The organism is Photobacterium aquae (assembly GCF_001029445.1).
Lineage (GTDB): Bacteria > Pseudomonadota > Gammaproteobacteria > Enterobacterales > Vibrionaceae > Photobacterium > Photobacterium aquae.
On sequence record NZ_LDOT01000013.1, the window covers coordinates 1 to 57,671 of the forward strand.

Genomic DNA, 57,671 nt, shown 5'->3' on the forward strand with positions numbered 1-57,671 from the left:
TCAATGAGTATCAAGGCAATTAAGTTGACCCGTTACACTCGGCATTTTTGGTTTGAAGTTCGGTGCATTTTGTTAGTTTAGTGTGGGGCAACTTATTGCGTACGTGATGTTCCTTTAATGATATGTAAGCACTCTCGAACATTAAATAGGTTACAGAAGCATAGTTGAATCGGTTATGGAAGAATAGATGATGGAATTGAAAGTTTTAGTTGATAACAACACAATAATTGACCGATATTATTTAGGTGAGCCGGGTGTCTCGTATTTGATAACTGAAGGTGACACGAAGGTATTGTTTGATGTTGGTTATTCTGACGTGTTTATTCAGAATGCTAGAAAAATGAATGAATCCTTAATGGATGTTAACTATGTTGTTATCTCTCATGGCCATAATGACCATACAGGTGGTTTAGTTCCGCTTGTTAAGCTTTACTCTGAAGCAAGAGCTGAAGGTATAAATTGTCAAAGTCCAACAGTTGTAGCTCACCCAGAAGCATTCTCGTATAAAGAGTACTCTGGTGATGAAATAGGCTCAGTTCTCGATGGCAAAAAGATTGGTAAGTACTTTGATACTAGTTTAACAAATAAGCCCTTATGGATAACAGATAAGCTTGTATTTCTAGGTGAAATTGAAAGAACTAATGATTTTGAAAACCTAGATCCAATTGGTCGATGTGAACACGTTGATACAATATTTGATGATTATGTTAAGGATGACTCAGCACTCGTATACAAATCGCCCCAAGGTTTAGTCATTATTACAGGGTGTTCTCACGCTGGTATATGCAATATCATCGAGTATGCCAAAAAAGTCTGTGGTGATGACAGAGTTTTAGATGTAATTGGTGGATTTCATCTCCTTGAACCAAGTAAGGTTCAGTCAGAAGGCACACTCAATTATTTCAAAGAACAAGACATAAACAACATCCACCCATGCCATTGTACAAGCCTAGAGTACAAAATTAAGCTATCTAATTCAGCGAATGTTATGGACGTAGGTGTTGGTTTGTCACTTAATTATCAATAAGGTTAAGTCTATCAAATGAGTCCTGGAACATAACAAACGACTATGGCGTCAATAGCTAATTTCTGGCTATGTTTTCGTTCCACATGACGCCACCTCTAATCATCGAATTTAAGATCACAACCATCTTTCTTACACTCGCAATAATGGCGACTTTTTTCGGTTTTCCTGCATCTAAAAAGTCGCTGGTAAGTAGCTTTAAAAACAGGGTTACACTGCATCGCAGACATCATAGCCATGTAGAGCTCGGTGCGTACTTGTGCTCGTCCCCCCCCCTGAATGACTAGCTTACCTTTATAGCGTCCACTGCTTCAATGCCAGTTAGTTACAGGCTCTACTCAGGTAAGCAACTTTGTTGTTCGCATGGGTGCGCAACAATAGCAGGCGGTAAGTAGGCAAAGAATGAGAGTACTTTTGCTCGAGATATTGTTTTGTGGATCAGGGTGTTGCCATTGGCATCCTCACCGGGGATACTTAAGGAATATTTTGCAAAATCAATGCTATAGATATAAAGTGACATGACGGCCTCCGAACGTTTTCTTACTCAGACTCACCAAGTGTGGCAGAGTCTGGATGAGGGGAAGTCCATGTCATTCGTTATGTTTTATTGCTCACTTAATCTTATCAATAGGTTGAACATGTCTTTTTAATGTGTTTGAAAAATCAATTTTATCACTGAATAGATTTTGAAATAGATGAGGGTATATTAATTGAAATGTGAACTAGACCGCACAATTATAGTATTGAACTACCAGTAAAACTTCAAAAATGAAATGATTCATGCAAACTTATAAATATCAGTGCATGACATTATGAAAAAAATAATTGTTGTACTATCAGTCTTTCTTTTAATCATTGGTGGTTATACATGGTGGAGTTTTTGGGAGCCAAGTGAGTTTGAGGAAGGCTCAATAATATTTGAGCTAAAAATCCCTGGTGTTATAAAAGATTTTAATGCAATTGGTGCGAAATCCTCCCCGAAGTATAAATATCGTATTGCTGATGGTGTAAAGCCATCAATAATCACAATGTCATACTGCTCTAGCTCTTCCATTAGGAAGATATCTGCATATTTTGAGAATGTTGGGTTGAAATGTGAGAACAGTGTTGACTTTCATGGCACTAAATGTACGGGCATATATGAAGGTTATTATATGTTAGCGTTATTAAGTTCAGAAGATAACTGTGTTGATGTTTATGCAAGTTTTGAGGGGGAAGGAAAATGAGCAAACGGGAAGATATTTTAGATGGGCGGCTTCGGAAGAATTGGTCTAAAAATTATGGGCTTCTCTATACATGCCGTGCAGGTTGGGTAGATTTGGGGCACCTAAATCCATATAACTCTAGACCGGAAATAGGCGCTGGTAACTTATGGAAAAATATTAATAATGAAGGCGAGGCATATAATAAAGTTCAGTTCGAAATAAGTCGAATGGATCCTCGAGGTCGCTACATCGCAGAAAAGTTTGATGAGAAAGTAACGTATCACTTCCCTGATGGTAAAACAGGTTTTTTAGTTCGTTATCGTCAGGATCATGCTGGTTATTGGGGAAAGCCCGGCGTAGAAAGAAAATATATCGTAAAGCATGGTTTGACAAAAATTCAGAAGAGACAAGTAGCTTTATCAATATTTATGGAAGTATCTGTTTCATTTGAGTCTTTTCAGCGTTTTCTTTCCATTGTAACTGATAGTGGCTTCAGTCAAGAGGACTTAGTATCTAATTTAATTGGGTTTTATATTGGTGTCGGTGATATTACACAAGAAAAAGCAATAGAACTTTGTCATCCTGTATCAAAACAAGTTGCGTTGTCTGTCTGGGATAAAGAAGGTGCAGTTGGCAAAAATAAGAATAATAACTGGCGCCCCAAATACGCCAACTCAACGGTTCATATAAATAGCAATCAATGTGCAGATGAATGCTTAGTCTCTGGTACAACTTTTCCTGATGTTTTCACAAAGATAAAACCGGTTCGAAAAGGTTTTTTGTATGTTAATGCCTAGCTGTAAATAATGGGTCTCATTTACAGCTTATTCTTTACGGTATCTAAATAATTCGTCAAACTTAGTTTCAACTTTGAAGTACGACAAACATAACAAGGCCGTCAAAACGACCATCAACGCTCGGCATTCTAGGTCTGAATTAATTTTAGTGTTTACGGTGGTCATTTTAAAGTTGCCGCAATACGTTGCTGGCGTTTTACGGCAGGCGCTGGAGGATCCCCACAAAATTCACGCATGATAACTGTTTCTTGCCATCATAATTAGCTCTTGTTGTGCCCAACGTAATGTTGAGTTTGTGATGTGATATTCAAGTCGTCGAAAGACCTCTTTTCCGAGTCTGACAAAGGATAAAACTCGCCTCTTTTTTATCGTATTAGCTTGGAAGTGGCGGTGCCAACCGGCATGTTCAGCAGCAATACCAAACCACCAATAGACCATGAAGGCGAGAAGGCCGATCAGCAGCAGGATATCGAGACGCTTTGGGTCGTTGGTTCGACTTTGTCGCAGACCAAAGCCATATTGAGCCCGGAAAGTCTCTTCAATTTGCATACGTTTTTCATAGAGGCGGACGATACAGCGGGAAGAGAAGATATCGGTAGGGATGTTTGTTGCGAGTAACCAAGGTTCTTTCGCTGATTTTCTATGGACAGCTTGTGCTGTAAAGTGCTCTCTACCTCTGGGTCTGTCTTGGCGTTTTCTGGATGTTTGTTTTTTGAAGAGATGTAGGTGGCAGAGTAATGGTTTTCGTTTTGCCAGTTGGGTCAACCCTATGTACTTGGGTTTATTATTTGCCTTTTTAAACAGTTGCTTAATGTGATGCCATTGTTTGTTATAAAAGGCATTTACATCACCGCGAACGCGTCCAGCACCACCCCATAGCCTCTATCTGTCGAAACCAGGTGTTTCTGAAACCAGCATCTGTGATAATGATGGGGATGACATGCGAGGGTAAAACGGCTTTAAAGTTATCAAGAAATATCTGGTGACTGCGAGGAGAGTTGTATTGTTTAAAGGTAAAGGATTGCTCAAAAAGGGTAACGGAACGACCATCTACAGCAACGGATGCCCTGAGTACCATGAGGCGTTTATATTCCCGGATATCTGCCCAATCAACAAGGACAATCGGCTGTGGATTTACCGAGCATATTTGGTGGCAGTGCCAGCGGTAAATATCTAGCCTGTCTCGGTGTAGATGAGAGTTTCCCAATAAACGGTCAACCCTCTTTATACAGTGCTTGGCTTTTGCTTTAGAAGGTAGTGATCTACCCAGTAATGTAAGGGTCAGCGCATCGTTATTTAGTAGTGCTTTCACCGAATCCATCAGTGAGTTGAGTCGCTTTTTGTGAATGCTAGGGCATTGTTCTCTAAGGGAGTCGTGTAGTATTTGAATATCACGCATCTTGTTTTCTTCTTTTATTTTTGTGGTGAATTCATTAGATCAGAAGGCAGGATGCGTGTTTACTTATTGAACAACAAGGGAATTTTGTGGGGATTCCTAAGCGGCAGGCGTTAGCTTTACTCGCCAAAATGCCGTTCTCGGTGGCAATTTGGGCATAGGGCAATAGAATTTTCGACAGTATCTTCACCTCCATTTGATAGAAAAACCTTATGGTGGACTTCAAGGTATGGAGTGTTGTCTGATTTGCGTCTAAAAGGTGCTTTATTTAGACACTTTTGACAACGCCCATTTGCTTGCGCTAGAACTTCAGCAACAACGTCTGGGTTACGATTGTAAGTCCATGTGGTTGTTTTTACCCGTTTGGGCTTTTTGTTGGCAGTAAGGAGTCTCGCTTGTCTTGTGGTTGTTGAATCTGATAGTGCTTTTTCGACTTCTTGGTAGAAAGACTCTGTACTTTCTTGTTGTTCAATTATTAGAAAGTCATCGATGGCTGCAAGGAGAGCATCAATACCAAGATCTACCCATAAATTTTCGTGATTTGGCTTGGGAAATATTTCCGATTGAGTGTGCAGAGGTGAAGAATCAATTGCACTAAAAGCAATAGAGCTATTGGCTGTTTCATCTATTGGTCGCAAATAGAATACCTTGGTGCGAGTGTATAAACCTTTGGCTGAAAATCGAGCTAGTAGTCTTGGATGTTGAAAAGTTAGTTCATACTTAATTTTGCTTGCTCTTGGCTTCTGAGCCTGAATAAACTCAAACCCATAACTTTCAAGTTTGCTCACAAGAGCAATAAAGCGTGGTTCTGGTATGTTGCGTGCTTTCATTGAGCTGCTCCAAATTTCTGTACGCCATATTATAACCGTTAGTCATCGTATGTGATAGGATATAAAGCTAACAAACGACTATGACGTCAATAGCTAAAATAGCTAATTTCTGGCTATGTTTTCGTTCCACATGACGCCATCTCGAAGCATCGAATTTAAGATCACAACCATCTTCCTTACACACGCAATAATGGCGACTTTTTTCGGTTTCATTGCATCGCAGACATCATAGCCATGTAGAATACAGTGCGTACTTGTGATCGTCCCCCCCCGCTCAACAAGCCCTTTGCACCAGAGGCTGAGGCGATCGGTCTTGCCAATATTGGTAATAGCCGCCCGTGAACTACAGCAAAGGGATGAGATCGAAATGCTGGTGTACTTCCACTAAGCACTAATGACTGAGCAACGAAAAGCCGGGCATGACACTGTCCGGCTTTTTATTTCGAACAAAATCAATCCCCAGCCCTACTCCACCTCTTGAAAAGCCTAGCGATAACTCGCTAAATATGACCAGCATTGACCTGCTAGTAACGAGACCCCAAATACTCGCCCCGCAACACACACAGATAAAGCATTGATATTATTGCGAATTAACACTTACAATTGGTATTAACGAGGTCTCATTAATACCGAATACTCGCTTTGCTCAAGCAAATAACAGCTATTAAGCAACAATGATTTTATGCAACCTATTGACTTAACAGGATGCTGATAAGAAAATTGTGTGCAATTAAGTGTGTATTAGGCTGGGGAAAGCGAGCATGCTGTTTAATACACTGTTATCTTTTGCTCGAAGAATTTAGTCGGAAGTTGGTTAAATGGACAAGAAAGTTTAGATTTATAATTTTGTTTCAGTTTCATGTGTGATGATATTGGAGTGATAATGGACGGTGAATCAATTGTCACTAAATTAAGATTGTTATTTTAGGTTATAAATATGAAATCATGCTTTTTTTGATGTTGGTACTTTTTAGTAGTTTCTCTTTATCTGCTGAATTAATTACAAAGAATGTGCTTAATGGAAGAGTGTCTTTACTGATTCCACAACAATTTACTCAAATGCCGGATGATATTTTAGAAATTAAATACCCTAGTTCCCGGAGGCCGACAGAAGTATTAAGTGATGATAGTGGTAGTATTTCTCTAGCATTTAATCATACAAACACAGTTATGGAATCTTCCGATATTCCTGAATTTCATCATGCGATTTCTAAAATGTTCCATAACTTATATCCATCAGCTAAATGGTTTCGAGATGAAATTATTGAACGCAATGGCAGAATATTTATTGTATTGGAGCTTATTACCCCTGCAATGGATACAGAAATTCATAATATCATGTACGGAACATCCGTTGATGGTCGATTATTATTCATTGCCTTTAATACTACCATTGAGCAGTCAAAAAAGTGGCTTCCTATTGGTAGAAAAGTTATGGAATCACTAACAATAAAATAATAACCTTAAATTTGAATGGAGTTCTGTGCATTTGGTGTGTTTAGTGGGACACATAACTTATGTTAGGCGCTAAAAGATCCCATAAAACTCACGCATAATAACTACTCCTTGCCATCGTAATTAGCTCTTGTTGTGCCCAACGTAATGTCGAGTTTGTGATGTGATATTCAAGTCGTCGAAAAACGTCTTTTCCGAGTCTGACGAAGAATAGAACCAGCCTCGCGGACTCCGAACGTTTTCGTACTCAGACTCACCAAGTGTGGCAGAGTCTGGATGAGGGGGTGTCCATGTCATTCGTTAACTTGCGAATAAAATTTATCTAAAAAGGAAACAATTATGGAAAATATACAAGATAACTCGTATCGATTGGCTTCTCGATGGTCACGAATAGGAGCTTCGGTTGTAGATGGGTTAGTACTTGGTATTGTTCTGCTACCTTTGGCTTATTTTACTGGTGGCTTTGACGGACTATCTCAAACCCCTCCAGTAGAGCCATCTTTTGGGTATAAGATTGTAATGGCAGTCTTAGGCTTTGGCTTATATTGTGCGGTTAACTGGAAAATGCTGAAGCAATCTGGTCAAACAGTAGGAAAGAAGGTCTTAAACATTAGAGTCGTTAACATCGACGGAAGTCCAGCTAAGGTTCAAGACCTCATATTTAAGCGTTATGCATTTATGTTATTTCTTGTGTATATCCCTTTTATTGGGGGACTTTTGAACTTGGTTAATCTAGCAATGATTTTTGGTAAGCAAAGAAGAGCACTGCATGACCGAGTTGCCAAAATGCGAGTAATCTCAAATTAACAATTAACACATATAAGCCATCGGGGTATCAAGGGGGGAGATCTACCCCCTATCCCCTTGGCTGCGTAGCTGCCAATATAATCGAACAACAAAGTTCTCTACTTCGCTCTGATGATAAACCCTCCCTAAGGGCTGACGAGATATTTGCAAACGTTGCAAGAACCTTCGAGCTTGATATTGTTTTTAAGATCAATGCATTGCATACAGGATATTCACCGTGGATACTAAAACTATTCTTGGCAAAATCAATGCTATAGATAGAAAGTAACATGATAGCCGCTGAACGTATTTTTACTCAAACTCGCCAAGAGTGGCTGAGTCTAGATAAGGGAATTTCATGTCATTCATTAAGTTCATGGAGGATAAATGGGACTAATACTCGGGCCAGTAATTATTTTTTGGATGGTATCTTTCTTTTACTCTTGGCGTATGGGATATATTATTTTTATAGATAAACCATTCTTTCCCTATATAGTATCAGTGATCCTCATCGCAATCATCGTGGCTTTAATATATGTTTTTATCGGTTTGTTTACGTTTAAAGATCACCGAGAGCTTGCAATGTTTGAAATACCCTGGGTTTTTCTTTTAAATAAACATTCATTCCTTATATTTGTTTCATCTATGTTAATTTACTTTTTTGGAGGAAATATCTTTAATGGCGATATACCAAAAACCATAATTTTTATTCTTGCATTTTCGATCTCTTTGGGAAGCTTAGTTGGATGTTTTAGTGCTAGTGCATTTATGCAAAAATACAATATATCTGAGACGCATTAATAAACTTAACACACATTGAGGGTCTCCTACAGTGGTCTCACTGCTGCCTGCGACTAGGCCTAACTTGGCGTCCCCTTGGCCATACATCGTAGCAAGCACGATTCAAATAGAATGGCTATATCAGCGTTAATTAGTTTCAGGCTCAGGTGTAAGCACTTTATTGTTCGCGTTGGTGCGCAACAATGGGGATGCCATGATCTTAACTATATGGCCGAGCTTGGTTAATTCTCGCGCCCAGTAATGGGAACTGCCGCAGGCTTCCATTCCGATAATGGCAGACGCAAGTTGACAAAGAATGTAAGTACTTTTGCTCGAGATATTGTTTTGTGGATCAGGGTGTTGCCATTGGCATCCTCACCGTGGATAGTGAAGAAATGTTTGGCTAAATCAATGCCATAGATAGAAGGTGACATGGTGGCCACCGAACGTTTTCTTACTCAGACTCACCAAGTGTGGCAGAGTCTTGATGAGGGGGAGCCCATGTCATTCGTTATGTGTCACCCACTAAATCATAGGATTAGATAATTCCATGGAAGAGATTGAAGAGGATATCAAAATTAGAACCTCCAAAGAGGTTGCAGAGCGGGTCCTTGGATTAATTGCCTCAGTAGGAAAGGTACACTTTCCAGAAGAAAATATTAAATGGATCAAAAATAATAATATTGAACAATATTTATCTACCTTAGAATCTGAATTCATTAACACACCAAGACCAGACCACCAAGATCTAGTCAACTTCTCTTGGAGAGTGGAGGCACTTGTTTCTTTACTCTGGTGCTTGAAAGGCTTGGATGAAATGCCCGCTTTTGATGAACAGTTTGATATTTGGGAAAATGAGCTAGTTATTAAAGCTGTTAGCAATACAAACGAATTTCTCAACTGTGCAGAATTAAGAGACAGCGAAGCCATAGACAATATGGAGTCTTTTTTGTACCACCAACATTGGCGTGTTAGAGATCGAGATCTTGGTTTTAACAACGACCGACCAGGTGAAGACGATCCCGATATAAACGAGCTTGATTCTGGTATTGTTTACGAGCGTCGTTACGGCATGAGTTGGGTGTCAGGCTTCGGCGAATCATGGGATGACGTACCAACAGACACATAACAAACGACTATGGCGTCAATAGCTAAATTTTAGCCATGTTTACCTACTCGCGATTAGCGTGGCTGATCATGAGGGCTTCGGTAATGGTGAACTGATAGATATCACAAGCACAAACTGATACGGCTGTTATATCTAAGGTAGCAATGACAAACCAAAATTCGATATTAGGCGGTTTTATCATAGTAAAGGTAAACCCAGATAGTTCTGGATTGAAACATTATGTCAGTGTTTCTGCTGATATATGCCCACAGTTTCCAGGCGTAGCCGGATTCTGGTGGAATGACTATACAAATCGTAAACAAGAAGATTATTTAATCAATACTGGTATACCCATAGCACGTTACACAGAGATTAAAGAGTGGGCTCAATGCGCTTTTGAGATCAAATTCGGCTGGGTCAGCATATTCTATGCGCTTAGCGACGCAAAAGAAGCAAAACGTCGATTTTTTAGAAATGACCCGTCTATTCGAATCATTGCCATCGGTTTTTCAGCCCAAGATTCTATTGACCTTCTCGATGGTTGGACTCCAGATAGTAACAAACCCATTATTGGAGAGCGAGCATTACTAAAGATGCTATTTTTGGGCAACAATATTCCGGAAAAATGGCCAACGTTAGGGTATGAGGTAGTCGAATGCTCATCAGGGATGCTTGGGGAGTCCTGGATGATACAAGATGGCCTTATCGAAAAATGCGCCATTGCAACCGGCCAAGTAATACCTGAAACAGGATTGTGTGAAACGTTTGAATCTGCGGAACTATGTAGAAAATACATAGAAAAAAGTGGTATAGCCGATGAGGAAGGGCCATGGTTTTCAATACAATTGGTAGATTGCACATAGGACCATGAATAGATTATATAGCAGAAAAAACAGCTTCAAACGACAACAGCGAATCGACATTTAAGGATTAAATGTGCAACAAAGTACCCATTATGTCATTTCCAATAATTTTTAGGAATATACATGTTTCGAACATTAATACTTTACAGCATAATTTTCATTAGCTGTCCTAGCTTCAGTTCATTTGAGATAAATGGCACATATAAGCAATATATAGAAGATGGTATTTATTCAACATTAACTGTTGAAAAAAATGACCAAAATAGTGTATTCATATCACTTGATTGCCAATATGGCCCACCAAATTTCAACTCTGGAATCGTAGTAAAAACGCTTTTAGCGTTAAATGACAATGCTGTTCGTTATAATAAAGTATATATTGATAATGAACCTTGCATAATTGATATAAAATTTTCTGAAAACAAAGCGGTTGTTTCTCAAACTGCTGGACATGGCGCAGTCTGTGGTTTTGGTATGAAAGTAATATGTGACGGGGTCTTTACAAAAAATCCACCATTAAAAACGAACATCTCACTCCATAGTAACAATAATCGATGATTCATTGGATTTATTGTTGACTTGATAAAACGTTAATAAGAAAATTAAATAAAAGTAATAATATACTATACGTAGAATATGAATAAATTAATTAATCACTTAAGAACGTTGTCTACTAGTGAGCTCGATGAAATATTAGATAAGAGAGACTCTGATATTTTTGATTGCGCTTGGTGCTCGGCAGATGCCGCAATACCTGAACCTGCAACGAGATTCAATACGAATAATATATTTATAACGTTATCAGAAGCTACTAATAGCCATGAGATTTGTTCTTACATTTCGGATGATCTTGAGTTAATTCATAAAGCCAAGGTTGCTTCTTATAAATCAGAATTTATTGATTATTTAGAAAAGAGTTACGAAGAAGGAGCTATTCCATGCGAATGGAAAACTAACCTTTAGCCAAAAACCAAACTCATAAAGTGAGGTAAAGCCTGGATTATATACCTAGCAAAATGCTTTCTTCGAAGAAATCTATCTCATTAATTTCAAGAGCCAGATTCTTTTGCAAATTTCACAGAAATACCAAATAAGTATGAAAAAGTAATATCTAGTAGTATAAAACAGACTATTACCTATAGTTTTAATATCTAAAAATGACTGTCACTTAGAGCTTACACTAACAAGAGTATTATCTCTGCTTGAGAGGCTATATATTCATAATCAAGAGTATGAACACAAAACTAATACCAATAGAAAATATATTCCCTGAAATTATGGTTGGTACACCAACTCCAATGATTTTTACTGATGAACATGTCGTTAAGTTGGCTTAGATCGATACTGAAGATGATGTGGCATTAGTTACCTTTGATCATTACTTCGAATTTCGTATGGGTATCCGGCAGAAAATGCTATATCTAAAAGCCCTCTTGGGGAGAACCAAATTATATTCACAATCTATCCACTTCCCATGAACGTAGATTTGACTGTATTAAAAGTGGTTACGGGATAAAAACATGCGTTAATTACCCTAAAACAAGCATTAATAGATGAAGTATGCAACAATAGCTAAAACAGTGTTGGACGATAAGGAGTAAAAATGACCAATGTGCCTATTATAAAGGATGATGAAAATCAACATCCAATTCCCAGTGCTTGGCGACCTATATTCTCAAAAGTTATAAATTCTTTTGTTAATGGTACCTATATGCCTTCTTTAGGATTTGAAAATGTTAAGCCGATTACCAAAGAGACCGCAGAATATATAAAAGAAAATATAGATGCCTATGGAGAAACATTAATTCCTCTACCCGATGAAGCATGGGAATCTTCAGTTTGTATGTGGATGGGAAATCATTGGGATGTACTTATCGATCTTTGGACGGCTGACGCAGGCGCGAGTGATCTAGTTCTTGGGGCAAAAGTTTTAGAGACAGATGGCGGTCATATCATTGAAATTATTATGGTTTATGTACCTTAAAAAATACATTCACCATGCCAATACGAGTGTGATATTAACTTGGCCAGTATAGATGCTCCTATTTATACAGTACTAGGCGAAAAAATTGCAAACTCTGCACGAATCTTAGATCTTGATATTATTTTTTGGTTCACCATCTTGCCTATATAATATTGGCCGTGGATACTTATGTTCAGCACAATCAATATCATTGATTATAAGATAAAGAGGAATTATGACTAAAATCTATTTCATCTGTGGATTTATTGGTTCAGGTAAAACGACCTATTCCAAAGCTCTTGCAGAAAAACATGGAGCCTTTAGATTTTCCATTGATGAATGGATGATCCCTCTCTATGGCGAACATATGGAACGCGAGGTCTTTGATAACCGACTGGCTACTCTTCAAGGCTTATTCAAAGAGTCTGCAATACAACTGTTTTCTTTAGGTGTTCCAGTTATTTTTGACTTTGGTTTCTGGAGTAAAGCTGACCGGGATGCTTTTACTGATTGGGCATCAAATGAAGGTGTTAGCTGTGAAGTTCATTATCTAGATGTCCCTTTTGACACTTGTAAGCAGAGAGCATTTTCTCGTAACTCAAAACGGAATGGTAAGTCTTACGAAATGACACCGGAAATGCTCGAATTATTCTGGTCTTGGTTTGAGATTCCAACCGCAAGTGAAAATATCGAGTGGGTTAAGTCAATACCTATCTGAAGTATTGAGCAAGCCTCCTCTCCTCTTACTATGTTAAGACTGTGAATTGTTAATAAAATAACTGCTATTATCATCATGATGATATCGATCTACTTAAGCTGAAAACCCTACTACCTCAGATTTTTCTACAATCCGGAAATTAGCAAAAAAAATAAACACCTTTAATCATGATATTATTGGTGCATCAAACTGTTGCCTTTGGTATCCTCGCCATTGATAATGAAGTGTTATATCAAAGAAAATCGATATCGCAGATAAAGAGTGACTTTGATAACTTATCAAGATTTTCCAAATGTAGCAAAATCTAGATATGAGCAAATCCTTGTCATTCATCATGCATTCAATAATATTGAGGATTTATGAAAAAAATAATTATAGCCGCATGTCTTTCATCGCTTTGGGGATGTGCAGATTCACATAATTTAAATATTGCTGAATCAAATGTATCAACAAAAATTAATTCAACAAATTCTATCTATATTGCACTATCAAAAGATGGATCATATGGTAATCATTATTATACTGGTTCAGGTAATATGTTAAGCAAAACCATTCAATCAAGTCTGCTTAAAAGACTAAATAACGTTGAAATTGCAAAACAACCAGAGTTATTTAATGATGCTTTAATTTCTGCGAAACAAGGTGGCTATGATTATTTATTCTATCCAACAATAATGCATTGGGAAGATCGTGCAACAGAATGGTCAGCAAAACCGGACAAGGTGACAGTAAAAATTTCAGTTATTGATGTTGATACTCAGGCAGAGATTAAATCAGCTATTGTTGATGGAAAAAGTGGTCTAGCTACCTTTGGTGGTGATCATCCACAGGATCTTCTTCCTATTCCAGTTGAAAAATTCACAACAGCACTATTTAATTAATTCATTGAATAAAAAATAATACATAACAGATAAGGATAGGTGCTCAACACCTATCCCCACAACTAACTCTGAATGTTCCCGCTTGCTTTTATTCTTCCCAGTATAGGGCGGAATACCCAAATCTAAACAGAAGGAAAAAACAAGGTAACTTTTACACCGTTATCTTGGTTAGCTATCTCAAGTTGCCCTCTATGCAACTTGACAACCTGCTCAACGAAATTTAGTCCTAACCCCGTGCTCTTCATTCCATTTTCACGGGCCAATGAATAAAAACGCTCCGTTAACCGCGACATAGCATAATCGGGGATCTGCGGGCCGGTATTACTCACAGACAGTGTCACCCCCTGTTTGGAACGTGTTGCCTGCCATTCAATGACACCACCTTGGTAGACAAAATCCAACGCGTTATCCATCAAATTAAACAGGGCCTGCTTTAACAGAAAACTGTCACCGAGCACCATAGCGCCTTCATCAACCGCCACGTTGCAGATAATTGCCTTAGCACTTAGCCGTGCATCGGATGCCTGCACCACCTCATCCACCGCATCATTAAGGGAGATCGGTACCAAGGTTTCAAGCTGCGGCCGTTTTTCTAGTCGGGCCAATTCCAATAGCTTGTCGATCAAAGACTGCATACGATCGCTCTCGCGCTCGATATTATTGGCGAAACGGGCAATTTTCTCTTGTGGCAGTGGCATCTGCAATATTTCGCTCGCCCCCTTGATTGCCGAAAGCGGGCTTTTTAGCTCATGGGTCAAGGTTTGCACGTATTCCTCGACATACTGCTTGCCATCGAGCTGGTTGCGCATGTTTTCCAACGCGTCACTCAGGGTGTCGTACTCATAAAAAATACGGAATGTCGGCTTGGCCACTTTTTCACCCTGCCCCATTTTCAGCGCGTAATTTTCAAGCTTATTCAAGGCACTGTGCGTACGCCACGCAAACAATGCACCGGCAACCAGAATGATGACACTCATCCAAACTAGCCAAAACAGAACATTACGCTTTGAAAGATCGATAAAAGGCTGGATAGAACGGTTAGATTTTGCCACCGTCACACTGCCGATAATTTCACCATTATGATAAATCGGCGCGGCAACATGCATAACAGACGACAACGGATCATTTGGATCTTCAGCCGTGCTGCGAGCACCATACTGACCTCGCAGCGTCAGGTAGACATCATTCCACTGCGAATAGTCCTTGCCCACGTCTTTCTGCCATGAATCGGCAATCACTATGCCGTTTTTATCGGTAATATAAATCCGGTGGTTGATTGTATTTTTACCCACATCCCAAATTTTGGCCTGCGGCTCACGATTGCCATAAGCGGTTAACAAGACGGCAAAACGGCTTTCAGCAATGCGCCCGCTGGCTACATCTTCCTCAGCCAGTACTGCCAGCAGGTTCGCCATATCCACCAGCGTTTCTTCCGTTGTTTGGCGGACTGTCGGTTTCAGTTCATGGATCACCGTTTTTCTTACCATGTAGGCTGTTATTACCACCAAGATGAAACAGAGGAAAAACAGTCGTAACCCTAGCGGGATCCTCGGCCAGCGCGTCATCACTCACCCTTTACACTGTAAAAGTAACCAAAACCACGCTTGGTACAAATGCGGTCAGAAAGCCCAAAAGGCTTGAGCTTGTTGCGGATAGCCTTGATGTGAGAATCAATATTACGCTCATAAACCGCTTCAGGGGCCATGTCGGCGGCAATCATCAACTGTTCACGGCTGAGTATATTGGCCGAAACGGACACCAGCCGATCCAGTATTTTATATTCGACGGCGGTAAGACCTAACATCTGCTCATTTACGCAATAATCAAACTGCTGCGCCACCAGCACATCTGCCTGAACGCTATCAGGCCGTGGCTGAGGTTTCTCAGCAGATACAACCGCGCGTGATTTAATCCGTAGCTTGATCCGCGCCAGCATTTCTCTCGGACTGAAGGGTTTTGTCACATAATCATCGGCCCCGATTTCCAAACCGACAACCCGGTCGATTTCATCATTTCTCGCAGTGAGAAAGATAATCGGCACATCGGAGAACTCACGAATAGTCTTACACAGCTCAAAGCCATTGCCATCCGGCAAGCCGACATCCAGCACCAACAAAGCAATATCGTTCGCCCTCAGATATGCCAATCCCTCACCTGCCGTGGCAAACCATGCCGGGTGATAGCCGTCCATTTCCAATACGTGGATCAGGTTCTCGGCAATAGCCTGTTCATCTTCAATGATGACAACCGTTGATTTTTCACTCACTAATGCGCCCCGCAAAACGAATTCTATTATTAGTAAAACAAGCAGTTATCTGCACTGTTATTCTGTGAGGCCAAGACTAGCGGATTACCCGACGCTTAGCAAAGGCGTCTGCAGCGCTTTCAACCCAGTTATCGACATACCCTTCAAATAAAAAAGACCAGACACCAGCCCCCTATCATAGACCACACTGTAATAGGTGAATGTATAGAAACGGTATGCCATGCAAATCGACCTCGCCTCCTTGATATTCCAACTCTGCGCTATCATTATCAGCGCGGCGCTTCTTGGCACCTTGTTCCTGTATGCGCGGCAACCGATCATCCTTGCCTACTTTGCCGCTGGTATCCTGATTGGCCCCCAAGGGCTCAACCTCATTACCGATGCCGACAATATTACCCAAATCGGCCACCTCGGCGTGATCCTGCTGCTCTTCCTGATCGGACTCAATCTCCAGCCCAAGAAGTTAATCCTGCTCTTTCAGGAAAGCGCCCTGATCACCCTCGGGACTTGTGGATTTTTCTTTGCTATCACCCTCGCCGTATGCTTGATTATCCAGCTGTCATTGACAGACTCGCTCGTCGTTGCTGCGGCCATGATGTTCTCAAGCACGGTAATTGGCCTTAAGCTTATTCCGACAACTACCTTGCACCACAAACATATGGGGGAGGTAATGACCAGTATTTTACTGGTGCAGGATATCCTGGCTATCTGTGTCATCATTTTTCTGAACATGGGCGATGGTAATGCCATGTGGCTGAGTTTTGTTTGGATGCTCGGCAAATTTGCCCTGATCACCACCTTAGCTTTCGTCGGGGTCCGGTACATTATCCTGCCGTTGTTCCAACGTTTTGATGTGATTCAGGAGTACAGTTTTGTCACCACCTTGGCGTGGTGCCTGCTATGGGCAGAGCTTGGACATCAAGTGGGGTTGTCTTATGAGAGCGGGGCATTTATTGCGGGAATTTCTATTGCTGTCAGCAAGGTCTCTCAAGCCATCGCGGTTCATCTCAAACCGTTGCGGGAGTTTTTCCTTATCCTGTTCTTTTTCGCCATCGGTGCCAAGATGGATATCTACCACAGTAACTTCTATACCTTATTGGGCATTGGGTATGGCATTGGATTAGTCGCAATCAAATTCTGGGGATTTACAACGGCATTCAAGCAGGCCCATGAAAAAGGGCCGTTGACCAATGAACTCAGCGCCCGCCTCAGCCAAGCCAGCGAGTTTTCTTTTTTAGTGGCCTATGCGGCGATACAAGCCGAAATCTTATCGTCAAACGCAGCGACCTTTATTCAGATCACCACCATGACAACCTTTATCATTTCAACCTATTGGGTGGTCAAACGCTTTCCCACCCCAATTTCAGCAGACAAAAAACTACGGCAGGATTAGAACCTCTCATCCTACGTCTCTATTACTGGTACGTTACCGCTAAGACACCATCGGACACCACCAGCTCAGCCACTTGTGAACCAGAATATTGTGTTTTGTGCATACCGTTCAGCAAATCTTGCACATTCGTAATGCCGGCTTGCTGGGCACGTCGGTAGCTATTGTTATCAACCATCATATAACGGCGTGATACACGGTAATCGTAACGGTTAGCCAATGCAAAAAGCTGGCTATCGAGGGTCTGGGCATCAAGCGACTGCAAGCCCGCCAGAACATCCAATCTCTCATCAGCAACCTCCAGCGAGACAAACACAAACCCTTGGCGGCGAAGAGAGGCTAGTACCGAGGTGTAAGTCGATACGGAAAGTGGATACTCCACCACCAGCCGAGATGCCTTGTTCCCGTCAAAATACACCCGACTCTGGCCATCCCGGATCCCGAGAGGCAGATCCTGATCGAAACAGTACACTTGGGTGCGCTCGCCTATCGATGGCGATGGCTGCCCGTCCCCCGCCAGCAATAGCGAACACTCATAGCCATCTGCCACCGTGGCAACCTGTTCGGGACTGTCCCCCGCCCAGATTCCGGCCGCCAATTCCCCTGCCATTGATACTGGCGCAAAAAAATAGCCAGCCCCTATCCAAAAGGCTGTTTTCAATACTGTCATGTTCCGCTGCATTGGGCGTAATCCGTTCCCTAACTTTGCCGACTGGCCGCTACTCTATCCCTATCCCCCTACAAGCTCAAGAGACTATCTCCGCTATGACTAGACAGATAAAAAAAACTGCAACCCCCATAAAGAAGATTGCAGTACTACGGTCAGCATTAACGTAGAAAAGAAAGCAGTGTTCATACCCAGCGACGCCTAGATGTTCTGCTCGACACCTTTAGGTCACTGGGGAGTATCTATTACATCGACCACACGTAGAATATTTGTGATTTCATACGGATGATAATGCCGCGTATAACGTCGAGGAACTGCAAGAACGCGATAGGTTTTTCGGCACTGATCCAAGCCAAACCGACCGAGCCTACCGGGATGTCGTACTCTCCGGATTCAAGCAGCTTCAGTCTCACGAAATGATGCTTGTTCATCGCATTCTGGCCCGTTGTCTGGCGCACATTATCGTCTCGGCCAATCAAGTTCCCCTGACTTTCACCGGTCGCTTCGATAATGCCCTCCACCTCAGCGCTGAAAATCTTGCCCGGGTAAACCGCCGAGGTAAATTCAGCGCGCTGGCCGACTTTGACATTGCGTATCGCCTGGTGGTTAACCCGCATCAATACGTACTTCTCATCGGTGTACATCTGGATGCGAGGCACAACCCCGACATACTGGCCTTCTCGCATGATATAGTTGGTCAAATAGCCATCAGCTGGCGCATGAACTTGGGTATTGTCCAAATTCCATTGCGCCTGAGCGACATTCTCTTGCTCCTTGGCAACATCAACCTCACCGCTGCTAACCTGCAACTGGGCTTTTTCGTAATCCAACTTCGCTCGATTCGCGACTACTCGTGCTTTGTCGATTTGCGACTGCAACGTCACCACGTTGGCCTTTGCGACTTCTACCGCCGTTCGCTGCTCATCGATCTGAGTTTCGGTAATGGTATGCTTAACCGCTTTGTTCTGTTGCAGGTAACGCTGCAAGGTTGTCTGCTTCCATTGCAAATCTTCTTGCTCGGCGACCAGCTTGTTTTTACTGATCTCGATATCTTTCTGCGCCGCCTGATAGTTCTCGTGCCCGATCCGCACATCTTCCTTGGCTATCGACAACGCCACCTCGGCGGCCTGATGCGCCGCCTTGGCTTTATTGAGCGCAATACGATAAGGTTCGTCGTCCAAGGTATATATCAGCTCCCCTTTGGTGACACGCTGATTAGGGCGAACAAAAATCTCATCCACCTGACCTTTGATCTGGGTCGACCCCGGACGCAACTGAATATGCGGTGCCTGTACCACCGACCCACCGGACATATCCATCGGGGCAAAGGTAATCAAACCAATCCACACGAACACCAACCAACCGGCTCCGCCCAGATAGGCAAACGACTTGGTAAATTTATTCCACGGCATGCCAACCATGCGCAGCAAATAGATAAACAATGACCATACAGCCAAACCCTCAAGCATTCTCCGCCTCCTCTTCACGCTTCACCGCATAATCAGCGGCCGTATGGCGATGCTTCATGGTCGCGGCATCAGGTTGCTCTTCTTCTGATTCGTCGCCATGCCAGATATCACGGATGCGACGAAGCGCCTGTTCACCATCGACGAAGGCGATAATCACAGCAAGCACCCATACCCAATGCCAGATAAATCCAATCCAAGTCAGGGCTGTTATCAACCCCAACTGGTGATGCTCTTTCTTGTGGGCTTTCTGGATAGGTAACTCATGGATACGCCAGAAACCATAAATTGCGGCCCCCACCGAACCGACTAGAATAATGGCAGCGACAACATGGAGCGCTGTATCTACCCCGCTATCAACAAAAGGCATGCTGACGAGACTCATAATGTTCTCCGAATATTAAGCAATGTTATGAATATAATACGTTGTTTTTATGAGGCTTATTGTCTGTGGAAATGTGATGGACGTACTTATCGTGGATTGTTTTGCTCAAAAAACTACAAATATTGATGTAATCTATCCATCGAATCATTTCTATCTGTAAGCACTTGTTATGCCGGCTCCCCAACCCATATTTGACGCAGCATTTACCCGCACCTTGTTTTTGAAGCCCTTCCTTCAGGCAGTCAACAAACAACTCGGGGTCGATTACACCCAATTAGGGATCCCGGCATCCCTCGCGGCCGAGCCGATGGCCCTTGTGCCCTACCACGATGTCAACCGCTGGCTTGAGCAGATCGAAACCGAGCTGGGCGATCCCAGCTATGTGGCCAAAATCGCACCGTGGCTCAAGCTCGACAACATGGACAGGCTCGGTAACTGGTTCCTCTCTACCCCTGAGCTGGCGCTGTCGTTCCGCCGTATTAACTACGGCACTTCATGCCTACAATCGGGAGCGACATTTCACGGGGAACTATCCGGCAGACTGATAAAGTGGTGTTACGACAACCATTTTTCGAGCGGAAGAGGCCGACTTCATGACAGCTTGCGGATCGCCATCATGCTGACCAACACAGTGCGTTACTTTATGGGCGAAAACTATTCACCGCTGAAAGTGGAAATTAGTGGACCCCGCTGTGACGCGGTGGCTTTTGAGGAGTATTTCGGTTGCCCTATTCGCTGGAATGCACCAAAAACCAAAGTCTGGATCGATATTTCTATTCTGGAACACGGAAATACCCAACCATTCCAGTTCAACCGTCCCATTATGCTCTCCAACCTCGATATGGACGAGTTTCTCAACATGCCACAGCCCCACGATGCCGCCAAGGTCATGTACGAGATGATCAACTATTCACGCTACTACGGTTATCCCTCTCTGGATTTCGTCGCGGGGAAATTTCAGCTCTCCAAGCAGCAGCTACAACGGCGGTTACACCAGTTTGGCTGGAGCTTCACCTCAATTACCAGCTATGTGCTCTGTAACCAGGCCATTAAATATATGCAAACAGGCATGCCCGTCAAAGAGATCGCCCAATCCCTTGGCTACCGCAATGTACAGAGTTTTAGCAAGGCGTTCCAACGCCAGCGAGGACAGACACCGCACCAGTATCAGGAAACCCTGCTGGAGCGGTGTCGTTTTTAATGATGGGATTCAATGACTAGGCGCGGCGAACACAGTTGAGGCGAAAGCGCTGGTCGGGGGTTATATGGTGCCGCATCTCAAACACAGCGTGGTTTGCATCAACAAATTTAGGGGAGAAAAAGATCCGGTACCCCATCAAGTCTCGACGCGCATCGGCATTGAAAGGATCTATCTTGTACAAGTCAGCCCGCAGCTCACGACTGAGCTTGGTGGGCTTAAGTACGTACTCATCACCATTATGGAAATACTGGTAATCGACGTTAAGCAGAAACTCAAGCGCCACGCTATTGTTCTCGCTCTGCCTAAACCACTCCTGGGACGCAATCGTTCCACCAGCATCAAAACGATAGGTTGTCCATTCCACCAAATCGCTCTCTTGGGCCTGTTCGCGGCTACACTGCCAAGTCCCCCCTTCGAGGGTATTGGCTTGTGCATTTACGGCCCCTAGCAATCCTGCGCATATTACGCCGACTGCCCGAATGAAATTCAGCCCCATCCGTGATTCCTAATGTTCTGTATTTACAGACAGTTATAGCACTTAATCATACACAACAAAAGATAAATGACACCTAGGAATAGCTTAGGCTACCCAGAAAAAACAGGATTCGGGCTGTTCAAGCACCCTTAATGGAATCAGCGTCTAACAAAAAAGGGAGGTTACCCTCCCTTCACTGACAACCCCGTGTAAATCAGAATCGGTAATCGACGGACAACACAACCTGCTGAGAATAATCCAACCGGGTATTGTTCTCCTCGTAATCTTGGTCAAGATAACGATAAGTGACATCCGTTGACCACTTGTCGTTAAATTTATACATCGCACCTACCTGACCGCCCCAGACAAAATCTGTCGAGCTTTCATTACGGACTTTGTTATCTGCCACACCCGCTGAAACACCGGCGAACAAATTCACTTTCTGGTGCACCGGCACAAGATAATCATAAGAGGCCAAGAACATATTTTGCGATGACTTATCCATATAACTATAGGTACCCATCACGCGGTGATGATCATTCAAAATCGCACCGCCACGTAACTGATAAGTCGCATCTTCGCCATTAGGGGCATCAGTACCTTTCAGTTTGTCGTTTTGGTAACCCACACCGCCACCAACAAACCATTGCGTATCTGCAGCAAATGCTGGGGAAGATGCCATAACTGCCAAGGCTAAAGTCGAAATTGCTGTGATCTTTTTCATGTCTAACTCCTTTCCCCCTGCTCAACGGCCTACCATTAAGCCAATTCCTAACAGGGAGCACTCTGTGTTTTGTACCGTGTTGGAATTACGATACACCCAGAACCTTAATCAGAACTTAAAATAAAAAACATTGTTTTAAATCTTAACTCAACCTGAATATACCAATATAAAGAATTGTAAATTCAAGATTTAATTCATCTAAACCGCGCGGTACGATGAATAACAAGATATGCAAGAACATCCGATGGTCGCACTGGCACAGCATTCATGCCTACGGCAACCTTCATGATCCTTGGTAAAGCGGGGGGAGAAACAAAGGGCCTGATGGCCCTTTGTTTTGAAGATAATTATCGCCACGCGATATGGATATCAGAACTTATAATCGACTGACCACACCACCTGCTGGGTATAATCAACCTTTGTCATTCCTTCATTGTAGTTCTGATCCAAGTAACGGTATGTCAAATCTGTCGACCAATTGTTACCAATGTTGTATTGAGCACCCACTTGACCACCCCAGACAAAGTCTGTCGAGCTGTTGGCCGCAAAATCCGTTTCAAATTTGTTATAGGCCATTCCCGCACTCACACCGGCAAACAAATTGATATTTTGGTGTACTGGCAGAAGATAGTCATAAGAAGCCAAGAACATTTGCTGCTTCTGCTTGGTATCCAAACCGAGAAGGGCATGCTCAAACTTGTCCTCAAAATAGCTATAACTACCGGTAATACGGTGATGATCGTCAATAATCACACCACCGCGCAACTGATAGGAGACATCTTCATTGGTCTTCTTGTGCTCATTAAGGATCGTCTGCTCTACCCTGTCATTCTGGTATCCAATACCACCACCGACAAACCACTGGCTGGAATTGGCAAAAGCTGGGGCTGCGGAAAGAGATGCAATGATAAGAGTTGAGGCTACCGCGTACTTTTTCATAAATTCATCCTTAGTCAATGATTATCAATCATCAGGCAAATCGTCATTGCCCTGTGTTTTATGAACACTGTACACGTATAATCTGAACCAAAACTTAACCAATAAAACAGTGTTTTATATGTAAGTAAATATGAACAACCTACCTGTTTTGCTTCAAATTTCTAGGAAAATCCGATATGGGCTGCTTGGCTTGGCGGCACCCCAAAATAGCGCTTGAACTCCCTACTAAACTGTGTCGGGCTTTCATACCCAACTTTCAATGCCGCCACACTGGCTGCCATGCCGTCTTGCACCATCAGGGTTTTGGCCCGGTTCAAACGTATTTTCTTGATATATTGCAAGGGCGGATCGGTCACAACTTGCTTGAACGACCGGTGGAATGCCGACACGCTCATCCCGGCCATCTCAGCCAGTTCATTAATCACCAGCTTTTGGTCATAGTGACTTTGGACATGGTTGATCACCTTGGAGACCCTTGCCAGGGCGCTATCTTGCTTGCAGTAATGGGCAAGCAGACTTCCCTGCTCGCTACTTAGCAGCAAATAATACAATTCGCGAACAACCTGCCTGCCGAGTACCTTGGCATCCACCGGACTTGCCAAGCACCCTAGCAGACGTCGCAAACAATCACGAATGGCAGGGGTTATTGGGGTTACGGCCACCCCTCTGTTCTGCTCTTGAGCCCAAGCTTGTCCCTGCTGTGAAAAATGCTCCACGGTATCAACCAACTCTTGAATAATCGTCAGGTCAAAATCAATATCCAACCCGATCAGCGGCGCCTCCTCAGAAGCAAAGGTCTCACAGGCAATCGGGTATGGTGTTGCCACAATCAGGCAATTTTCGGTATCGTACTCAAACTGATAATCATTCAAATGCCCGACCTTGTTCCCTTGCAAAATCACCACAATACCTTGCTGGTACATTTGCGGGGTCATACGGTGATAACGATTTATCCGAAATAAACGTACTCCAGAAACAGCGGTTTCGACAATTCCAGGGCCTTTATCTAGCTGATAATACCGACACAATGACTCGCCAAGCTCTGCACAATGCTCAATCACAACGGCTATATCCCCTCTTTATGCGTATGCTCTCACTATGCTTAATCAAGTAGAAATAGGCAAGGATAAAACAGGATCGTGCATGCCATTATGTCTCTTGCTGGCATAGACTATTGGCAACAAGCTCAGAGAGGCTTTTGCGAAAATCGCACTGTCATCCCTCAATCCAGTCACTCGATACAACGGAGATATCGCATGGACAAGTTTACCTACCACAACCCAACCCGCATTCACTTCGGCGAAGGACAAATTGCAGCCATTGCCAATGACATCCCTAAAGACAAAAAAGTGCTGGTTGTATACGGTGGCGGCTCAATCAAACACAATGGGGTTTACGATCAGGTTGCCAACGCATTGAGTGGGCATCAATGGGATGAATTCAGCGGTATCGAGCCTAACCCGCAGTACGATACGTTGATGCAGGCTGTAGCCAAGGTCAAAGAGGGTGGGTTTGATTTCCTACTTGCTGTCGGCGGCGGTTCTGTCGTTGATGGCACCAAATTCATATCTGCGGCAGCCCGCTTCGCAGGCAACGACCCATGGGATATTCTGGCCAAACAGCAACCGGTTGTTGATGCTGTGCCCCTAGGATGCATCTTGACCTTGCCGGCAACGGGCTCAGAAAGCAATGCTGGCTCTGTAGTATCACGCGGCAAAGACAAGCTATTTTTCATGTCGCCACTGGTCCAGCCTATTTTTGCGGTACTTGACCCGAGCACAACCCTCAGCCTATCTCCTCGACAGGTCGCCAACGGGGTGATTGATGCCTATATCCATGTGATGGAGCAGTACTTAACTTTCCCAGCCAATGCCAAGGTTCAAGATCGCTTTGCTGAAGGCCTGCTGATGAACCTGATTGAGGAAGGCCCTAAAGCACTCGCAACGCCAAATGATCTGGCTGTTCGCGCCAATATTATGTGGTCTGCAACTCAGGCACTTAACGGCTTGATTGGTGTCGGTGTACCGCAGGACTGGACAACACATATGATTGGCCATGAACTAACCGGTAACTATGGCATCGACCACGCACGAACTCTCAGCATCATTCTGCCCGCGGTCATGAAACAGCGCCGAGCTGACAAGGCAGAGAAACTATTGCAATACGGCGAACGTATTTTCGGCATTACCGAAGGTAGCAACGACGAGCGTATTGATGCTGCTATTGCAAAAACCATCGACTTCTTCAAAACAATGGAAGTTCCAACTTGCTTGGCGGATGTCGAACTAGATAGCACCGCTATTGATCCCGTTATGGAAAGCCTGGAAAAACACGGGATGACCGTGCTTGGCGAGCGTGGCAATGTCACATTGACCGAGAGCCGAGCCATTTTGGAAACAGCGCTGTAATCACGAATAACGACACACTATCTATGACGCCCCGTACTCCTTCCCGGGGCGTCTAACGCCTGATAGCAATAAATGATTCTGTTTTCTCTGTCTCCATCGGCTCCACACGATTAGAAACCGGCGTATTCCTTTCTTGAGTCAATATATGTCGCCGACTCGCCAAGACAATACTTCCCCCTTTAATCAAGTCAATAATCTCTCGGGTCTGCTCAGGAGGAAGGGCCGGACATCCCCAGCTCCAACCGATGAAGTTATTCTTTTCAAGAAAATCAGGAGAGGCGTAATCTGCCCCGTGAATAACAATCAGCCGATCGCGGGCATTATCATTCATACCTTCAGAAAGACCATCCAAACGCAATGAATAGCCATACTTTCCGTAGTATGTTTCTGCTGTTTTATAGATGCCTAATGATGTTTGGCGCGAGTTAGCCGTATTAGAAAAGCGAGTCGCGTATTTTCCCCCACTTTCAATACCGTGGGTCGTATATGTTTGATATCTTAACTTTTTACCTAATAAATCAACAACATAAAACCTACGCTCATCAGACGGGCGATTAAAATCAATAATCACCAAGTTAGGGTTGGCTCCGGATCCCTGCGTCAGGTATGCCTCAACCCCTTCCCGAAACAGAGGGTAATCGATCACAGGTTGCAAACCGGCACCTCGGTAGACATCCTTGGCTAACAGGTCAACCTGTTCACTGATCGTGTTTGCCAACAAAGGCTGCGACACGAGAGCAAGCAACAATAATTTTTTTAGCATTTTTACAATCAATTGTGTGATTATTTTGTTCCATCCTAGATAAAATAATCTTAACAGACACACACAATGATCACCCTAAAATTATCACCTTTATGGCCAACCTGCCTCGCCGCATCATAAATGAACAAAAAAACGTGGCATATGCTCATATTATCTCTCACCTGCCACTGAGCTTATTTTTACGATATGGGAAAAACACCATTTTTTTAAATAAAACGTATAAACCATGATATGGCGAGGTATCACAGTTTCACTAAATAATGACACCTCGGGCATTTCCAAATAGTCGAACAATATAACTTTTGAATAATTGATCGCTTCCGTCTAAGCATTTGAACATGACAATGCGGGCACATTTTAAATTCCTCCTTGGTATCCAATGACATAAGTCTGCCTATGGCAGAGCTACAATATGCTCATATTTAAATCTACCCCGACAAAGGGGTATAATTCAGTATCATGTAAGTATCAAATGCAACCTGTTGCTATTAAACAGATTTAAACCAAAGGTTGGCGTTATTGCATTTTCAAATAAACAACTTTATTCAGTAAAAAGGGGTAATTACCCTACTTTTTTTTATCCATCCTCTTGGTAGAATGTTTCAGTGAAAATAGATAGCAAAACATATATATCTGTCATGATTGACGTGATGGAACAATACTCTCACCCGGCCGGACTAAAATCTAAAGACGGTGTTTTTGCGTACGCGAATTCCGCATACCGTGCATTAGTTAATGCGCCAAACGATATCGCAGGGCTTACTGATAGTGAGATTCCATGTGATACCGCCCAATTTGCAGCAACCTTTTTAGAACAAGACAAAATTGCTATACGTGAGAACAAAACCATTTCAACCATTGATATTCATCAATATGCTCATGGTTTTGACGCATACACTTTTGACAAACGCCCTATCATCATTCAGGGTGAACCTTGGGGCATACAGTTTCAGGCTCGAAATCTACGAGAGGTTGTCAACCTAGCCACCTTCGCAGAAGTTTTCGCTCTGGACAACAACACAAAGTCGTTCAGTACGTTGGCGCCCGAAATGATAGCCTTAACCAACTCACAAGAAATTGTCTTGTTCTGGTTGTTAAGGGGACGCCAAACCAAGCAAATTGCCCAATTGATCCACCGTACACCTAAGGCTGTAGAGAAACAAATTGCCAATTTAATCGTCAAGTTTTCCAGTGTCGGTGTTACAAATCGAGCTTCTTTGGTGGAATATGGCAGACGAGGCGGGTGGCTTTCCGTAATACCACAACAGCTATTCAAGACACCTTGCTCTATTGTCATTAACTAGCCAAGTCTAAGGGCTTGGCTAAGTTCCTCACCCTCTCGTATCATTTACAAAAAAATCAATAGTATCAGTAAACTAATACCAAAATGATACTGATTCATCGCTAAAATCAGATTAAAGTCTATGTAGAAAAACAACACCTTATCGGGTTAAAAAGCATATGATGGTTAGTTTTAGCGGCATCAACAAGTATTGCGATGCTATTGAGAACATTAATATCAACAGAAAGTCTCCTCACCGGCTCTTTATCGAATACCATACCTGCGAGCAAACAACACGCACCGGCTCTCCTATCAACAACTATGCTTTCTTACTTTTCCAAGGTGCAATTTCCCCTTTCAATCATGATCCCCTTTGTATTTTTCACGCTATCAGTGCCTCCGTCACTGGATACAGAACCTACATCGAATCTGATATCGATTTTTCCCGGGGCACATTCACATTAGCACTAACGCAATACTCAGAGTTTGAGCAAGATATATCCTGCTATATCGTTTTTTGCGAAGGTGAAATTATTGAAAAACAATTCTGTGATCTTGAAATATTAAAAATCACAACCAACGAAAATAATTACCATTTTAGAATAAGATACAACGCTCTACCTCATACTCCAAATAATGAAGTAAATCATGCCATCATCATTTATGACGTAACAGGCCGTTCCCGCCAACTTGGAATGAAAGTAATTCCGCCTCATAGAGAAGAACAATACCAAACGCTTACTGTTGAAAATATCCAATATGGCTCGCAACTTACTATCGGCTATTATCGAGATCCCCTTTTCAATACCTGTACTGCCAAACATCGCATCATCATGGAATAAAACACGAAATAAAAAAGGAGGGCTTCCCCTCCTTATCAAAATCAAGATATCCCATTAACCTTGGGGTAACTTATTTGGCTCTGCCTCAATTTATTTAAAACTAATAATTCCAAATACTTAATAGCACAATGATTGGGATCTATGACGGGAATATAACAACTTAGCTCTTCAGACAAAACTCTACTTAACGGCTCTGCGTAACCAACAAACCCTGTGCACCCGAAGATGATGGACTCAGCCCCATTACTTTTTATGGCTCTCAAGGCATGGCTAACCAATAGGTCAAAAACTCTTTCTTTATTGTCGAGATCATAAACACCAAGATCCAGAGCAGATATCGTTGCCAAATTGCCCTGAATACCAAACGCCCTGACATGCTCATTTTGCAAATCGTGCGTGCCGCGAATGGTTAGAATGGCATATTTCTGGCTTAGCATCATCGCAGTATATGCACTAGCCCTAAAGCCGCCAATAACGGGAATATCAACCAATTCACGCGACTGCTCCACCCCACACATATCCATATCGGTAACAAAGACACCATCATAATTCTTGGCTTCCTTGCCGATTAACTCAATTACATGCGGAGCATTAACCGCCAAATCCACCCGTGACTGGATACAAGAGGTACCTTGATTGATATTCTTCACATCGATTCGAGTATCCGGAGCCACAACCTCTTTCACACTTGCAGCTATTTCAGCATTAAAATGATCGGTATTAACCGGTGTAACGACGAGTAGACGCATCATTGACCTCCATTTTGACAATGATTTACAAATGGCGAAACATAAGTAGTGATCGCAGGCTTAATACCCAACTGCTTACGCACGGTATTAATTTCATTAATGAACAGCTTCTGTAAGGCAGGCGTATTCATACCTTGCGCAGCCGGAACCGCAAATACATGGACATGCATTCCCTCTTTGATCTCGGTATTGCTTAATGTTTGTCCGTCCGTCGTTACGTAACATATTGAGTCAGGTCCCATCACCGCTGGCTGGTAATCACAGCCGCTTTCTTTGGTCTCTAACAAAAGCGTTTCATTTTCAGCAATCGCACGATAAATTCGCCCTCGTCCGCCATCCTCGTGCATAATGACGTCAATCAGGTCAAACCCTTGTTCCGTATAGTTCTTTGCATGCACAACGGTTGCGGTTGTTACTTTGATGCCACCGCTAACAGCTTCAATTTGTTTCGCTAAACTTTCTTTTCCCGCCAGTCTAATCGCCGCCCCCAATAAACGAGCCCTCTCTAGCGAACCCGATACATAATAACCTTGTTGACTCGCTTGGATATCTTGGCCTGAAATCGCAAAGCAACTCATGGCTGATCGTTGGTCAAATCCCTGATCATCACTAATAATACCGTGCATCATGTCATTGAGATTACCCAAATCATCAGTATTAATAACCAATTGTGCACCACCATCAGCAATTGTTGTCTCAGAAACAAGTGCAACGGGAGAAAGTCTCGGTGCGCCTGGTACATTCTGAGCCGGGCCAACCATCGGCAAAACAGGCACTGCACGGCCGCAACCATCCATATTCATGATTGGTATGTTTTTTTGCGCCGCCAACAACATGGCCATCCCGTACGTCAATGTTCCTGTTTCAATAGCAATGACAGACTGAAACTCTAGAGCTGGGTTAACTTGGACACAATCAAAGGTCGTACTGCGAAGCTGCAAAACATGCTGCATCACTTGCTGGTGAAGATCAAAAACCCATTGCGGGGAGTGTATAAAGCCATCATCACAATATTTCTGAGGCGAACCAACCGCACCAACAAATGGTGCGTAAAATCCTGCTCTTCCAACTTCAGGATCATCAACATCAAGGTATGGAAGAGCCATCAACCCCTTCTCGTCCATCACTCTCTTGGTGTCTTTCAGCAAGAGTTCACCGTTGATGTAAGCACCACCTCCCCCACTGGCATAAAAATGTGACCCGCGAATAATATCTTTCAAATCGTCGTACGAATAACCCTTCATCAATAGTCCTTATTGTTATTTCAGTTATCCCCTTGAGCGTAACCGCCTCTGAATATTTATTGGTATCAAATCAGTATCAAAAAACAATAAGGTGACCTCACGCAGCAGCATTGACTTTAATGCTCATACATTTCAATCTGCCGCTTTAGCAAAGGGGTACAAGCTTCATGAGCAAGAGCCTGAGAAATATATTCATCGTTATTTTTAATTTTCCCCATTAAAAATAACATATCCGGCACATAACATTGCGCGCCTGTTTCCGACGCGTCTCGAACAGACTGCTCTATCACCTTAACAGCTAAATCATACTGACTATCATCAACCAGTACCTGGGACAGAAGCAAAGAATACATTGACTGAGTCAGACAAAAACCAGAGCTAGACAACCAGCGCTGATACCCCGTTACCAAGGTCTCAATATGACGTGGAGAGGGGTCCAGTTGATACGCTGCCCAGCCTTCAATTATCGATCCCATTCCGATATAAAATGGAAATCCATATTCTCGTGAGATATCAACCAGCTCCCGCGCATACTGGAGGGATTTTTCAGGGTTTTGCTCATGCCAGTAATACCATGCGGCTCCCTGAAGTGCGATGGCTATACTAAATACGTGCCCGCCCTTTCGACTTTCGTCCACCATATCCAGCATCATCGATTCGCAGTTTTCCAAACCCAATTGCGAAGCCGACAATAACTTAAAACACCATGCCAGCATCCGTGGGTCATGCCCAGCCAGCTCAAGACTGCTTTCACGCAACTCATCATCGCAACACTCAAGTGCCCGCGAGCTATACTCGTAAGTACGCTGAGCGTCGCCAGCCCAAAAGCTAGTATTGGCAAGGGCAGCTAAAGACAGAACCCGCCCGGCATCATCATCAAGCAACTCGGCCAGCTCCAACGCCTTGTCGGCGTAATATATAGCCTTATCAATATCAAGACGGGTCAGGGCAACTGTCCAGACGCCAAACAGCGCATTAATTTTTCGGTGTTCGCTCTGGGAAATATCGCATTTTTCGATGATCCGATTATAAAGTTCGATCAAACTCGGAGAAAACCAGCCGTAACGAACCTTATAAATATTCGCGAGGTAGAACATCAAATCAAGCTCAAGATCGACACACTGTGCTTGACTCACAGTCCCCGTATCAAAACCCTTAAGCCGCAGATTACCCAGCAGCTTTTCTGCCGCTTTAATTGCCTCTTCAGCGTCACTGTACTGCCCTTCTGCCAATTGCAGATTACCGCAGCGCCCCAAATAATAAGCCGCTTTAAAATCTAAACCCGCAGCCAAGAACTGATCAGCCAACCATTGGAGTTCCGTCAAATTATTGGGAATGTTTGTTTTTTCGAAATATTCCGCTAACTGACGATGAAGGTATAACTTCTCACTGCTTGCCAAACTTTGTGATAGCGCATCAGCGATCAAATCGTGGGCTACAGTAAGCTGGTCAACACCATAAGGTATAACAAGGTGGGTTTGATAGAGTGTTGATATATCAATTTTTTCAGATAATAAGGCCCGAATATCTTCTAGCCTTAGCGGTTTATTCGCGATCGCCAATATCTTCAATACATTTCGATCTTCCTGCGATAGCACAGCTAATTGCTCTTCGAACAATAACTGCAATGTATCCGGAACCGTCGCCAAATCATGACTTGACAGCAACAAGGATAAATACAGCGGGTTACCTTGGCATTTTGACACTATTTTTTCTGCCATCTCCTCAGGTAGATGCGAACCAGAATACTGAGAGACCAAAAGCCTACACTCACTCGCAGTTAGTGCGGGGAGTATCAAACTTGCATCAACCTGAATATGCCGTTGAACACGGGCCTTGTCAGCCACCGTCGCCGTCACTATAACAGTCAACACCCGGTCGGCGATCTCAACAACAGCCTCATGCAAAATCTGCATTCCTTGCTCACTCAGCAAATGGACGTTATCTATAAAGACAATATCAGCACTACCTTGTTTTAGCTCTCTGATAACATTGGATTCATTCTTCTCGATATCAATCCAACCAGTTATCAAACCATCTTGCTGTATCGTCTCGCTAAGCTGATGCAAAAAACACGTTTTACCAATCCCCTGCTCCCCCCAGATCCCAATCACTTTGCTCTTATTGGTAAGAGTACTTTCAGCAATTTGTCGTTTAACTTGCTCAAGCTCAACATCGCGCCCAATAAAATAAGGGCCAGATGGCAGGCTATTCATTACATCCAGTTGCCACCAATCAGGTTTTACTGAGTCATTCAACGCCGTAAAATGAAACTGCTGTAAATGCAAAGCTCTCAGTGATTCGCTCACAATGAAAGTGTTGTACGGCATATCATGGCTGGTTTCGATTAACGCCGTTAACTGCTTTTTATCTAGAAAAAATTGCGATTCTTGACATAAAATTGTGGTGACATTGACTAAGCAACAAAATGGACTCAATATTGATGAACGCGATTTTATTTCATTAAAAAGGTCAAACATACAAGATAATGTTTGCTTTGATTGAGAAAAATTATTTTCATCTTGAATAGCACTCGAATAACGTCCAAATGCCGCAACGATATAGGTTCCATATTTCTCTATCAGCAATGGCTGGTAACTCTCAATTCTTGCCAGTGCATAGGAATAGACTTCAACATCAGAGGCTTTGAAAAGTGCCACCACACCAAGCCGCTCTTGACATGTAGTACTCTCTTTCTCTTCACTATCAGGCAGCATAATAAGGTCATTAACTTCAATGCCATAGAAAGCCGCAAGATTTTTAGTCGTTCTATAATTTACTGCCTTTCCTGTCTCAGCTCGTTTTATTGTAGCAATAGAAATTCGCAAGCATTTCCGTTCGCATGCGTCTGCCAAGGCCTCTTGACTTAATCCATATTCTCTTCTTAATGACTTCAAATATTGACTATTAAGAACCTGCTTACCATCCATTCCGTAAACCTTTTTATTCTAAAAACACCACAATTGTAATTTAAGCTAGCTAGAGCATAACGACATTTAATCTGAACTCTGATATTCGATGAGCTCATATGAGGATAAATAACTATATTGTAAATACCACAATGCTATACAACATAATAAAATACAAATCACTACAATCAAAATAAGTCACATTAACTTGATTTAGACCACGTAATTTCAATGTAACACTCATCTATTACACTGAAATTTTATAATGCAAACGAGACATGTCGATTTATTTACTTTAAAAACAAGCAAATATGGATATTTAAAAACAGAACAAACAAATCCATGGTTAATAGCTGAATATACTTACATTACCTCAAGAATACAGGATTCAACACAAGCTATCTTGAGGTAACTAGGTGTACCTAACTACTCATTACTGACTCGACTGAGTGCATCTTTTAAGAATGCACTAATTAGTGTCAGCCTCGCGGTATTGCGTAACGACGGCTTGTAAAGCATAAACAACTCAATTTCTGGTAATTTATAATCAGTCAAAATCTGTATCAATTTCCCCGTAGACAACGCCTCCCTAACTTGGAAAATCGGCTGCATCGTGATCCCTGCGCCCTCCAATGCGGCTGCCATCATCGCCTGCCCGCTGTTCATCGTCAGTCGCGACGATACCAATGGCGAAAAACTTTGCCGACCGTGATAAAAACACCACTTATAAGCACTATTCAAACCGCTCGGCTGAAGGCATTGGTGATTTTCCAGTTCCATCGGATGCGATGGCACACCGTATTTAGCTAAATATTCCGGAGAGGCGCACACCACCATTTCAAAACTGCGCAATTTGTTGGCGATCAAGTACTCATAGCCATCCACCCGATCGCGAAAAATAATATCGTACCCCTCTTTTTTGATATCCGGCTGGTTGTTGTCCAATATCAGCTCAATTTCCAATCTCGGATACTGCTCGATAAAGCGGGCTAAGGCCGGCGAGAGTGCTTTTATTCCAACATTCACCCCAGCATAGATCTTCAGCTTCCCACACGGCTCATTCATATTACGATAAATATCTTCCTGCGCAGCTTTGAGCTCTGCCAGAATGGTCAAACAACGCTGGTAATACTGCTCTCCAGCAGCCGTCAGGCTTTGAAAGCGGGTTGATTTCACCAGCAGTTTGGCACCCAACGAGGCCTCCAGGGAACGGACATGCTTGCCTACCATTTGGGCACTTATCCCAAACTCATCGGCAACTGCTGCAAAAGATCCGAGCTCAACGGACCGTACAAATATTTCCATACTGGTGATTCTATCCACGTAGGCCCCACTCCCAATTAACAACAATTACGCTCATTTTTCGAGCTTGATTAGAAACCGTGAGTTTCGATTGTATTCCCTTAATGGATATTTATTCCAGCCAATTATGTGATTAATATCACAGCATTATCACATTGGCCCTTCTGGCCACCTACCCCGCGCTTAAGAAGAGAACCTGACTGTGCTGAATGCTATCCCAAAAGAAATTGCCATCGGCGATATCTACCTCCCCCCGTTGCTCGTTGCAGGCTTTCTCGGGGTTGTCTGTACCTCTTTGACAGCCCGGCTATTGAACAAACTGCAATGGCATCGATATGTCGCCAGCCCTCCTCTGGCCGAACTCTGCATCGCCATTGTTTATACGGTCCTCATTGGTACCTACGTTTTCCCTTCTTAACCTGTTATCGAGATTATTGCTGTGAATAAGCGCGTTTTTGTTACCTTCTGCCTAATGATTCTGGCAGCTACTGCGATTGGCTGGAAATACCAACAATACATGACGAACCCATGGACCCGTGATGGCCAGATTCGAGCCCAAGTGGTCCAGATCACACCGCGAGTTACCGGCCCTATCGTCAAAATCCATATCACAGATAACAGCGAGGTTAAGGCCGGAGACTTACTGTTTGAAATCGACCCTCGCACCTATCTTGCCGCCCAAGAAAAAGCTGAAGCCAGTGTGGCTCAGGCCGAGGCACAGCTGCAAAGGGCACAAGATGAGGCTTACCGTGGCCGATCTCTGGCTCGGCGTCAGCCCGGTGCGATCTCACAGCTAATTCTAACCCAGCAAGCCAATGCCGTTCAGGCGGCCAAAGCCGGGGTAATGGTCGCCAAGGCGGCTTTTGAAGAAGCTAAACTCAACCTGAGCTTTACTAAGGTAACAGCGCCAGTAGACGGATATATCACAAACCTCAACCTGCGGATTGGCAGTCAGGTTGTTGCCAATCAGCCTGTGGTTGCGTTGGTAGACAAACACAGTTTCTGGATTGAAGGTTTTTTCAAAGAAACAGATATCAAAGACGTGAAGCCAGGTGAAACGGCAACCGTTACCCTCATGGCCTACGGCAACCAACCGCTAGCGGCACATGTAGAAAGTATTGGCTACGGCATTGCCCACAAAGATGGCAGCACCGGCGTATCACTGCTACCGAATGTCACCCCAACGTTTCAGTGGATCCGACTGGCCCAGCGTATTCCGGTTCGCATTAGCCTCGATACTCTACCCGATGATATCGAACTGCGTGTCGGAGCAACGGCATCGATCATGATTCACAAACACCCTGCAATTTCGCTCACCACACTATTGCCGTAACCTGCCGAGGAAATGCCATGATAAGCCAACGTTGCAAACTGCCTATCAAGGTAGCCACTGCGCTCACCCTCGCCATTGTCAGTGCATTGTGGCTTGGATGGGACAAACCCTACTGGGCCGCCTTTGCTGTTATTGTCATGGCTGCCACTGAAACCAGTGGCCATTCGCTGAAAAAAGGCCGCCACCGTATTCTCGGCACCTTGCTTGGCGTGGGAATGGCCTTTGTCCTTGTCGGTTCTTTCGCGCAACAACCCTTGCATTTTCTGTTGTGCTACACCGCTTTTGCCGCCCTGTGCGTCTACCAGCAAACCAATCCGCGAAATGGCTATGCCTGGAGTATCGGCCTGATGGTTGCCACTCTGGTTATCGTCATGGGCAAGCTTTCCGGCGATCTCACCTTCACCATTGCGGTGTTGCGTATTCAGGAAACCGTTCTCGGGGTGTTCTGTTTTACTTTGGTATTCAGCTTGATGTGGCCGGCCTCAAGCCGCATCGTATTGTTTGATACTCTCAAAGGTTATTTCGATACCCAAGCACAGCACCTCGACACTGCCATCGCCAACCTTGAGAGTACTGGGCAGCTTGGTGAAGAATATTCTTTCGGCAATAGCCTCAAACAGCTAACTCGCTTTGAAGATCTCCTTCAAGCGGCAAAAGCCGATAGCTATCAAATCAGTGGCGGGGAAGCTCAATGGCAACAACTACTCGCCCAGCATAGCCAGTGGGCCCTATTATGCGGGCACCTGTCAGAAGCCAACCATATGCTCAGCAAGCCACTTGATCCGGAACAGAGCAAGGCTGTTATCCAGCTTTTCAATAATATGAAAAGTCGCGCCCTCTTGGCCTCGTCATTGCTTGCAAACAACCGCGATCAGAGCCAACAGGCTTTGCCACCCGACAACAGCGCCGGCAGCAATCCACCTCCGGTGCCAATTGCCCTGTTCAAAATGGCTGCAAATTCCAGCGAACAGCATGGTGCGCTAAGACTGCTTGAAAAAGTACTCAATGACATGGACTCCTTGCACCATGTTATGCTCCAGACACTGCACGAGGCCGTTTCAGGCCAAGTCCAAAATGGTGACACTACAACGGCCGCATCACTGAACAAGCCGTCTTGTAATCATTGGTCATTAGCCATTGATCCCGAGCGAGCGATTAATGCCCTGAAAGCCAGCATCATGATATGGATCTGTATTGCTCTGTGGATTTATGTGCCTATGCCTGGCGGAGCGATGATCGTCATGCTGGGGGGGATTCTGGGCAGCGTGATACTCTCACTACCCTTCGCCAACACCCGCTCAATCCTGCTGTATATGATTGGCTGGTCAAGCTTCGTTCTGCTGCAATATGTCTTCGTTTTGCCGCATCTGACAGAAATCTGGCAATTGGGCGGGTTCTACTTTCTCAATGCCTTTGGTATTTGGTATCTATTCAATCAGCCCCAGCAGATTTTCCATCGCCTGTTAGGTACCCAAAACTTGGTTCTGATGAGCAACAGTGCGATGAAGCTGGTACCGAGTTACGATATCCAGTCAGCTCTGCTCCAGCTACTGATCATTAGTATCGGAATGCTGGTCATATTTTTTGTTAACCACGGGGTATTTTCCGGTGCACCAGAACGCGTTTTCCTGCGTCAGCTCACCTATTTTCGCCGTTCTTTGCAAAACGGATTAAAAGCTCTGCTAGATACATCATCAGGCTCGATAGTCACCCTGTCGGTTCCCTCACCACTGAGGGCCGTTGCGATGGCCGATAATGCCAGTAACCTCATTAATTGGCGGGTATTCCCCGATATCGACAAGAAAGACGCCGACAAACTGATCAGCCATGCGTATAGTCTTTGTGTCCAGTACCGGGCATTTTCGGACAGCTATCGACAATGGCAGCAGCAATCATACCATGCGGGGATCGATCGGCTTGTCCGTCGCTCTATTGAAGATATGGCTACCTTCTTGAATACCACCATGATCAACGAATCATATTCCGATCATGATTTCGCCTTAAAACAACTTCGGAATCACCTGCAAACGTACTTGTCCGGATTCAGCAAACAATCTGTTCTACAATTTGCATTTAGCAACCAAGACGCCGATGAGTGCTACCTGCTACTGACCTCGCTGCAGCTATTTGTTGAATCACTTCAGCACATTAATCTGGATATTCAACACAGCAACTTCTATAACCTCAAGCTCTCCCCCTTTGCTATCTAGAGGCCAAGAGCCCCCTATACACCACAATGCCATCGGGGATGACTCGGTGGCGATTGAACTTGACAAGCATCAAGCTGATCTGAAAAGTCACTCCAATATCACGGAATGTTGTCGAGTTGATCACAATAATTGATTAAGATGGCCGCTCTACAAATTTTCACCAATGGATGTATTTCATGTACAAACTGGTTGCCCTTGATATGGACGGAACCCTGCTTACCTCGCAGAAAACCGTCAGCCCTCGAACCAAACAAGCTATCCAAGCAGCCCGTGATAACGGCGTTCATGTCGTATTGGCTTCTGGTCGTCCGCTTGAAGGAATGACCCGTTACCTTGATGAACTCGGTATGACAGAAGATCACGATTACGTCCTGAGCTATAACGCCTCGCTCGTTCAGCGAGTCGCCAGCAAAGAAGTGATCCGCAAACAAATTATGACCGGCCGCGATGCAAAGAACATTGCAAGCCTTGCCCATGACCTCGGCACCTTTATCCATGCCTTTACCCCTGAACGAGGCTTAATCACCCCAGAAAACAACCCGTACACCGAGCACGAGTCTGAAATCAACGGGGTCGAAACAACCGTGGTTGACTTTGCAGAGCTTGCCGATGACGAAGAGGTTATCAAGGTAATGATGGTGGCGGATCCGGATATCCTAAGCCGTGCCATTGCCCAACTGCCTGAAGCCCTTTACAGCAACTACACCGTTGTCCAAAGTGCGCCTTTCTTCCTTGAAATCATGAATCCTAATAGCAATAAAGGCACAGGTGTTGCCATGCTTGCGGAACATCTTGGCCTTGATGCTAGCCAAGTGATCTGTATGGGTGATGCCGGTAATGATCACCATATGATCGAATATGCTGGCCTGGGTGTGGCAATGGGTAACGCCACAGATGAAACCAAAGCCATTGCCAACCACATTACCCTGAGCAATGACGAAGATGGCGTTGCGGCTGTTATCGAGCAGTTCATTCTGAACGCCTGATCCCTCGCTTCTTTTCAAGGCACAGCGGCCTTATTGCTACTGTGCCTTCACTCTTTGAACTTAGTGATTAATCCCTTCCTGTAAGCCCTCCCAGCTCGAAATCTATACATCGCAAACATACTCAAGAAAACGCGATTCTACGAAAGCATGCCCACCACACTCCCCTATATGGCGTGATCTCGATCCAGCGTTTGTGATATTTCATCTCAAATCATTTAAATAAATATACTTGCTGCCGCCTTCAAATTTGGACTTGCTCAACATATTTCTGCCCAAGCAAATAGGCAGACAAAGTCCCACATAATAGAGTCACATTGTTAGGATATTTATAAAAATGAAAAAAACACTGCTTGCTACACTGCTGGCGCTACCGATGACTGTTTCGGCAAGTGATGAGACGGTTTACCTGCATTACGACAATACACTGGATGGTGTAATCGACTATCAGGAAAACCTTCAGCTGAAGATGGATCTATCAGGCAATACCATTATTGGTAAAACACAGTCCGGCGAAATGGTTTCCGGCATGGTAGAAAACAAGAATAGCCACTATATCGGGTCAGGTGAGAAAGAACGATTCCAGTTCGAAATCCATAACGGCGAAACAAGAAACTGGTTTGTAGGTAACGTATCTAACGAGCACTGGACGGGTAACTGGTTCGGTCCTAACGGTGAGAAAGGTGATTTCACCCTGACGACGCGTGTGCTTACAGATGACATTCCTACCTATTCTGATATCGCCAGTTTTATGCCTGATGAGGTTTTCTACAAACCGAATAGCCACGCGAACGTTTTGACTGACAGTTTTCTTCAGGACGTAGGAGGCCTAGAGCCACACTTCACCAACAGCGGTGATTTCAACCTAAACCTGTCTCAGGGTCTGTACCTTCAAGCCGAAGAGGAGTACTACCATGAAATGCCAATGTCTTTCACTATAGATTTCAAAGAACCAATGCGCCTAAAAACATTCCGTCTTGGTTCGGCTAACCTGACTGATGGTACACGCTTGAAGACATTCAGCTTTTCTATCTGGAATCGAATGACAATGGAGTGGGAAGAAGCCGGTCGCTTTGAATTCCCTCAAATCTACGGACCATCATACCAGCGTCAGGAATTCACACTTCCACGCACCGTGTACGCTGACCGTATCCGAATTTCGGCACATAGCTCACACGACACATCTAACGGAAAGAACAAAGTGCTGATGTGGGGCCTATCGTTCCAACGTTAAGCCATATCCAAGCGCGGCATTGCCAATGCCGCGCTTACTTAGTAAATCAGCTGCAAACGTACTGAAAAGCTATCCGAGTCAGGACGATTCTGAGTAGCAAACGGAAAACGCCATTCCATATCAGCCGCCAATTGTGCCCCCGCCAACTGTGCTCTGTACTGCAACACTGGACCGAGCCCCAAAGCGCGACCCTTAAATGCCCCCTCTAGCGCACCGCTTCCACTATCGCCTTCCACCTGTTGATAGGCAAATCCAGTGATACCAAGCCCGACCATTCCCCCAAGCATCAGTACACTCTGCGTTAGAGTTGACTCCAAAAACACTTGCGTCCCAGTATGGTAATCCGTTGCCGTATTAGTGGTATTGATATTCATGCCCCCGTAAACGCTGAACATTTGCCCGGTAAACGGCTGCATATAATACAAACCGATAGCTGGCTCGAACGTCCAGTAGTGTCGGCCAGGATTGGCTGTTCGCTCCCTGTCATAATTCCCCGTTGGGGTATGAACCGCAAACCGGATATCAGTCCGCCAGTGCTCGCTCCAGCCATGCGTTAAGATCAATGGAGCCAATACGATATCCCCCAATCCGGATGCGCTGTCGGTCCCCCCCCTTCCCGCGCTACGGACCGAGAGGTAAGGTACACTTAAACCAGTGCTATATGTCCAACCATGACCAGCATCCACCCCGGTATTCCATATCATATCGAGGCGATATTCACGGCTATCCACAGCAAATTGCGTCACACTCTTTCCAGCTACAGGCACAACTTTCTCACTGGGAAATTCACCTTGGGTATCAACATAAGCAAACTGAACCGCCATGCTGCCCTCACTCGGCAGCATTGCCATCACACGACTCAAGGTACCCGGAACATAATGACCGACACCTCCCTCTTCGGCCCGGCAAGGAAGTACAGTTGCCATACAGGCCAACAAACAATATCGATAACCATAACGTGCCATGTGGCATCGAACCAATGAGGAAGCTCTGAACGCTTGCATAAACATCCTGTTATCTGCCGCTACTCTGTACAAGCATAGCTAGATTCCAGCTCATAGATATATTCTATATGATGATTTTAGGAATAATGAAGTTCAAGTTTATTATTCCGTATGAGAGATGATGTTAAAAAATAATGAATATAAATCATTACTTAAAACAAAAACGACATTCATTCTTTTGAAATTATTGCAAAATAAAAATCATTTTTTGAATCAAGTCCAAAAGATAATTACAAAACAAACACTATAAAACATCATACGTTAACATAAATTCTAGTTCATCAACACTAGAGCATTAACAACATAGAAAATAAAAAAATAATTTTAAATCTAATAAAAAACATACAACCAAATAGGAAGCTAAAATGAACAAAAAAATATTCCCAATTATACTTTTGCTATTTAGCACGAGTGCTTTTAGTTATGGCATTCATACAAATTTAAATCTTGAGTGGATGAAAGAAAATCATAGATTAATTGAAATGGATTTAAAAAACAGAAAAACAAATGAGATAATTAAGGATTTAAACACACTTACAAACATATGGATTGAAAGAGATGGTGCTGTCTCTGGCGAAGTATCACCATTACTTATTATAGCCATAGAAAAACATACTGATTTCACATTATCAATATTAAGTTCACATCCTAGATCATTCAATAAATGGCTAAATGAATTAGAAGGTATAGTTTTTACCGATTTTAATGGGGATCAAAAAGAAAAGTTATTGAAAATGAAAAAGTCGCTATCTGACTCATTAGTTATATACTTACAGTCAGAACCTAGTGAATCGTTAAAGCCCTTCGCATTAGAACTCCTCAAGAAAACTAATGAAATATCAGTTTCACAAATAAACTAAATTATATATCACCACCGCCATTGGCGGTGGTTAAAAATCAATCTGATACAAACCTTATTTAATACTTATCAATAACTAGAAAGAAAATACGGGATCACCAACGCATTAACCAAATCAATAAAAAATGCGCAAACCAAAGGCACAATAATAAATGCAAGGTGGGAGTTACCATAACGTTGAGACACAGCAGACATATTTGCCATTGCCGTAGGTGTTGAGCCCAGCGAAATACCGCCGAACCCCGAACAGATCACCGCAGCGTCATAATTCTTACCCATTGCAGGAAAGACCACGAACAAGTTAATCAGTACCGCAACCGTAAACTGCGCCGCCAAAATGGCAAATATCGGCCCAGCCAAATCAATCAAGGTCCATAGCTGCATGCTCATCAGCGACATTGCCAAAAATGTGCCGAGGGAAATATCCGCTATCAAGGCAATCGCGGGCTTTCTTGCTGGCCAGTGTGTACCTGTCATTCGGCGGATACCCGTCCCGTGTACCACATTAGTCATCACAATACCGGCAAACAGACAAGTAACAAAAAGCGGCAACTGCAAACCTGCACTATCAATCAGGCCATTGAGGATATAGCCCAAAATGACACAGATATGAATGGAGAAAATGGCATCAAGAAAATCAAAGCCACTGATATGCCCATTGTCACTCTCTTCGGTTACGCCGACATCCAGGGCTTCTTTTTGCTCAGGTTTGAGGTTATGTCGCGTAATAAGGAATTTGGCGATAGGCCCGCCCATTAAACTAGCTAAAATCAGGCCAAATGTTGCACAGGCAATCCCTATCTCCATCGCGTTGCTGATACCATAACCTTCGGAGATCCTCGGTGACCACGCGATTGCCGTACCATGCCCGCCAATCAAAGAGACACTGCCACCCAGCATACCGACCGCACTATCGAGCCCAAAAATAGCAGCAACCCCAATCCCTGTCAGGTTTTGCACCACCATATAGCCTATTGTAATCGCTAGCAGGATCACCAATGGCAGACCGCCTTTAAGTAAGTCCTTCAAGCTGGCATTGATCCCGATCGTGGTAAAGAAATACACCAGCAATACATCACGGGCGACAAGATTAAACGATATCTCGATATCCGTCGCCATATAAACCAGTGCAATCAGTACCGAAAACAAAATCCCGCCCGTTACCGGCTCAGGAATGCTGAACTCGCGCAATGGTGCAAACCGCTGGTTGATCTGACGACCAACAAACAAGACCAAAATGCCTATTGTCACCGCAAAAAACGAGTCAAACCGTAAAATGCCACTTACCCAATCCATTTCCATATTCAATATCCTTGTTGTAAGTCTATATCTAACCTATCAAACAAAGATAAACATCACCTGATTAATTGTTCATAATTTGCACTGACACCCACGCGGATACTGACTGCGACAGCCCTAAGTTCTCGAATTTACAGCGAAGAGATTGTAACGATTGGCCGCCAAGGGCTAAAGATAGCGGCGACGACGTCGCCGCTAGGAAAGGTGAAGTTAATCCTAATACTTAAATTTATTTAGCTTATCTTCAACCTCACTGGTTTGCTCCAATATTCCTTGAGCTTCCTGATTTGATGTCTCTGCTCCTTGAGCTGCTTTGATGGTTATCTCGGTGATCGCATTGATATTACGGTTAATATTTTCAGTCACTTGATGTTGTTCCTCAGAAGCCGTAGCAATTTGACACATCATATCTTGGATGGTTGACATCGAAGCCATTAAGGACTCTAACTCTACGACGACCGTTTTGCTGCTTTCGATACTGTTCTGGGTAAAGGTTTTACCATTGGCAATCGTCTCTACTGTCAGCTTGATTTGACCTTGGAACTGGTTAATCATCTGCTGAATTTCTTCCGTAGAATTTTGCGTTTTTGAGGCCAACTGACGAACTTCATCAGCAACAACGGCAAAACCACGTCCGGACTCACCGGCCCGAGCTGCTTCTATCGCGGCATTTAAAGCCAGCAAGTTGGTTTGATCTGAAATACTACGGATCACATCTAGAATACTGCGGATTTGATGGCTCTGAGTTTCTAATTCAATAATGGTCGAAGAAGAACGCTCCATTTCCTCACCTAATTGATTAATGACGCTAGCGCTGTCATTAACAACGTCACTACAACGCATAATGACTTGATTTGCTTCCTCAACTGAACTCGCTGTGGTCGCAACACTATTGGCAACTTCACTTGCCGTAGAGGCCATTTCATTAATTGCTGTAGCAACTTGTTCCAGTTCCTGACGTTGCTGCTGTACATCTTGATGTGATGCTTCAGCAATACCGGCAGAACGATTTGCCGATAGCTTCAAATGATCGACAGAACCTGCGATATCACGGATCATACTCTGCAACGAAGCCATCAGAGTATTAAGCCCCTTCATCAGAGCGCCCGTTTCATCTTTTCTCGTTACATCCAAACGGAAGGTCAAATCACCACCAGCCTGACCGAGCTGCTGAACAATATTTACCACTTGCTGGATCGGTGTAGAGATACGTTTAGCCAGTATGTAGAGCATGGCAAGAGCCAATACCGAAATCAACAGGCCAGCGATGAACTGAGCATTAAGGAAATCACTGAATGACGTCCTAAGCTCTTTTTGTAGTCCATTAATGTCTGCAAACAGATCCGCTTTAGGTATGGTAATTGACAACATCCACGGGGTATTGGTGTCTCCTACCGTAATCGGTGTGACTAAGTTGGAATCCTTGTCCGTCTCATTCCATGATTGCTTACCCGCTTGAAGCTGGCTTTTTTGCTTAGCCCAGTCTGGCAACACAACTCCGAGCTGAGCACTCGAGCTGGTATCACCCGCAACAACACCACGATAAGTAATAATACTGACATGAGAATTTGGCCCAAATTGGTTCTGTTTCAGACTAAGTGCCAACTCATTGATAAAGTTTACCGATAAATCGATACCAATCATGCCGATAGTTTGACCATTGGCCTTGATCGGGGTAACTATATTGGTCATTAATACCTGTTTACCCTGAACATTGTATACCCACGGATCTATCAGGCAGCTACTTCCGGTCTCAAGCGGGCAAAGATACCATTCGCTGACGCGAGTCCCTATTTTGGTCTGCTCTTGGCTATAAAACCGATCCGAATCGACCGATGAAGGCTTTAATTGGTTACCGCTATCACGGGTCCAATACACGTTGAATTGGCCTTTACCATCGATGGCTTCATAAAACGCATCCTTTCCATCCCAGGCGTCGGGTTCAAAAGCGATATAAGCCCCTAAAAACTTCTGGTTACTCGCCAGCAAATCACGCACAGCCAATGACAGATCTTCACGGCTGATCTTAGTTTGACCATGCTCACCGCTCGCCATACCAGATAACACACTGGCTAGCGCTTCAACGGAGTCCATCGCGACAGATAGCTGGTTTTGAATCTGTGCTGAACTGTATTTGCTGGTATATTCCAGCTGCTGAGTCAGCTGTTGATCAGAAAACGCATACGTTTTGTTGTACACCATCTCTTCAAGCTGACTGGCGTATTTTTGACCAACAAGCAGTACCGCAATAAGCGATATTAATAGGCAACTTACGGCACCAATAATGATTTGATGGCGTATAGATTTAAGTGAAATCACAACGGCTCCCCAGCTTTGATAAGATCGGCCGCATGCTTAGCCATGACTTTATGCATTGCGGTTGTCGGATGAAGGCCATCCCAGAATAGATTATGGTTTGGCTGGGCGATCACAGCCCCTGTCGCATAGCTATAGGCTTCATCAGTCACGTTGGTAATAGTGACATCCAGTTTTGCATCACGGTACTCACCATGATTTTTCACATCATCAATCACCTTATTAAATACGGCGAACGTATCATAATAAAAGATCTCAGTATCAGAATGGCTTGCCGCCAGCTTTTCTAAGCCTGTTTTCAATGCTTGATTGTGTGACTGGATAAACGGAACCGTTATGTCCTGTCGACCTGCAAACCATGGTGCATCAACGAAATTGGGAATGTTGGCAACAAGAATTTGTTTTGCCCCCGCATCAATCAAGGATTTGATATCAGCTAGAGCGTAAGATGCCGCTTTGTCACCCGTTTGGTTAAGATCACCGAACAAGGTAAACCACAGATTATTCGTTCCGCTCATATAGCTAATCAGCTCATTGCCTTTGAACTGGCCTTTATGGGCAATACGTTGTTTAATTTGCTGACCACTGTTTGTCAGCACGTCTAGGCCTGAAGAGGCAGTAAATCCATTGGCCGCATCAATATCGATAAAATTCCCCAAGCCAGACATCGCACCACCAACGGCCCAGTTGGTCCCTAACAAGGGCGCACTTTCATACTGGTAGGTCACGATTTTGTCATCTTGGTTTTTAAGCACTACCTTGCTTTCGATTTTCCCATGACCTCGTGTCGGCATCGGCATCGCGAGGAAATCGGCCAAGTATTCAGTCCAAACGAGACCATTGCTGAAATGGCCATTAAAATTCGGCTCAGAGGCACGAATGCCTATTTTTCCTGAGGTTTTCTGGTTCATATCGACAGTGATCATATGTTTGTTGCCGATATCGGACAGACTATCACCAAAGTTTGAGATGGTATTGAAATCTGCAGCATGCGTGTAGAGAGGAATAAGTGTAGCAAGTGTCGCTAAGGTAAATTTATTCATGTTTTTCTTATTTGTTAATTAAATAATATGAGTCATTTACATGACGAGGGTATTAATCTTTTAATTTGATATTAAATTGAGCACTGAATTACGAGGGGACAAGCTTCGCCATATGACAAAAAGGAATAAACATGTTATCGCCGCTTACAATACAAACCAACGCAGATAACAATGTATACCTACAAGATATACCAGAGAGGAGGGGGAAACCTTTATCTGTAACAATGATTGTCACATTAGAATAAGAATATTTAGCAATAATAATTGTAGATAATGTTGCAAGAAAACGACTGTTTTGTGCTTGAACTTGCACTCTCATGTCTTTTTTCGGCATTAATGATTGCACATTAAGAGCATGAAAAATAAAGCCAAAAGAGGCCAAACCCTTCGAAATACTTGCCACAATTAACGCTATTACTCGTACTTTATCCATAAAGAAACTTATTCAAGCTAAATGTCTAATGATTAACTATCGACCGTAATGGATTTAACTAAAGAAAATAATAGTTAAAAACATATCATTTCGATGAGTTAATTCCACCGAAAATATGACCATTGGGTATAAACCCGCAATTCAGTTCTATATGTTAATTTCCATAAAATTATCGCCAGTATACAGTGATAATGGCTATTATTATAGGGAAGGGTAAAAGTTAAGTCTGATTTTCTCTATAACACACCAGATAAACCGCTCCCCTTGCCTTATCTAATCCACGATAAAGGTATTGTTATTAAACAACTGGCTGACGATCTCTGCCGAAGTTGACCCCGTATCCAGTCCTAGCCCAGCCACATCAATATTTTCCAAGATAATTTGCTGGGAACTGGCTGCGACTGTTGCCACATCCAACTGTAATGACTGCGAATCAGCCACAGTAGCTGCAATGTTATTGATTAAACGATCAAGGTCACTACCGCCATCATCGGGGAGTATTTCTGCGATATTCAGCTGATCCAGGCCAATTTCCATATCCTTGACAGTATCAACACTTGTTGCACCGGCAGTACCGACATCGCCCACCTGCCAAACAAAAATATCAGCAGCACCATCCCCCGTACCATTAAGCTCCCCACCCCATAATTGATCGTTGCCCGCACCACCAAATAACTGGTCACTGCCGGTGCCACCAACCAAGATATCATCAGCCAGCCCACCAAAAAGTCGCTCATTAGCACTACCGCCAACGACCAGATTCTCGCTATCTGAGTCCCCCGCACCAATGTCATTGCCAGTGGTGGTCAGGTTATCCATCCGAATCCCGATAAGCAGCTCTGTCGACTCCGCCTCGCTGCCATCACTTTCTTGTGAGATCCCCACTACAGTCAATGTATTCTGCCCCTCAGGCAGATCAGCGACAAACACCCCATCCAGCTCGCTTGCCGCAACACGCCAACTACCATCACCGTTATCCACACCGACATTAGCCCCGCTAGTATCCACTAATCGGCCATCACCCAAATTACGCACTTCGACAAACAGCGCCTCGTCGGCATCGGCGGCGCTCACCGCTAGCCCCAACAAGGGCACCAATATTCCCAACGCTGCGCGCGTATCTGCCATTTGCGGCACTGTCAGCGCCAAGATCGGGGGCTCAGCTTTAGGGGTCACCGTAATATTGATCGTTGCACTTGCCTGCTGCGGCCCACCCGCGCCGACATTACCATTGTCGTTCGCCGTAACAGTAACACTATCCTCTCCTTTGAAATCCGCGACGCCCAAATACGTCACCCCAGCCGCCAACGCCGTATTGATATCCGCCAAGCTACCATCTAGAGTCACAGCTCCTGTACCGTTATCTGTTATCGTTACGCCTGCGGTATCCGCAACGGTCAATGTGCCGTTTCCAGCAGTCAAACTAACTGTCATAACACCACTGGAACCTGCCTCATTGAAATCAACATCTGATACCGCAATTCCGCTAATCACCAGCGCCGTATCTTCCTCTGTCGTCTGATCCGGGACATCGCTGATAACAGGCGGATCATTAACTGGGAGTACGGTAATCGGCACATCGTCGCTATCTTGCAGCGGCCCTCCCGTTCCCGTATTGCCTTGGTCATTGCTGACCATCTGAAGGCTGTCATCACCATTGAAATTAGGATCAGGCTGGTAATTAACCCCTGATGAAAGCAGCGTATTAAGCGCCGATAACGCGCCTTCCAAAACCAAACTATTGCTTCCATCCCCGGTCACCGTTATCCCGGCCAGCGGCGAGCCGGGCGGTACCAACAAAATCCCGTTCGCTACGGAAAGAGTCACCGTCATTAAGCCTACGCTAACCTCATCAATATCAACATCGCTCACCTGCAAACTGTTAATCAGCAGCACACCGTCTTCATCGACGGTAAGCGAAGCCGGTACCTGGTTGACCGGCGCATCATTCACCGCGTCGATATCCAAGGTAATCGTGACAAATGCCGCAATCGGATCAGGAGCAACATCTGTTTGATCCACAGCTCGAATTTCAATATCCAGCTGTCCGTTCCAATTGTTACTATTGGCATTACCGGGAACAAAGACCAGCTCCGCCAGATCCGAACTGGCCACCGTGACCAACCACACCCCGCCGCCTTGATCACTCACACTCCCTGCCACCCCTGCAGGCAAGGCAATCTGACTGGAATCAGGCACATTACTCAGCTGAATCTGCAAGGTCTCGGGAGGATTTTCTGTCACATTGGTCGCCGTGCCGGTATAGCTATCGCTGTTGTCCAACGCCTGAATATTAAGGATAAGCGGAATATTTTCATCTTCAGTACCAGACGCTGTTGGGGTGACATCGGTATCAACCCGATCGGCAATGGGATTGACCACGACATTAAACGTTGCAGTATTTTCTTCAGGTAACTCGAGACTGTCCTCTTTCGAGAACACCACAATCCCGAGCTCAACCGAACCACTGAAATCCTTAGGGGGGATCAAGCCCAGCCCAGACAGATCAAACGTCGTGCTGCCCACGGGAACGGCGACGCTCCACTCCCCGCCACCGTTATTGGCAGCGCCATCGATAATAAAGCCCTCGGGAACATTGACGATTTTGATCGACACAATGGACTCTGAACCATCAATATCAACCACCTGACCGCTGATCCCGGCAAAACTTATCGCCCCACTGTCCTCATCCCCAACAATAGGGTTTTCCAATCCGCTGAACTCCACCTCGTCGTTAACAGCAATCACCTCAAACACCACATTACCGCTAAAATTAGCCGTATCTGTCTGAACTGCCGCCCCGGGCGTCTGATCATATTCAGCGGTATCAACAATGGTCAGCGCCACCGAAAGACTCACTTCACCACTGAAATCTTGTGGTGGAACATAGCGAACATCAGCTAGCTGGGTAATATCGGTAATCGTCAGGCTAGTTACCTGCTCTCCAGCAGCATTGAGCAAAAAGCCCCCAGCACCGCCCACATCAATGACCACCTGCTGTAAGGTTTCCAGCCCTTCAAGTGTCGTGGTACTGATATCAGCGACAGTGGCAGTAATATCCAACACTATCGTACCATCCTCATAGGCGATCCCGGGATAGACAACCTCCGGCTCTCCGTCTTCTGCTGGCTGCCTGTCGGCATCGAGCCCCTGTGTCTCTACAACCGTAACTCCGATATCCGGTGCCCGATTAGGGTCACCTGTCCGGTCCGGCACATCAACGACAGGATCAACCCGGACAGGAATGGTATCCGTCACCTCCTTGGTATCACCGCTCGCCACATCGGTATTGACATATTTCACATCCAGCAAGAAATCACCGGCAAAATCCTGCGGCAAGTTGAGGCTGATACCGGTTAAATCCAAACTGCCATCTGCTTGCGGCGTTACCTTGATGACGTATTCATTGGTTACGAAATTGAAATCCATTCCAGCAATCGTCGCCCCTGAAGGCAGGCTGGCCGCACTAATCACCAATGAGAATTCATCATCGGGAATATCGCCACCCGATGTATCCAGACTGACAATCTGGTTCAGAAAGCCCCCCAGCGCAACAACTGTATCCTCCTGTCCAGTTACAATTACATTCTGGTCAACCACTATCTCCGCCGCCAGTTGATCGTTGAGCACATTGTTCTGAAAATCGATGGTCAGATTGCTAGTCACCTCAACAATGGCACTGACATCACCGTCATCACTCAAATCCTGAACTTCTGCCGCCAGCTGAACCGTCACAGTATCGACAAATCCTTCCGGCGCCAGAATCTGAATGTCATCCAAACTCCCATTCGGTACGGTCCAGCTCCCGTCACCGTTATTGATCGCCCCGATCACCACAAAGGCCACATCAGGATCCGGAAAGGTGATCACTATCGACAGGATCACCTCGTCACTACTGGGATCGAGATCCTCAAACACAATCTGACCATCCGACCCAGGCCCCCCAGTCAAATTCAGGCTGCCGTCAGGCGAGACAATGTTCTCGACAAATTCCGTCCCTCCCGGCAGCAATACCCCAAGCTCCGCATCCGGCTCGACAACGGCGCGAATAATCACATTCAGCGTGCCGTTAACCACCTTGGTATCTGTGGCTGGCGAGTCCACGTCCGTTTCGCTGACTGTCACTTCAGTGGTAATCGCCGTCGGCCCCGTCAAATTAAGATCTGAATCAGGCGGTGCCAACAATTGCAATTGTGCCCCTGCTAGCAGTTCGGCCAGTTGAGCCTGAGTAATCGTCACACTGCCTGTTGCATCAATGACCAACGGGGTAATTGTCCCGCCATTATCGATCTGCAACTGGTAACCCGGCTGAATATTTCCCAGCACCAAATTGGTGATCACCTCCTTGCTGTCAGTCAACGAAGGTTCCCAGTTTAGGGGGATGAACGCATCTTCCAGCCCATTGCTCTGGCGGGTATAGTCCCCAGCATCCACAACAGGCTCGATATGGATCACCAAATCAAACTCGAACTCCCCCTGATCACCGTCGTTTTCGGTCACGATAATACTGGCATCCAGCACAATATCTTCAGTGCTGTTCTCCGGTGGGCGGATCGTAATTGCCACCGGCTGGCCGGGCGTGCCGATATCTTCACCGGTTAGCTTCACCTCATAGCGCGGCAGCCCGGTGACCGGATCGAAACCGACAAAGACCAAGGTCTGCTCATTGCCCTCGGCATCAAAAATGCGGGTTCCGTCTGGAATATTGGATAAGACAAACGTCAGGGTTTCGGAATCATCGAGTGGCGCATTGATTTTCTCGCCTGACACCAAGCTAAAATCTAGCACTGCCGCATCATCTTCATCAATTGTCGTCTCGATCCCCGGGTTGGGGCCACCAACAATATCGGTCCAATTACTGCCGCCAAGCTCAAAGTCCGGTTCATCCACCACCCCGGTCAAGGCGACTTCTATGAACTGGGCCGGCGTCACCAGCACATCCTCAACCGTTGTGACGGTGCCATCCTCAAGGGTGATATCAACTACATCCTTTACGACCCCTTCCACCTTGATGGCAAAATCAACATTGCTCTCCGGCACGGGGATCAACTGAACTTGATCCAGCTCTTCATACAGGATTTCATAGACCCCCGCCGAATCGGGCACCAAAGCGACCCCATTCTGAAGCAACTGCGCCCCGACCGGTAATTCAGAAATACGCACATACAAGGTTTCAACACCAAAATTATCATCAGTGTCATCCAACTCGGTCAGCTGGATCAAAGGAGCCAAGGCGATCGCTTCATCTTCCAGCGAAGACACCCGCTGCACTTTGAGCTGCGCGTCATCGGCCACCGGAAGCACGTTCACCAACAGGGTTTCCGCCGTCTGCGCCGTTTCAAATGCAGGGACAAAATGCCCCAGCTCGCGACTTTGGGCCGTTAATGTCAGGCGTATATCTCCGCTGAAATTATCAGCCGGATCCAAGGCGACCGAAGAGGCCGAAGCAACCGGCACTTCAAAAACCCCCGGTGAAACTTCCGTGATCCCATCCCCGATAATCTGTCCTTCGCCTTCGGTAATGGTTATGAAATAGGTCAACACCTCAGAACCGTCAGTATCTTGCAGAAAAGCCTGAAAAGAATCGGCAAGGCTGATATTCGGCCCATCTTCAAGCCCGTCGCCGTAATAAGTCACGGTATTGGCCGCAAACGCCGGGGCATCAGCAATACCCAGAACGCTGATGGACAGCGTGCCATTTTGCAAAGGATGGTCAGCCCCGTCAGTGGTCACCACTTGGGCGGTAACAGTGAAGTCGAGCAAGTTGCCGGGCTCGGCAAAGGTGGAGTAATCGGCATCGGGCACGAAAGTCACGCCCTGAAGATCAAAATTGCCGTCGCCATCAGGATCAACAAAGGCAGCTGGGGGGATCTGCACCTGCCCCCCCGTCGGGACTAGCAAAGTACCATTAAGATAAAAATCACCATGCGGCTCAGACGGAAGCACAATGAACACCTCGCCAATCTGCTCGCCACGATCCCCGTCACCGATATCAATCGTCATATTAACGGGGATCCCCTGCGTCGGATCCCCTATTGTTTCATCCGGATTTCGTCCCTGATCTTCAACCCCCTGCGATTCCTGTACCACCAGTGTCGGCTCTTCGTCAGTAATGGTGATTGTCAGCGTGCTCTGGCTGATATCGTTATCGCCATCCGTCACCTCATAACCTAGATCCACGACAATTGGTGCTTCGCCGTGATCGACATCCGGCAAAGAGACGAAAAAAACCTGCCCTTCAGCACTAATATGAAGTTGACCCAGTAACTGGCCGCTTTGGTTGACGTCAAAAATAAAGAAGCCCTGCGCATCAGGTGTTCCGGTAAGGGGCTGACGTACCCCGTCTATCACCACCGCCGTTACAGCAGCATCATCTGCTCCTTCCTGTGATACCGTCAATATATCCAATGTCGCTGTTGTACTGCCTTCCTCTATAGCCTGAAATGCTGCATCTACCGTCTGGGGAATATCGTCATCCACCGTTACGGTCAAGGTCGCCGGTGCGCTACTGTCACCATCTTGATCCAGCGCCGTTACCACAAAAGCCAACGATAACTGGGTATCATTCTGGGGCTGAACATGATCCAATGCCCCCAGCAAGGTAAAGGTGAAGTTACCATCAGCGGCAAAAACCAAAATAAAAATCGTGCTGCCGTTAACCAGCCCCTCATAGCGGTTGTCTGCGGTATTGAACACCAAGATGACCTGATCACCACCTGCTGTCAGAGTGCCCGCATTGGCATTGTTGAATGCGGTCACATCCACTTGATAGCCGATGATTTCATCCGAACCGCTATCAAAGATTATCTGCCCGCTGGCTGCCTGCTCATCGCCTGACGGATTCGAACCGGGATGAAACTCCCCGCCCGCGTCAATATCGCTTTCCTTGACCAGCAGCGCTGGGATCGCCTCGATAACTGGGTCTTGCCCATCGCTGATTGTGGTTGTGATCAAGGCGGGTGACTGGAGCGGATCACCATCGGTATCACGGAGCTGAAGCGGCAAATCAAAAACCAAGGTATCGTTAATTTGACGAACCAACCCGGTATTGTCGGTGCCATTATGATCCAGCGGCTTGAACTGGGTAACCGTCACCGAAACATCGACATCCTTGCTGCCAGTGACCTGCACCGCACTCACCACGGCAGTCAAAACCGTCTCGCCACCGGCTGCCAACGTAAGGGTATTCCCGGCCCATGTTGCCGTTACCGCCAATCCGCCTGCGGTGACCTCGCTGCCAAATTCCGCCAACAAGGGGGCCAGCTGAGCAGGATCAATAACCAATGAAGCAGGATCAAGACGATCCACACCCGCACCAACGCGGGTTACCGTTGCTCCTGACACCGGATAAGGCTGATCACCTTGGCCCGGACTCAGATCCCCCTCGTTAAAAGCAATGGCACTGGTATTACCGCCCGCAGGATCCACACCATCCTCGACGGTTACAGTGATCGTGCCCGTCGCCGAATCACCGTCACGATCCTCTACCGCAACGCCCAACACCAAGGTATTCAAGTTCGTCGCCACATCTTGGTCAAGAGGCTGGCTTTGTGTGACAGCGTAACTACCATCAAGGGCAATCGTCACTGTCAGTACCTCAATGGATGGATCATCGGCACGCACTAGCGTGATTCGGTTTCCCGCCACCGTGACATCGGTCGCGAAACCATTGCTTGTCAAGCCATCAAATGCCGGTTGACTAGGCTGGAATATCAGGGAGATGACATCGTCACTGCCGGGGATCACCGCGATATTGCCGCTTCCCGACACAATACCCTCAGCCCCCTCGTTTAACGCCAACCCTGAATCAGCACCAAATGCAGGATTATCACCATCGGCCACCGTGAGCGTCACCGTCCCGCTATTAATATCCCCATCATCATCGACAACCTCAACATTGAGTGGCAATTCGATGGTATCACCATTGAGGTGATCCAAATTGTTACTCAACGTCACCGTATACGTCCCCGTAGGGGTCATGACCACGGTCAATACCGGTTGCCGGTTACCGTCGACAACAATAAAGGCATTAAGTGTACTGCCGCCGACAACCTCGAACTGAACAGGCACCCCATCACTCAACAGGGAATCGAATGCCGTTTGCTCGGTCAGGAAATTAATCGCCGCCACCGCATCGCTACCGACATCAACGCCTATCTGGCCTTGGGTCGGCGAATTCAAATCTGCCGTTTCATTGAGAGCCACACCGCTATCAGCCAGCAACGCCGGTAACTCGCCATCAACCACGGTGGCCGTCGCCGTCACAACAGTCGCCAAACTATCGCCATCAACATCTTGGGCAGTCACCGGTAAGCGCACCACGATTTCATCGCCGTTAACTGCAACAAATCCGCTGTTATTGCCACTCTGATTGTGATCAAGCGGAGCCGATTGGGTCAGCGTCAAAGCCAATTCCACGTCTTGTCCATTGGCCGCCTGAGTAGCCAGCAAAGTGATCGTCAACACTACCGTGCCATCAGCCAACTCACCCTGCAATATGCCTGAAGCCGGATCATAGCTGAACACCAAAGCGAGACCGCCCCCCGAAGTCAGCTCGGCTTCTAGTTCGGTCAAAATAGCAGTCACATCTGCCGGATCAATCTGTACCGATTCAGGCACTAAACGATCGGCTCCTGCCTGCAATAATTCCGTTTGAGTCGCTGATATAGGATAACCGCTCGGTTCAAGATCCGGCTCGACCACCGTCACCTCGACCGTATTGCCTCCCGGCGGATCATCGCCATCCGTCACTGTAACCACGATTTGCCCCGGAGCCTGATCGCCATCATTGTCAGTGACGACAACATCCAGCGGCACTTGTAAGCTTTCACTGTTGCCGTGATCCAATGTCCCGCTCAGGGTAACCGAATACTGGCCATCAACCGCCAATGTCACCACCAAAACGGTATTGCCTAGCCCATCCACCAAGCTGATTTCAGAGCCGCTAGGCGTTCCGCCCACCACCAGACTCACCGGGCTGCCATTGCTGGTCAGATCCAAGGGCGGTTGAATAGCAGCAAATAACAAGCTGGCAATATCGTCACTGCCCTTATCAATGGCAATCGTCCCGGTAACAGCCTGACCTTCGTCTTGCGTTTCATTAACGCTGACCCCCGAGCCCGATTCCAGCGCCGGGAATACCCCATCATTTATCGTGACTGCCACGCTAGCCGGTTGCACCAAGGCATCACCGTCGCTGTCCGTCGCCTGCAACGGCAAGCTCACCACAATTTGCTCGCCATTGGTGGTGATATAGGGCGAGCTTACTGTCGAATCAAGGTGATCAAGCGGCTGCAGTTGGGTGGTCACAACCGAAACCGCAACATCATTGCCATTCGCAGCCTGTACAGCTGTCACAACAATACGCAAAACGGCACTGCCATCAGGCAAGTTGGCCACAAGTAAACCAGATGCTGCATCATAGCTCACGGCCAATGCTTGCCCCGCCGAACTAAGCGCCGCCTGCAAATCGGCAATAATTGCGGTCAGCTGAGCGGGATCAAGCGTCACGGAATCCGGCAGCAGGCGATCGGCCCCGGCCACCAGTATCAACGTGGCTGTCACGCTTTGCGGATACTGGTTGGGTTCTAAATCCGGCTCTTCCATCTCAACGGCCGATGCTTCCCCGCCAGCAGGATCACTGCCGTCCTGCAAGGTCACCACAATCTGGCTATCGGCAGAATCGCCGTCGTCGTCGGTCACCCGCACCGCGATGGGCAGCCGCACCAGATTGCTGTCCACTGGCTGATCAAACGCATCAAATTGGGCAACCTGATAGCTACCATCCAAATTGATAGTGACCACCAGCAAACTTGCTCCCTGACTATCAGTGACAACCAACTGATTCTGCTCTATCCGATAATCAACAGGGCGGCCATTGCTACTCAACCCACCGATAATCGATGCCAGCTCGCTGGTATCCAAAAACACCACGCTCGAGACCGCATCACTGCCCACATCCACCGGATTGCTTCCGTTGGCCTGCGATACTAGCCCCGGCGGGGTATTATCCGGATCCGTGACCGCCGCCCCGCTATCCTGCCCCCATGCCGGGAACACCCCGTCATTGATCGTTACTGTCAGCTCGGCTGGCTGATCCAGAAAATCACCATCGGTGTCATTGGCTTGTATCGGCACCA

At 45.3% G+C, this 57,671-nt stretch carries 46 protein-coding genes and 5 pseudogenes (1 of these 51 running past the window's edge); 24 read left to right on the top strand and 27 right to left on the bottom strand.

Annotated features, from left to right (window positions below; all coding sequences use genetic code 11):
* Positions 1–187 precede the first annotated feature (187 nt).
* Positions 188–1,027, top strand: coding sequence for an MBL fold metallo-hydrolase (locus ABT56_RS10945; RefSeq protein ID WP_240478294.1), 840 nt, complete (start codon positions 188–190; stop codon positions 1,025–1,027).
* Between the two features lie 55 nt (positions 1,028–1,082).
* Here ABT56_RS10945 and ABT56_RS23560 read toward each other — a convergent pair.
* Both ABT56_RS23560 and ABT56_RS23905 read right to left on the bottom strand, forming a co-directional pair.
* Positions 1,083–1,332, bottom strand: a pseudogene (locus ABT56_RS23560) (transposase); the annotation flags it as partial.
* A gap of 26 nt (positions 1,333–1,358) precedes the next feature.
* Complete coding sequence (locus ABT56_RS23905; RefSeq protein WP_157037819.1) at positions 1,359–1,544, bottom strand: hypothetical protein; 186 nt, start codon at positions 1,542–1,544, stop codon at positions 1,359–1,361.
* 292 nt (positions 1,545–1,836) lie between these two features.
* On the opposite strand from ABT56_RS23905, the gene ABT56_RS10950 reads away from it, so the two are divergent.
* Positions 1,837–2,250 (top strand): hypothetical protein, encoded by a 414-nt coding sequence (locus ABT56_RS10950; RefSeq protein WP_047878922.1) that lies wholly within the window; start codon positions 1,837–1,839, stop codon positions 2,248–2,250.
* Positions 2,247–3,026, top strand: a complete 780-nt coding sequence (locus ABT56_RS23250; RefSeq protein WP_053062446.1) for a hypothetical protein — start codon at positions 2,247–2,249, stop codon at positions 3,024–3,026. Before ABT56_RS10950 ends, ABT56_RS23250 begins: the two co-directional genes overlap by 4 nt.
* A 228-nt stretch (positions 3,027–3,254) precedes the next feature.
* On the opposite strand, the pseudogene ABT56_RS10960 reads toward ABT56_RS23250, so the two are convergent.
* The 3 genes and pseudogenes from ABT56_RS10960 to ABT56_RS23565 all read right to left on the bottom strand — a co-directional run.
* Positions 3,255–4,425 (bottom strand): annotated as a pseudogene (locus ABT56_RS10960) (IS4 family transposase).
* A 116-nt stretch (positions 4,426–4,541) separates the two neighbouring features.
* On the bottom strand, positions 4,542–5,252 hold the full coding sequence (locus ABT56_RS23255) for an HNH endonuclease (RefSeq protein ID WP_053062447.1): 711 nt from the start codon (positions 5,250–5,252) through the stop codon (positions 4,542–4,544).
* Between the two features lie 102 nt (positions 5,253–5,354).
* Positions 5,355–5,521, bottom strand: a pseudogene (locus tag ABT56_RS23565) (IS110 family transposase); the annotation flags it as partial.
* 676 nt (positions 5,522–6,197) lie between these two features.
* On the opposite strand from ABT56_RS23565, the gene ABT56_RS10970 reads away from it, so the two are divergent.
* Positions 6,198–6,710, top strand: a complete 513-nt coding sequence (locus tag ABT56_RS10970; protein WP_047878923.1) for a hypothetical protein — start codon at positions 6,198–6,200, stop codon at positions 6,708–6,710.
* Between the two features lie 88 nt (positions 6,711–6,798).
* Here the strand turns inward: ABT56_RS10970 and ABT56_RS24490 are convergent.
* A pseudogene (locus ABT56_RS24490) lies at positions 6,799–6,930 on the bottom strand (IS4 family transposase); the annotation flags it as partial.
* Positions 6,931–7,046: 116 nt separating this feature from the next.
* Between ABT56_RS24490 and ABT56_RS10975 the strand changes: the two are divergent.
* Together ABT56_RS10975 and ABT56_RS10980 are read left to right on the top strand one after the other, a co-directional pair.
* Complete coding sequence (locus ABT56_RS10975) at positions 7,047–7,514, top strand: RDD family protein (RefSeq protein WP_047878924.1); 468 nt, start codon at positions 7,047–7,049, stop codon at positions 7,512–7,514.
* Between the two features lie 366 nt (positions 7,515–7,880).
* Positions 7,881–8,294, top strand: coding sequence for a hypothetical protein (locus ABT56_RS10980; RefSeq protein WP_047878925.1), 414 nt, complete (start codon positions 7,881–7,883; stop codon positions 8,292–8,294).
* Positions 8,295–8,515: 221 nt separating this feature from the next.
* Here ABT56_RS10980 and ABT56_RS10985 read toward each other — a convergent pair whose 3' ends face one another.
* Positions 8,516–8,707, bottom strand: a complete 192-nt coding sequence (locus ABT56_RS10985; protein ID WP_157037820.1) for a hypothetical protein — start codon at positions 8,705–8,707, stop codon at positions 8,516–8,518.
* Between the two features lie 116 nt (positions 8,708–8,823).
* Here ABT56_RS10985 and ABT56_RS10990 point away from each other — a divergent pair, with 116 nt between their 5' ends.
* The 7 genes from ABT56_RS10990 to ABT56_RS11020 all read left to right on the top strand — a co-directional run bounded on the left by ABT56_RS10990 (position 8,824) and on the right by ABT56_RS11020 (position 13,806).
* Positions 8,824–9,402: a DUF4272 domain-containing protein gene (locus ABT56_RS10990; RefSeq protein ID WP_047878926.1), complete on the top strand. Its 579-nt coding sequence runs from the start codon at positions 8,824–8,826 to the stop codon at positions 9,400–9,402.
* A 143-nt stretch (positions 9,403–9,545) separates the two neighbouring features.
* Positions 9,546–10,244, top strand: a complete 699-nt coding sequence (locus ABT56_RS10995; RefSeq protein WP_047878927.1) for a hypothetical protein — start codon at positions 9,546–9,548, stop codon at positions 10,242–10,244.
* A gap of 123 nt (positions 10,245–10,367) precedes the next feature.
* Positions 10,368–10,802, top strand: a complete 435-nt coding sequence (locus ABT56_RS11000; RefSeq protein ID WP_047878928.1) for a hypothetical protein — start codon at positions 10,368–10,370, stop codon at positions 10,800–10,802.
* A gap of 78 nt (positions 10,803–10,880) precedes the next feature.
* Positions 10,881–11,207, top strand: a complete 327-nt coding sequence (locus tag ABT56_RS11005) for a hypothetical protein (protein WP_047878929.1) — start codon at positions 10,881–10,883, stop codon at positions 11,205–11,207.
* A 640-nt stretch (positions 11,208–11,847) separates the two neighbouring features.
* Positions 11,848–12,228, top strand: a complete 381-nt coding sequence (locus tag ABT56_RS11010) for a DUF7668 domain-containing protein (RefSeq protein WP_047878930.1) — start codon at positions 11,848–11,850, stop codon at positions 12,226–12,228.
* A 214-nt stretch (positions 12,229–12,442) separates the two neighbouring features.
* Positions 12,443–12,925, top strand: a complete 483-nt coding sequence (locus ABT56_RS11015) for a P-loop nucleotide/nucleoside kinase family protein (RefSeq protein ID WP_047878931.1) — start codon at positions 12,443–12,445, stop codon at positions 12,923–12,925.
* Between the two features lie 359 nt (positions 12,926–13,284).
* Entirely contained in the window at positions 13,285–13,806 is a 522-nt protein-coding gene (locus ABT56_RS11020) for a DUF4823 domain-containing protein (RefSeq protein ID WP_047878932.1), read from the top strand.
* Between the two features lie 122 nt (positions 13,807–13,928).
* Here ABT56_RS11020 and creC read toward each other — a convergent pair whose 3' ends face one another.
* Entirely contained in the window at positions 13,929–15,371 is a 1,443-nt protein-coding gene (creC, locus tag ABT56_RS11025) for a two-component system sensor histidine kinase CreC (protein WP_047878933.1), read from the bottom strand.
* The gene (locus ABT56_RS11030) at positions 15,371–16,072 is read right to left on the bottom strand and encodes a response regulator (RefSeq protein WP_047878934.1); all 702 of its coding nucleotides are present in this window, start codon (positions 16,070–16,072) and stop codon (positions 15,371–15,373) included. The genes creC and ABT56_RS11030 overlap by 1 nt, the downstream gene beginning before the upstream one ends.
* Before the next feature lie 220 nt (positions 16,073–16,292).
* Here ABT56_RS11030 and ABT56_RS11035 point away from each other — a divergent pair, with 220 nt between their 5' ends.
* A complete protein-coding gene (locus tag ABT56_RS11035) occupies positions 16,293–17,465 on the top strand; it encodes a cation:proton antiporter (RefSeq protein ID WP_047878935.1) in 1,173 nt (390 codons plus the stop codon).
* A gap of 22 nt (positions 17,466–17,487) precedes the next feature.
* On the opposite strand, the gene ABT56_RS23260 is transcribed toward ABT56_RS11035, so the two are convergent.
* From ABT56_RS23260 to ABT56_RS11050, 3 genes are all read right to left on the bottom strand, one after another.
* Positions 17,488–18,132, bottom strand: coding sequence for a hypothetical protein (locus ABT56_RS23260; protein WP_157037821.1), 645 nt, complete (start codon positions 18,130–18,132; stop codon positions 17,488–17,490).
* A 242-nt stretch (positions 18,133–18,374) separates the two neighbouring features.
* A complete protein-coding gene (locus ABT56_RS11045) occupies positions 18,375–19,598 on the bottom strand; it encodes an HlyD family secretion protein (RefSeq protein WP_047878936.1) in 1,224 nt (407 codons plus the stop codon).
* A complete protein-coding gene (locus ABT56_RS11050) occupies positions 19,591–19,980 on the bottom strand; it encodes an MFS transporter (RefSeq protein WP_047878937.1) in 390 nt (129 codons plus the stop codon). The genes ABT56_RS11045 and ABT56_RS11050 overlap by 8 nt, the downstream gene beginning before the upstream one ends.
* A 169-nt stretch (positions 19,981–20,149) precedes the next feature.
* Between ABT56_RS11050 and ABT56_RS11055 the strand changes: the two genes are divergently transcribed.
* Positions 20,150–21,181 (top strand): AraC family transcriptional regulator, encoded by a 1,032-nt coding sequence (locus tag ABT56_RS11055; RefSeq protein WP_047878938.1) that lies wholly within the window; start codon positions 20,150–20,152, stop codon positions 21,179–21,181.
* 16 nt (positions 21,182–21,197) lie between these two features.
* On the opposite strand, the gene ABT56_RS11060 is transcribed toward ABT56_RS11055, so the two are convergent.
* The 4 genes from ABT56_RS11060 to ABT56_RS11075 all read right to left on the bottom strand — a co-directional run bounded on the left by ABT56_RS11060 (position 21,198) and on the right by ABT56_RS11075 (position 24,380).
* A complete protein-coding gene (locus ABT56_RS11060) occupies positions 21,198–21,677 on the bottom strand; it encodes a hypothetical protein (RefSeq protein WP_047878939.1) in 480 nt (159 codons plus the stop codon).
* 193 nt (positions 21,678–21,870) lie between these two features.
* Entirely contained in the window at positions 21,871–22,380 is a 510-nt protein-coding gene (locus tag ABT56_RS11065) for a porin family protein (RefSeq protein WP_047878940.1), read from the bottom strand.
* A gap of 369 nt (positions 22,381–22,749) precedes the next feature.
* Positions 22,750–23,319 carry a porin family protein gene (locus tag ABT56_RS11070; protein WP_047878941.1) on the bottom strand — a complete coding sequence of 190 codons (570 nt, stop codon included), beginning with the start codon at positions 23,317–23,319 and terminating at the stop codon, positions 22,750–22,752.
* Between the two features lie 161 nt (positions 23,320–23,480).
* Positions 23,481–24,380 carry an AraC family transcriptional regulator gene (locus ABT56_RS11075; RefSeq protein WP_240478295.1) on the bottom strand — a complete coding sequence of 300 codons (900 nt, stop codon included), beginning with the start codon at positions 24,378–24,380 and terminating at the stop codon, positions 23,481–23,483.
* A 195-nt stretch (positions 24,381–24,575) separates the two neighbouring features.
* On the opposite strand from ABT56_RS11075, the gene ABT56_RS11080 reads away from it, so the two are divergent.
* Positions 24,576–25,727: an iron-containing alcohol dehydrogenase gene (locus ABT56_RS11080; RefSeq protein WP_047878942.1), complete on the top strand. Its 1,152-nt coding sequence runs from the start codon at positions 24,576–24,578 to the stop codon at positions 25,725–25,727.
* 151 nt (positions 25,728–25,878) lie between these two features.
* Here the strand turns inward: ABT56_RS11080 and ABT56_RS11085 are convergent.
* Positions 25,879–26,490, bottom strand: a pseudogene (locus ABT56_RS11085) (murein L,D-transpeptidase catalytic domain family protein); the annotation flags it as partial.
* A gap of 605 nt (positions 26,491–27,095) precedes the next feature.
* On the opposite strand from ABT56_RS11085, the gene ABT56_RS11090 reads away from it, so the two are divergent.
* Together ABT56_RS11090 and ABT56_RS11095 are read left to right on the top strand one after the other, a co-directional pair.
* Positions 27,096–27,794, top strand: coding sequence for a helix-turn-helix transcriptional regulator (locus ABT56_RS11090; RefSeq protein WP_240478296.1), 699 nt, complete (start codon positions 27,096–27,098; stop codon positions 27,792–27,794).
* 157 nt (positions 27,795–27,951) lie between these two features.
* A complete protein-coding gene (locus tag ABT56_RS11095) occupies positions 27,952–28,614 on the top strand; it encodes a hypothetical protein (RefSeq protein WP_157037822.1) in 663 nt (220 codons plus the stop codon).
* A gap of 41 nt (positions 28,615–28,655) precedes the next feature.
* Here the strand turns inward: ABT56_RS11095 and ABT56_RS11100 are convergent, their stop codons facing one another.
* From ABT56_RS11100 to ABT56_RS11115, 4 genes are all read right to left on the bottom strand, one after another.
* On the bottom strand, positions 28,656–29,366 hold the full coding sequence (locus ABT56_RS11100) for an aspartate/glutamate racemase family protein (protein ID WP_157037823.1): 711 nt from the start codon (positions 29,364–29,366) through the stop codon (positions 28,656–28,658).
* Positions 29,363–30,607, bottom strand: coding sequence for an S-methyl thiohydantoin desulfurase domain-containing protein (locus tag ABT56_RS11105; protein ID WP_047878945.1), 1,245 nt, complete (start codon positions 30,605–30,607; stop codon positions 29,363–29,365). Before ABT56_RS11105 ends, ABT56_RS11100 begins: the two co-directional genes overlap by 4 nt.
* A gap of 116 nt (positions 30,608–30,723) precedes the next feature.
* Positions 30,724–33,537, bottom strand: a complete 2,814-nt coding sequence (locus tag ABT56_RS24415) for a helix-turn-helix domain-containing protein (RefSeq protein WP_205626073.1) — start codon at positions 33,535–33,537, stop codon at positions 30,724–30,726.
* Positions 33,538–33,942: 405 nt separating this feature from the next.
* The gene (locus ABT56_RS11115) at positions 33,943–34,839 is read right to left on the bottom strand and encodes a LysR family transcriptional regulator (RefSeq protein ID WP_047878947.1); all 897 of its coding nucleotides are present in this window, start codon (positions 34,837–34,839) and stop codon (positions 33,943–33,945) included.
* Between the two features lie 181 nt (positions 34,840–35,020).
* On the opposite strand from ABT56_RS11115, the gene ABT56_RS11120 reads away from it, so the two are divergent.
* From ABT56_RS11120 to ABT56_RS11140, 5 genes are all read left to right on the top strand, one after another.
* Positions 35,021–35,236 carry a DUF1656 domain-containing protein gene (locus tag ABT56_RS11120; protein WP_053062451.1) on the top strand — a complete coding sequence of 72 codons (216 nt, stop codon included), beginning with the start codon at positions 35,021–35,023 and terminating at the stop codon, positions 35,234–35,236.
* Positions 35,237–35,257: 21 nt separating this feature from the next.
* Entirely contained in the window at positions 35,258–36,151 is an 894-nt protein-coding gene (locus tag ABT56_RS11125; protein ID WP_047878948.1) for an HlyD family secretion protein, read from the top strand.
* Between the two features lie 17 nt (positions 36,152–36,168).
* Positions 36,169–38,361: an FUSC family protein gene (locus ABT56_RS23265; protein ID WP_053062452.1), complete on the top strand. Its 2,193-nt coding sequence runs from the start codon at positions 36,169–36,171 to the stop codon at positions 38,359–38,361.
* A 176-nt stretch (positions 38,362–38,537) separates the two neighbouring features.
* Positions 38,538–39,347, top strand: coding sequence for a sugar-phosphatase (gene yidA / locus ABT56_RS11135; RefSeq protein WP_047878949.1), 810 nt, complete (start codon positions 38,538–38,540; stop codon positions 39,345–39,347).
* 334 nt (positions 39,348–39,681) lie between these two features.
* Positions 39,682–40,578, top strand: coding sequence for a hypothetical protein (locus ABT56_RS11140; RefSeq protein ID WP_047878950.1), 897 nt, complete (start codon positions 39,682–39,684; stop codon positions 40,576–40,578).
* Between the two features lie 38 nt (positions 40,579–40,616).
* Here the strand turns inward: ABT56_RS11140 and ABT56_RS11145 are convergent, their stop codons facing one another.
* The gene (locus ABT56_RS11145) at positions 40,617–41,504 is read right to left on the bottom strand and encodes a SphA family protein (RefSeq protein WP_047878951.1); all 888 of its coding nucleotides are present in this window, start codon (positions 41,502–41,504) and stop codon (positions 40,617–40,619) included.
* A 443-nt stretch (positions 41,505–41,947) separates the two neighbouring features.
* Here ABT56_RS11145 and ABT56_RS11150 point away from each other — a divergent pair, with 443 nt between their 5' ends.
* A complete protein-coding gene (locus tag ABT56_RS11150) occupies positions 41,948–42,442 on the top strand; it encodes a hypothetical protein (RefSeq protein WP_047878952.1) in 495 nt (164 codons plus the stop codon).
* A gap of 68 nt (positions 42,443–42,510) precedes the next feature.
* On the opposite strand, the gene gltS is transcribed toward ABT56_RS11150, so the two are convergent.
* The 5 genes from gltS to ABT56_RS11170 all read right to left on the bottom strand — a co-directional run.
* A complete protein-coding gene (gene gltS, locus ABT56_RS11155; RefSeq protein WP_047879024.1) occupies positions 42,511–43,737 on the bottom strand; it encodes a sodium/glutamate symporter in 1,227 nt (408 codons plus the stop codon).
* Positions 43,738–43,956: 219 nt separating this feature from the next.
* The gene (locus ABT56_RS11160; protein WP_047878953.1) at positions 43,957–46,059 is read right to left on the bottom strand and encodes a methyl-accepting chemotaxis protein; all 2,103 of its coding nucleotides are present in this window, start codon (positions 46,057–46,059) and stop codon (positions 43,957–43,959) included.
* The gene (locus ABT56_RS11165; protein WP_047878954.1) at positions 46,056–47,099 is read right to left on the bottom strand and encodes an SGNH/GDSL hydrolase family protein; all 1,044 of its coding nucleotides are present in this window, start codon (positions 47,097–47,099) and stop codon (positions 46,056–46,058) included. The genes ABT56_RS11160 and ABT56_RS11165 overlap by 4 nt, the downstream gene beginning before the upstream one ends.
* 88 nt (positions 47,100–47,187) lie before the next feature.
* The gene (locus tag ABT56_RS23910; protein ID WP_157037824.1) at positions 47,188–47,532 is read right to left on the bottom strand and encodes a hypothetical protein; all 345 of its coding nucleotides are present in this window, start codon (positions 47,530–47,532) and stop codon (positions 47,188–47,190) included.
* 273 nt (positions 47,533–47,805) lie between these two features.
* A protein-coding gene (locus tag ABT56_RS11170) for a retention module-containing protein (RefSeq protein ID WP_047878955.1) crosses the window boundary here: on the bottom strand, positions 47,806–57,671 show its 3' portion. The gene runs 1,957 nt beyond the window's last position; only the last 9,866 of its 11,823 coding nucleotides appear in the window; its start codon lies off the right edge, out of view; the stop codon is at positions 47,806–47,808.

What these genes read in the sequence shown, in the direction of transcription:
- ABT56_RS10945 (WP_240478294.1), top strand. Translation starts at nt 188, where the DNA reads ATGATGGAATTGAAAGTTTTAGTTGATAACAACACAATAATTGACCGA.
- ABT56_RS23905 (WP_157037819.1), bottom strand. Translation starts at nt 1,544, where the DNA reads ATGTCACTTTATATCTATAGCATTGATTTTGCAAAATATTCCTTAAGT.
- ABT56_RS10950 (WP_047878922.1), top strand. Translation starts at nt 1,837, where the DNA reads ATGAAAAAAATAATTGTTGTACTATCAGTCTTTCTTTTAATCATTGGT.
- ABT56_RS23250 (WP_053062446.1), top strand. Translation starts at nt 2,247, where the DNA reads ATGAGCAAACGGGAAGATATTTTAGATGGGCGGCTTCGGAAGAATTGG.
- ABT56_RS23255 (WP_053062447.1), bottom strand. Translation starts at nt 5,252, where the DNA reads ATGAAAGCACGCAACATACCAGAACCACGCTTTATTGCTCTTGTGAGC.
- ABT56_RS10970 (WP_047878923.1), top strand. Translation starts at nt 6,198, where the DNA reads ATGCTTTTTTTGATGTTGGTACTTTTTAGTAGTTTCTCTTTATCTGCT.
- ABT56_RS10975 (WP_047878924.1), top strand. Translation starts at nt 7,047, where the DNA reads ATGGAAAATATACAAGATAACTCGTATCGATTGGCTTCTCGATGGTCA.
- ABT56_RS10980 (WP_047878925.1), top strand. Translation starts at nt 7,881, where the DNA reads ATGGGACTAATACTCGGGCCAGTAATTATTTTTTGGATGGTATCTTTC.
- ABT56_RS10985 (WP_157037820.1), bottom strand. Translation starts at nt 8,707, where the DNA reads ATGTCACCTTCTATCTATGGCATTGATTTAGCCAAACATTTCTTCACT.
- ABT56_RS10990 (WP_047878926.1), top strand. Translation starts at nt 8,824, where the DNA reads ATGGAAGAGATTGAAGAGGATATCAAAATTAGAACCTCCAAAGAGGTT.
- ABT56_RS10995 (WP_047878927.1), top strand. Translation starts at nt 9,546, where the DNA reads ATGACAAACCAAAATTCGATATTAGGCGGTTTTATCATAGTAAAGGTA.
- ABT56_RS11000 (WP_047878928.1), top strand. Translation starts at nt 10,368, where the DNA reads ATGTTTCGAACATTAATACTTTACAGCATAATTTTCATTAGCTGTCCT.
- ABT56_RS11005 (WP_047878929.1), top strand. Translation starts at nt 10,881, where the DNA reads ATGAATAAATTAATTAATCACTTAAGAACGTTGTCTACTAGTGAGCTC.
- ABT56_RS11010 (WP_047878930.1), top strand. Translation starts at nt 11,848, where the DNA reads ATGACCAATGTGCCTATTATAAAGGATGATGAAAATCAACATCCAATT.
- ABT56_RS11015 (WP_047878931.1), top strand. Translation starts at nt 12,443, where the DNA reads ATGACTAAAATCTATTTCATCTGTGGATTTATTGGTTCAGGTAAAACG.
- ABT56_RS11020 (WP_047878932.1), top strand. Translation starts at nt 13,285, where the DNA reads ATGAAAAAAATAATTATAGCCGCATGTCTTTCATCGCTTTGGGGATGT.
- creC (WP_047878933.1), bottom strand. Translation starts at nt 15,371, where the DNA reads ATGACGCGCTGGCCGAGGATCCCGCTAGGGTTACGACTGTTTTTCCTC.
- ABT56_RS11035 (WP_047878935.1), top strand. Translation starts at nt 16,293, where the DNA reads ATGCAAATCGACCTCGCCTCCTTGATATTCCAACTCTGCGCTATCATT.
- ABT56_RS23260 (WP_157037821.1), bottom strand. Translation starts at nt 18,132, where the DNA reads ATGACAGTATTGAAAACAGCCTTTTGGATAGGGGCTGGCTATTTTTTT.
- ABT56_RS11045 (WP_047878936.1), bottom strand. Translation starts at nt 19,598, where the DNA reads ATGCTTGAGGGTTTGGCTGTATGGTCATTGTTTATCTATTTGCTGCGC.
- ABT56_RS11050 (WP_047878937.1), bottom strand. Translation starts at nt 19,980, where the DNA reads ATGAGTCTCGTCAGCATGCCTTTTGTTGATAGCGGGGTAGATACAGCG.
- ABT56_RS11055 (WP_047878938.1), top strand. Translation starts at nt 20,150, where the DNA reads ATGCCGGCTCCCCAACCCATATTTGACGCAGCATTTACCCGCACCTTG.
- ABT56_RS11060 (WP_047878939.1), bottom strand. Translation starts at nt 21,677, where the DNA reads ATGGGGCTGAATTTCATTCGGGCAGTCGGCGTAATATGCGCAGGATTG.
- ABT56_RS11065 (WP_047878940.1), bottom strand. Translation starts at nt 22,380, where the DNA reads ATGAAAAAGATCACAGCAATTTCGACTTTAGCCTTGGCAGTTATGGCA.
- ABT56_RS11070 (WP_047878941.1), bottom strand. Translation starts at nt 23,319, where the DNA reads ATGAAAAAGTACGCGGTAGCCTCAACTCTTATCATTGCATCTCTTTCC.
- ABT56_RS11080 (WP_047878942.1), top strand. Translation starts at nt 24,576, where the DNA reads ATGGACAAGTTTACCTACCACAACCCAACCCGCATTCACTTCGGCGAA.
- ABT56_RS11095 (WP_157037822.1), top strand. Translation starts at nt 27,952, where the DNA reads ATGATGGTTAGTTTTAGCGGCATCAACAAGTATTGCGATGCTATTGAG.
- ABT56_RS11100 (WP_157037823.1), bottom strand. Translation starts at nt 29,366, where the DNA reads ATGATGCGTCTACTCGTCGTTACACCGGTTAATACCGATCATTTTAAT.
- ABT56_RS11105 (WP_047878945.1), bottom strand. Translation starts at nt 30,607, where the DNA reads ATGAAGGGTTATTCGTACGACGATTTGAAAGATATTATTCGCGGGTCA.
- ABT56_RS24415 (WP_205626073.1), bottom strand. Translation starts at nt 33,537, where the DNA reads ATGGATGGTAAGCAGGTTCTTAATAGTCAATATTTGAAGTCATTAAGA.
- ABT56_RS23265 (WP_053062452.1), top strand. Translation starts at nt 36,169, where the DNA reads ATGATAAGCCAACGTTGCAAACTGCCTATCAAGGTAGCCACTGCGCTC.
- yidA (WP_047878949.1), top strand. Translation starts at nt 38,538, where the DNA reads ATGTACAAACTGGTTGCCCTTGATATGGACGGAACCCTGCTTACCTCG.
- ABT56_RS11140 (WP_047878950.1), top strand. Translation starts at nt 39,682, where the DNA reads ATGAAAAAAACACTGCTTGCTACACTGCTGGCGCTACCGATGACTGTT.
- ABT56_RS11145 (WP_047878951.1), bottom strand. Translation starts at nt 41,504, where the DNA reads ATGGCAACTGTACTTCCTTGCCGGGCCGAAGAGGGAGGTGTCGGTCAT.
- ABT56_RS11150 (WP_047878952.1), top strand. Translation starts at nt 41,948, where the DNA reads ATGAACAAAAAAATATTCCCAATTATACTTTTGCTATTTAGCACGAGT.
- gltS (WP_047879024.1), bottom strand. Translation starts at nt 43,737, where the DNA reads ATGGATTGGGTAAGTGGCATTTTACGGTTTGACTCGTTTTTTGCGGTG.
- ABT56_RS11165 (WP_047878954.1), bottom strand. Translation starts at nt 47,099, where the DNA reads ATGAATAAATTTACCTTAGCGACACTTGCTACACTTATTCCTCTCTAC.
- ABT56_RS23910 (WP_157037824.1), bottom strand. Translation starts at nt 47,532, where the DNA reads ATGGATAAAGTACGAGTAATAGCGTTAATTGTGGCAAGTATTTCGAAG.